The sequence below is a fragment of the Filimonas effusa genome, assembly GCF_004118675.1.
Lineage (GTDB): Bacteria > Bacteroidota > Bacteroidia > Chitinophagales > Chitinophagaceae > Filimonas > Filimonas effusa.
In genome coordinates, this window is sequence record NZ_SDHZ01000001.1 from 403,701 (window position 1) to 461,371 (window position 57,671).

35 protein-coding genes (2 of these 35 cut by a window edge) are annotated in these 57,671 nt (G+C 45.6%); 11 read left to right on the forward strand and 24 right to left on the reverse strand.

Annotation, left to right across the window (positions count from 1 at the left end):
- The 6 genes from ESB13_RS01455 to ESB13_RS01480 all read right to left on the reverse strand — a co-directional run.
- Positions 1-496, reverse strand: partial view of a family 43 glycosylhydrolase gene (locus tag ESB13_RS01455; RefSeq protein WP_220399529.1) — the start only. 1,274 nt of this gene lie to the left of the window's left edge; the window shows 496 of its 1,770 coding nt (coding positions 1-496); it begins with the start codon at positions 494-496; its stop codon lies off the left edge, out of view.
- 158 nt (positions 497-654) lie between these two features.
- Entirely contained in the window at positions 655-3,300 is a 2,646-nt protein-coding gene (gene xyl3A / locus ESB13_RS01460; RefSeq protein WP_246022392.1) for a xylan 1,4-beta-xylosidase, read from the reverse strand.
- Positions 3,301-3,327: 27 nt separating this feature from the next.
- The gene (locus ESB13_RS01465; RefSeq protein WP_129001263.1) at positions 3,328-4,935 is read right to left on the reverse strand and encodes a RagB/SusD family nutrient uptake outer membrane protein; all 1,608 of its coding nucleotides are present in this window, start codon (positions 4,933-4,935) and stop codon (positions 3,328-3,330) included.
- A gap of 26 nt (positions 4,936-4,961) precedes the next feature.
- Positions 4,962-8,327 (reverse strand): TonB-dependent receptor, encoded by a 3,366-nt coding sequence (locus ESB13_RS01470; RefSeq protein ID WP_129001264.1) that lies wholly within the window; start codon positions 8,325-8,327, stop codon positions 4,962-4,964.
- 55 nt (positions 8,328-8,382) lie between these two features.
- Positions 8,383-9,453, reverse strand: coding sequence for a FecR family protein (locus ESB13_RS01475; RefSeq protein WP_129001265.1), 1,071 nt, complete (start codon positions 9,451-9,453; stop codon positions 8,383-8,385).
- A gap of 58 nt (positions 9,454-9,511) precedes the next feature.
- The gene (locus ESB13_RS01480; protein WP_129001266.1) at positions 9,512-10,096 is read right to left on the reverse strand and encodes an RNA polymerase sigma factor; all 585 of its coding nucleotides are present in this window, start codon (positions 10,094-10,096) and stop codon (positions 9,512-9,514) included.
- A gap of 517 nt (positions 10,097-10,613) precedes the next feature.
- Here ESB13_RS01480 and ESB13_RS01485 point away from each other — a divergent pair.
- Positions 10,614-11,567, forward strand: coding sequence for a glycoside hydrolase family 5 protein (locus ESB13_RS01485; protein WP_129001267.1), 954 nt, complete (start codon positions 10,614-10,616; stop codon positions 11,565-11,567).
- A gap of 73 nt (positions 11,568-11,640) precedes the next feature.
- Here the strand turns inward: ESB13_RS01485 and ESB13_RS01490 are convergent, their stop codons facing one another.
- From ESB13_RS01490 to ESB13_RS01500, 3 genes are all read right to left on the reverse strand, one after another.
- Entirely contained in the window at positions 11,641-14,613 is a 2,973-nt protein-coding gene (locus ESB13_RS01490) for a glycoside hydrolase family 98 domain-containing protein (protein WP_129001268.1), read from the reverse strand.
- 44 nt (positions 14,614-14,657) lie between these two features.
- Entirely contained in the window at positions 14,658-16,169 is a 1,512-nt protein-coding gene (locus ESB13_RS01495; protein ID WP_129001269.1) for a carbohydrate-binding protein, read from the reverse strand.
- 188 nt (positions 16,170-16,357) lie between these two features.
- Entirely contained in the window at positions 16,358-16,918 is a 561-nt protein-coding gene (locus ESB13_RS01500; protein WP_220399530.1) for an RNA polymerase sigma factor, read from the reverse strand.
- Positions 16,919-17,053: 135 nt separating this feature from the next.
- Here ESB13_RS01500 and ESB13_RS01505 point away from each other — a divergent pair, with 135 nt between their 5' ends.
- The 6 genes from ESB13_RS01505 to ESB13_RS01530 all read left to right on the forward strand — a co-directional run bounded on the left by ESB13_RS01505 (position 17,054) and on the right by ESB13_RS01530 (position 27,186).
- On the forward strand, positions 17,054-18,211 hold the full coding sequence (locus tag ESB13_RS01505) for a FecR family protein (RefSeq protein WP_164974062.1): 1,158 nt from the start codon (positions 17,054-17,056) through the stop codon (positions 18,209-18,211).
- 105 nt (positions 18,212-18,316) lie between these two features.
- Positions 18,317-21,943 (forward strand): SusC/RagA family TonB-linked outer membrane protein, encoded by a 3,627-nt coding sequence (locus ESB13_RS01510; protein WP_129001272.1) that lies wholly within the window; start codon positions 18,317-18,319, stop codon positions 21,941-21,943.
- Positions 21,944-21,953: 10 nt separating this feature from the next.
- The gene (locus ESB13_RS01515) at positions 21,954-23,378 is read left to right on the forward strand and encodes a RagB/SusD family nutrient uptake outer membrane protein (RefSeq protein ID WP_129001273.1); all 1,425 of its coding nucleotides are present in this window, start codon (positions 21,954-21,956) and stop codon (positions 23,376-23,378) included.
- Positions 23,379-23,458: 80 nt separating this feature from the next.
- On the forward strand, positions 23,459-24,901 hold the full coding sequence (locus ESB13_RS01520) for a redoxin domain-containing protein (protein WP_164974063.1): 1,443 nt from the start codon (positions 23,459-23,461) through the stop codon (positions 24,899-24,901).
- Between the two features lie 421 nt (positions 24,902-25,322).
- A complete protein-coding gene (locus ESB13_RS01525; protein ID WP_129001275.1) occupies positions 25,323-26,399 on the forward strand; it encodes a mandelate racemase/muconate lactonizing enzyme family protein in 1,077 nt (358 codons plus the stop codon).
- A gap of 10 nt (positions 26,400-26,409) precedes the next feature.
- A complete protein-coding gene (locus tag ESB13_RS01530; protein WP_129001276.1) occupies positions 26,410-27,186 on the forward strand; it encodes an SDR family NAD(P)-dependent oxidoreductase in 777 nt (258 codons plus the stop codon).
- Positions 27,187-27,293: 107 nt separating this feature from the next.
- Here ESB13_RS01530 and ESB13_RS01535 read toward each other — a convergent pair whose 3' ends face one another.
- The 9 genes from ESB13_RS01535 to ESB13_RS01575 all read right to left on the reverse strand — a co-directional run bounded on the left by ESB13_RS01535 (position 27,294) and on the right by ESB13_RS01575 (position 44,296).
- Positions 27,294-28,949, reverse strand: a complete 1,656-nt coding sequence (locus tag ESB13_RS01535) for an alpha-L-fucosidase (RefSeq protein WP_129001277.1) — start codon at positions 28,947-28,949, stop codon at positions 27,294-27,296.
- Positions 28,950-29,036: 87 nt separating this feature from the next.
- Positions 29,037-30,254, reverse strand: a complete 1,218-nt coding sequence (locus ESB13_RS01540; protein ID WP_129001278.1) for a DUF4998 domain-containing protein — start codon at positions 30,252-30,254, stop codon at positions 29,037-29,039.
- Between the two features lie 29 nt (positions 30,255-30,283).
- Positions 30,284-31,549 (reverse strand): DUF5000 domain-containing lipoprotein, encoded by a 1,266-nt coding sequence (locus ESB13_RS01545; RefSeq protein WP_129001279.1) that lies wholly within the window; start codon positions 31,547-31,549, stop codon positions 30,284-30,286.
- Positions 31,550-31,582: 33 nt separating this feature from the next.
- On the reverse strand, positions 31,583-33,496 hold the full coding sequence (locus ESB13_RS01550) for a RagB/SusD family nutrient uptake outer membrane protein (protein ID WP_129001280.1): 1,914 nt from the start codon (positions 33,494-33,496) through the stop codon (positions 31,583-31,585).
- 11 nt (positions 33,497-33,507) lie between these two features.
- Positions 33,508-36,711 (reverse strand): SusC/RagA family TonB-linked outer membrane protein, encoded by a 3,204-nt coding sequence (locus ESB13_RS01555; RefSeq protein WP_129001281.1) that lies wholly within the window; start codon positions 36,709-36,711, stop codon positions 33,508-33,510.
- Positions 36,712-36,959: 248 nt separating this feature from the next.
- A complete protein-coding gene (locus ESB13_RS01560) occupies positions 36,960-39,104 on the reverse strand; it encodes a family 43 glycosylhydrolase (protein WP_129001282.1) in 2,145 nt (714 codons plus the stop codon).
- An 11-nt stretch (positions 39,105-39,115) separates the two neighbouring features.
- Positions 39,116-39,475, reverse strand: coding sequence for an L-rhamnose mutarotase (locus ESB13_RS01565; protein ID WP_129001283.1), 360 nt, complete (start codon positions 39,473-39,475; stop codon positions 39,116-39,118).
- Positions 39,476-39,578: 103 nt separating this feature from the next.
- The gene (locus tag ESB13_RS01570) at positions 39,579-41,201 is read right to left on the reverse strand and encodes a RagB/SusD family nutrient uptake outer membrane protein (protein WP_129001284.1); all 1,623 of its coding nucleotides are present in this window, start codon (positions 41,199-41,201) and stop codon (positions 39,579-39,581) included.
- Between the two features lie 35 nt (positions 41,202-41,236).
- On the reverse strand, positions 41,237-44,296 hold the full coding sequence (locus ESB13_RS01575) for a SusC/RagA family TonB-linked outer membrane protein (RefSeq protein WP_129001285.1): 3,060 nt from the start codon (positions 44,294-44,296) through the stop codon (positions 41,237-41,239).
- Positions 44,297-44,663: 367 nt separating this feature from the next.
- Between ESB13_RS01575 and ESB13_RS01580 the strand changes: the two genes are divergently transcribed.
- The gene (locus tag ESB13_RS01580) at positions 44,664-45,545 is read left to right on the forward strand and encodes a helix-turn-helix domain-containing protein (RefSeq protein WP_129001286.1); all 882 of its coding nucleotides are present in this window, start codon (positions 44,664-44,666) and stop codon (positions 45,543-45,545) included.
- Positions 45,546-45,634: 89 nt separating this feature from the next.
- Here the strand turns inward: ESB13_RS01580 and ESB13_RS01585 are convergent, their stop codons facing one another.
- From ESB13_RS01585 to ESB13_RS23710, 4 genes are read right to left on the reverse strand one after another with little or no spacing between them, the layout of a single operon-like run.
- Positions 45,635-48,106 carry a glycoside hydrolase family 31 protein gene (locus tag ESB13_RS01585; protein ID WP_246022393.1) on the reverse strand — a complete coding sequence of 824 codons (2,472 nt, stop codon included), beginning with the start codon at positions 48,104-48,106 and terminating at the stop codon, positions 45,635-45,637.
- A gap of 5 nt (positions 48,107-48,111) precedes the next feature.
- A complete protein-coding gene (locus tag ESB13_RS01590) occupies positions 48,112-49,902 on the reverse strand; it encodes an NPCBM/NEW2 domain-containing protein (RefSeq protein ID WP_129001287.1) in 1,791 nt (596 codons plus the stop codon).
- A gap of 24 nt (positions 49,903-49,926) precedes the next feature.
- Positions 49,927-51,297 (reverse strand): glycoside hydrolase family 43 protein, encoded by a 1,371-nt coding sequence (locus ESB13_RS01595; RefSeq protein WP_129001288.1) that lies wholly within the window; start codon positions 51,295-51,297, stop codon positions 49,927-49,929.
- A gap of 31 nt (positions 51,298-51,328) precedes the next feature.
- Positions 51,329-51,505, reverse strand: coding sequence for a hypothetical protein (locus ESB13_RS23710; RefSeq protein ID WP_164974064.1), 177 nt, complete (start codon positions 51,503-51,505; stop codon positions 51,329-51,331).
- Between the two features lie 292 nt (positions 51,506-51,797).
- Here ESB13_RS23710 and ESB13_RS01600 point away from each other — a divergent pair, with 292 nt between their 5' ends.
- Positions 51,798-53,135, forward strand: coding sequence for a GH1 family beta-glucosidase (locus ESB13_RS01600; RefSeq protein ID WP_129001289.1), 1,338 nt, complete (start codon positions 51,798-51,800; stop codon positions 53,133-53,135).
- Positions 53,136-53,148: 13 nt separating this feature from the next.
- Here the strand turns inward: ESB13_RS01600 and ESB13_RS01605 are convergent, their stop codons facing one another.
- Both ESB13_RS01605 and ESB13_RS01610 read right to left on the reverse strand, forming a co-directional pair.
- Complete coding sequence (locus ESB13_RS01605) at positions 53,149-55,008, reverse strand: BamA/TamA family outer membrane protein (protein ID WP_246022394.1); 1,860 nt, start codon at positions 55,006-55,008, stop codon at positions 53,149-53,151.
- Between the two features lie 35 nt (positions 55,009-55,043).
- A complete protein-coding gene (locus tag ESB13_RS01610; RefSeq protein WP_129001290.1) occupies positions 55,044-55,322 on the reverse strand; it encodes a hypothetical protein in 279 nt (92 codons plus the stop codon).
- A gap of 84 nt (positions 55,323-55,406) precedes the next feature.
- Here ESB13_RS01610 and hisG point away from each other — a divergent pair, with 84 nt between their 5' ends.
- Both hisG and hisD read left to right on the forward strand, forming a co-directional pair.
- Positions 55,407-56,297, forward strand: coding sequence for an ATP phosphoribosyltransferase (gene hisG / locus ESB13_RS01615; protein ID WP_129001291.1), 891 nt, complete (start codon positions 55,407-55,409; stop codon positions 56,295-56,297).
- A 119-nt stretch (positions 56,298-56,416) separates the two neighbouring features.
- Positions 56,417-57,671, forward strand: the 5' portion of a protein-coding gene (gene hisD, locus ESB13_RS01620) for a histidinol dehydrogenase (protein WP_129001292.1). It continues 17 nt past the right edge of the window; only the first 1,255 of its 1,272 coding nucleotides appear in the window; the start codon lies at positions 56,417-56,419; its stop codon lies off the right edge, out of view.

Genomic DNA, 57,671 nt, shown 5'->3' on the forward strand with positions numbered 1-57,671 from the left:
CCCAATATAGGTAAGCCTGGCCGTCATCATCTATAAACACACTCGGGTCAATATATCCCCAGCCTCCGGTGATAAGTGGCGCTCCCAGGGCGTCTGTAAACGGACCGGTCGCCTTGTCTGATACCGCTACGCCGATAGACATGCCCTTACCTCTGGCATTCACAGGTACATACCAGTAGAATTTGCCGTTACGATGAATACACTGGCCCGCCCAGGCATCCTTATCAGCCCATTTAAATGTTTTAAGTGATAACGGCGAACCATGGTGCGTCCAGTTGACCATGTCGGTGGTGGAATACACATGCCAGTCTTTCATGACAAACCAGGTCGATTTGTCCTCGTCATGGCTGGTGTACAAAAACAATGTGTCCTTGTACACCATTGGAGCAGGATCCGCCGTATAAATAGTTTGGATAATAGGATTTTGTGCATGGCTGCCGGTTATTTTGGCCAGGCATATGAATAGCACAATAAGGCTGGAAAGAGATATTTTCATTGCTTTGATTGTTCTGTTCGGGGGAATCAGCGGCAAAGCATGATGGCAAACATTCTCTGCTGATAACCATTACAAAAATATCCAGGAAGCCCCGTTGGCTAATGGAACATTTGTCAAAATCAATGCAACAGATGTCGAAAATAGCCCTGATCGAACCATTACCGCCCGGCTGTAGATCCAATTATAGCTGTATCTGTTACCATAACCTTTATCATTCGTAAATCTTTCTCCGCTGAGCTGTTTCCATACCATAATTCGTATGTGCCGGGAATCACAGCCACTTCCCGCAAGGCTGTATCGTAAAAAGCAAATGCCTCACGCGGTAGTTGAATATTTGCTTCCATGGAAGCACCCGCACCCAATGTTACCTTTTTAAATCCCCGCAGTGTTTTTAACAACCCGCTCGTATCGCTTTCCTTGCGTATATATACCTGGATTAGTTCTGAGCCGCTGCGCTTGCCCTTGTTGACTACCGGAATGGTTAAGGCTAACGATCGATGGTTATTGCTGGCCCAGGAACCAACACGGGCCTCGCCTATGGAAAAGTGGGTATAACTCATCCCAAACCCAAATGGAAACAGCGCATCCGACATAAAGCGATAGGTCCGGCCTTTCATAGAGTAATCTTCAAAATCCGGCAGTTGAGAAAGACTTCTGTAAAAGGTGATAGGAAGTTTACCAGACGGGTTATAATCGCCGAAAAGTACATCTGCCACGGCTTGTCCACCGGATTCGCCGCCATACCACGCTTGTAAAATAGCATCGCAACTCTCCGTTTCAGGGCCCAGTGCAATAGCTGAACCGGAACAATTGACAAAGATCACTGTTTTGCCTGCCGCTTTTAATGCTCTCAAACAGTTACGCTGTACCTCCGGTAATTCAATATCGGTTCGGTCGCCGCCTTTGAAGCCAGGATAAGATACCGGCATCTCTTCTCCTTCCAGCAGCGTAGACAACCCGCCTGCAAATACCACCGTTTTTACACCTTTTAAACGGTTGATCAATGCACTGAAATCGATGTCCACTTCCTTTCCAAAATCAAATTCGAGGTTAGCCTGCCAGTTATTTAACTGGGCATAGCGGATTTCAATACGATATTGTTTTCCTTTTTCCACGGAATAGGGGATACGGGACGGTAATGTACGCCAGTTGTGATACTTCGCTATGGAAGAATCATTGATAAATAGTTCGAAATAACCCGTAGCGCCGCATTTAAAAACAATATCTTCTGTGCGCAACGCGGTATATACGGCCTCATAGGTAGCCGAAAATGCTTCCAGAGGCACTCCGGATGCAAATTCATGCTGACCCGCAGTCGTAAGTTTGAAGGAATGCGACAATTGTTGGGTGATTAATGGTTTGCCTGCAAAATCACGGTTATTCCAATAGCTGGCTTTAAAACCGGTTTTGCCTGCGGCGACTGACTCGGAGAAATAACTCTGCGTTACTTTGTTTTCTACCAGGTCGCAGGCTTTATCGTATATCACTTTGCCAGCCCCCATTTTGGAGCGAATGCCTTGTAGTATTGTTATGGTTCTTATCGGCGTACCGTTATAGTTGCCCCAGAGCATGGGAGCATTGTCGGCGTTAGGACCTATAACAGCGATCGTGGATGCAGACTTCGATAGTGGCAATACCTCCTGTTTGTTTTGCAGTAAGGTCATCGATTTTTGCGCCATTTGCAGCGCTAACTGCCTGTGTGCTTCATTGTTGACGACAGAAATAGGAATAGCCGCCCACGGAACCAGGGCATCATCGTCCATATCTCCCAGTTCAAAGCGTGCCGCAAGTATACGCATCAGGTGTTTATCCACTTCCGCTACGGTAATAAGTCCCCTGGCTACTGCATCGGGAATATTGGCAAAAGCATATCCTTCCCATACGCATTCTACATCTGTACCGGCCAGTACGCCTTTGGAGGCGGCTTGTACGGCATTGGAAGATACTTTATGGCTGGAATAAAAATCCGTAATAGCGCCGCAATCCGATACTACCAGGTAGGGAAATTTCCATTGCTCCCGCAGAATGGTTTGTAGTAAACGGCTGTTGCCGCAACAGGGCTCATCATCCAGGCGCTGATAGGCGCACATCACCTGTCGCACTTCTGCTTCCTGTACCAGCGATTTAAAAGCCGGCAGGTACGTGTCCCACAGATCCCGCGGCGATACATTGTTCAGGTTCAGTTCATGGCGGCTCCATTCAGGACCGGAATGCACGGCAAAATGCTTCGCGCACGCAAGCAGCTTCCTGTATTTGGCATCGGCAGGCCCTTGCAAACCCTTTACTACTGCTACGCCCATACGGGAAGTCAGGTAAGGATCTTCTCCATAAGTTTCCTGGCCGCGACCCCATCGGGGGTCGCGGAAGATATTGATGTTAGGTGTCCATACCGAAAGACCCAGGAAACGCTTGCTCGTCTTGCCATTGCGAAGCGCATGATGATATTTAGCCCTTGTTTCATCCGAAGCAGCATCGAAAATTTGATACACCAGCGAATCGTCGAACGAAGCGGCCATGCCTATAGGTTCGGGAAACACCGTAACGCTGTCGTTATTTGCCAGCCCGTGCAACGCTTCACTCCACCAACTGAATCGTTTGATCCCCAACCGGGGAATGGCATCCGATTCATCCATCATCAGTATTGCTTTTTCCTCAAGTGTAAGCCTGGGAATGAGATCTGCTGCTCTCTCGTTGGGCTTTAATGCCGGGTTCTGATAACGATATTGCTGCCCTGTTGCTGCAATAGACAATAATAAAAATCCTGCCCAGCCATATTGCATCCATTTCATGCTGCGTTCTTTCATGCCTTTCTGTTTGTCTGTAATTACTAATTACCGGTTCATATCATTTCCTTTCAGTTTCTTATTATTATCCAGTTCTGCTTGCGGAAAAGGATAATAAGTGGCTTTAGGCTGCCAGCCCAGTGCTTTTAAGGGTTCTAGCCATTTGGCATCGGCCATGCCCCATCTCAGCAAATCGAAATAGCGGAGATACTCTCCGCAGAACTCTACAAACCGCTCATGCTGTATGATGTTCTTTATATTATTCAGTCGTACGCCGTTGATTGTGGTATCTTTTGCCAGCAAACCGTTAACATCGGGTATGGTGCCGGGAGAATGCTGATACCACAGGTGTGGCTGCTCTGTAGGTACAACATTGTTCGCTCTTGCCCGAACCATATTGATGTAGGTCTTGGCTCCTTCTATATCACCTCCTTCGTTCAGGCATTCTGCATACATAAGTAGTACATCGGCATAACGAAGTAATCTGTCATTGATACCATCATCGATATCAGCTACCTGCACGTCAGGACAATATTTCCGCGTGCCATAAAAATCTTTATTGGTAGCAAGATGGGCCATCCAGTAGTCGTAATCTGTTACCTTACCGTCTATTTGCGTGTAGTAAGCGCCTTTGTCGCACCAGAGTGTCATATATTTACGCGGATCGCCCGGTTCAAATTCAGTATAGGTCTTTTTATTGGGTGCCAGGTTCCACCAGGCACCGCCGGTGCCGTCAAACATGCCTATTTCCTGCCATCTCCAGGAACACGACATATCATCGCCCAACCATCCGGGACCATTGAACATTTGTACTTCAAATACCGACTCGGCATTGTTCTCCGTCGCTTCAAGGGAGTTGTCTCGGAAATTAGCGACCAGTTGGTATTCCTTACTATCGATAACATTCTTTAATTGTTCTTTTGCCTTATCGAATTCTGCAGGTTTTCCTGCTTCAAGAAGGGGACGGTACAGGTATGCTTTCGCGAGGTACGACTGTGCAGCGCCTTTAGTGGCACGGCCTTTAAAAGTACTGTTGGCATACATCGCACTTCTTAATGGCAGCAGCTTGGCGGCTTCCTGGAAATCGTTGATGATCCGTGCATATATCTGGCCTGGTGTTGAATTGGTAGGGTAATAGTCGGCATCGCTTGCCGCCGGCTTTTCTATCAGCGGTACTGTTTCTCCAAATAACAGGCAAAGATGCATATAATGCAGCCCTCTGAGAAAATGAGCTTCACCCAGTAATCTGTCTTTTACAGCCGCGTCAATAGTGCCTTTGTAATTCTCTATACCCTGTAAAGCCATATTGGCCGCAAATACGCCGTTCCAGAAATCCTTCCAGGTATTCAGCGCCATGCCGTCGCTCGAAGGGGTATTGTAGGTATCCTGGTACATAGGTTCCCATTTGAATGTATGGGTAAAATCATCACCCGGCGCCAGTAACTCGTAATACAGCGATCTGGCATAACCTCCCTGCACCTTACCTATGATGGCTTGATAAGCCGGGATCACAGCCGCTTCCAGTTCTGCTACGTTTTTATAATAGGTGCCTATCGATACCTCCTGTGGATTCGTAAGATCCATATTAGGCTTACAACCACTCAGGAAGGATAGGACAGTGAAAATAACAGCGATTATTGTCGTATATCTTTTCATATGGATTCGCTTTAATTGATGGTTCTCTAAAAGGTAAACATGGCCCCGATAAAGTATTCTTTGGCATTGGGGAAAGTAATGCCCCAGGGAAGTTGAGCATCGATACCCCTGTTAAGGTTATAACGTCCGTTGTTGAGACTATTGTCTGAAGCTACTTCCGGATCATAACCCGTGTACTTCGTAAACGTCAGCAGGTTTTTAGCCCCCACGTAAAAGCGCAGGTTATCTATCTTCAGCCTGCTGAGTGTTGATTTGGGTAAAGTATAGCCAATATTCAGTACTTTCAGACGCAGGTAAGAACCGCTTTCAACAAATCGCCTGGAAGCCCGCAGGTTCTGGTTGGGATCTCCTAATACAGCCCTTGGCATATCTGTGTTTACATTACGGGGATACACGGTTGTTACACCGGATATCGGGTTCTTGAATACCAGTTCTTCTGCACGGTAACGATCAAGAGTGGTGGTGAAATTGTTATAGTAATGATACATGCCTTCACCCCAGTATTTGCTGTTGTTATAAATGTCATTACCATAACTGCCCTGCCAGATCATCGAAAAGTCAAATGTGCCGAATCCTGTCTGGTAACTGGCGTCTGTACTGAATCCATAACTGAATTTGGGGATAGGGTTACCGATAAAACCTTTGTCCGCGGCATTCAGTGCGCCGTCTCCTGTAACATCCTTGAAACGTACATCGCCTAACTCCGCCTTAGGGGCAAATGCTTTATCTGCATCCAATTGTGCTTTAGTCGTATAAAGCCCGTCTGTTTGATAACCCCAGAACTGGCCTATTGAATACCCTACGGCAGTACGGGTTACATTTTCTCCTCCTGGACTAACACCACCTGCCAGGATTTCATTACCGTTACCCAGGCTTAAAACTCTGTTTTTTACAATAGAAATATTGCCGGATATAGCATATGTCAGCTTATTGCGCGATTGACGGAAGGTTGTCGCAATTTCAACGCCTTTGTTACTGATGCTGCCTGCATTTAAAGTCGGGAAATTATCGATATAACCCGCTGCATACGAGATCGGCACGTTCACCAGCATATCCTGTGTCTTCTTATTAAAATAATCTACTGTAATAGTGAGTTGATTACTGAACAACGACAGGTCCATGCCCAGATCAGTAGAATATTGGCTTTCCCATTTAACATTAGGGTTAGCGGGGGTAGTGGGTAATGCACCTGTTACTTTTACATTATTCAGGTAATACCACACGTGGTCGAAACTCACCGTACTCTGGTATTGATAAGGACTGATATCTGAATTGCCTAATAAGCCATAGCTGCCGCGCAGTTTTAAATCACTGATAAACGGAACGCTGCGCATAAACTTTTCCTGTCCTATCCGCCATGCAGCAGAAAAAGAAGGAAAGTTGCCATAACGATGATTGCTGCTGAAATTGGCAGAACCGTCACGACGAAAATTAGCTGTGAGCATATACTTGCTGTCATAGCTATAGTTGATGCGGCCCAGTAAGGAATAGATAGCTGTTTGACCGATGCCTGACCCCACTATTTTAGAGCCGGCATCTTGTGTTAATCCCAATATCAATAGATCAGGACTTGGCAGCGCACGGGCGCCCGCATTTAATGCTTTGTATCTCGAATGCTCTGAAGTGATACCCGCTAATGCACTGAAATTATGTTTGCCGATTATTTTGTCATACGTAATTGTATTTTCATACAGGTACCTGTTGTTCTGACTATTTGAAATGGTTAATTCATCTGGGGTATGATTCTGGTATTGACCAACGGAATAGGCAGAAATATAGTTCTGCGTTCTGCCGCGGGAGAAATCCAGCCCCATATTGAATTTGTAGCGAAGGCCCGGTATAAATTCATAAATAGCCCAGAAATTGCCGTTGGCAGAAAAATTGTCGGTGTTGTTGTCATTCAGGTAAGCATTGGCTAATGCACTGGCTACATCGGTGCCATTACCCGCACCCGCGAATCCGGTAGTACTGTTGGGATCATAAATAGGTAGGGTAGAAGACCAGCGCTGTGCATCTATGAGGTTTTTATTGCTCCAGTCACGCGTGTTGTAGTTGATCAATACTGTTTCTCCTATTTTTAATTTGCCTTTCGTCAGGTCCGAAATGAACTGGATGCCGTAGTTCTTGTAATGGTCCTTTATGATAACAGGTTTATCTTCAGCATACGTGGCGTTTACACGAAATCTTGCAGATTCCGAACCGCCACTTAGACTTAGGTTGTGCTTCTGATAACTGCCTGTGCGTAGCAGCGCATCCACCATGTTGTAACCCTGGCCTATCTCTGCTGGTTTGGAAAGGGCAGGCAGATAGTCTGTTCTGGCAGGGTTCTGATTATACATTTCCTCGTTGATCAGCTCTGCCAGTTGCTGCCCGTTAAGTAAAGGAACACTACGTGTTATCTTCTTGATCGCAGTTAACCCGTTGTAGTCGAATTTAACGGCGCCTGAAGTACCTCTCTTGGTAGTGATAAGAATAACACCATTAGCTCCCCTTGCACCATAAATAGCGCACGACGCCGCATCTTTTAAGATTTGCAGGCTGGCAATGTTGTTTTCATCAGGTATGGCTCCACCGATCATGCCGTCTACAACATACAAAGGATCGGTATTGTTGATAGAACCAACTCCTCGGATTCTGATCTTATCACCTGTGATCTGAACACCTGGTACTGCACTCTGCAATATGGCCTGAAATCCCCCCGGCGTTTTTACTAGTTCTTTAGGAGCTACTGTCGCAATGGAGGACGAAAGATCTACTTTTTTCTGCGTTCCGTAACCTATTACGATAATGTCTGCCAGATCCCCCGATACAGCAGTCATTACTACGTCTATCTGCTGTTTGCCATTGATCGCTATTTCTACGGGTTTCATGCCCACATAAGAAATGACAAGTGTGCCGTTGAGCGCTTCCACGTCGATCTGAAATCTTCCGTCTTTATCAGTAGCAACCTGTTTGCTTGAATTTTTTAATTGTACCGTAGCACCTTCCAGTGGCTCCCCCTTACTGTTGCTTACCTTGCCCCGCAGCGGCACAGGTTGCATGGCTAGCAGGAACGCTTCGGCAGCTTGCGTGCTACTAAAAATAACAACCAGTTCATCAGAAAGAAAACGATAGGTAAGTCCCGTGTTGCGGAATAACTTGTCCAGCACTTCCTTTACAGGTGTGTTGGTAACATTGATAGATACCTTTTCGTTCTTGGAAAACATTTCGTCTTTGTAAACAAACCGGTAGCTGGATTGCTCCCGGATAGCATTAATGACTTGTACAAGTTCAGCATTGGTGAATTTCAACGTTACGTTTTGCTGACTGTACCTGGCGAAGGAGGGCAATATAACAGCCAGTAGCCCAATCATCAATAACCCCAGTTTCAGAAAATGGGTTGATTTTTTCATAGCAATCGTTTTTGATAAAAAATAATAGAAGTAATATGGCGTTTAAAAAATGGAACTATCGTTTGTAGAGTATAACTGAATCTTTTTGGATTTTATAAGTGAAATTTCCGGTAAGCTGAAGTGCTTCCAATACCTGCTCCAGGGTCTCGTCCTTAAAATCCCCCGTATAAGTGCCTTGCTTTAACTGTGCATCATCTATTATAATATGTATATTAAACCAGTGTTCCAGTCGCGATATGGCGCCTTCAAGGCTCTCGCCGCGGAAGGATAGACCAGGACGTGTCCATTGCTGCGCTATAGACCCTGTATCGGATGGATCAGCCTCTATCCTGTCGATCCAGTATAAAGACGGCGTGCTGCCGTGCTTACCCGGACCAGTAGAACTCCTGTTGGCTACTACTAGTTTGTTGCCGGGAATCAGCCTGATTTTGCTTTCTGGATTTACTTTTAAGGATACCTCTACTGCACCACTCACCAGCACTGTCTCTGCGGTTTTCTCATTACCATAACTTCTTACGTTAAAGGAAGTGCCCAGTACCTTTATCTTCATGTTGCTGGTATGTATGATCATGGGTCTTGCTGCATCTTTCTTTACGTCAAAAAATGCCTCCCCTGTAAGCCAGGCTACACGTTCCCCTTTACGGAAATCTGCATTGTAGGTAAGTTTACTGTCTGCGTTTAGCCATACATTGGTGCCATCTGGCAACTGTATCTGTCTTTTGGAACCATGTGAGGCGAGAACTGTTTCATATTGCTGCGGTTCTTGTATAGTCTTCAGGTGGTTATTCCTGTTATAAATAAAGAAGGCACATGCAGCAGCAGCGCTTCCTGCTATCATCCATCCAGCCAAACGCATCGGTAGGGTCCGGTTCTTTTTTCTGGAAGATGTAGGCGCTGGTACACGGCCTGCTAACCGTTCAAGATGTCTGCTGAATGCCGTATCTGCATCCGGAATCGATGAAACAGGTGATTGGAAATGATAAGTTTGACGGATGCGAACCAATTCCGCTTCCATTTCCGGGTATTGTATCAATATTTCATTTAGCTCCTGTTGTTCTGCTTCTGTAGCCTGGTTGTCCAGGACCAGCATGGCAAGTAGCTGCAATCTTTCTTGAAGCAAGTTCATACATACAAGACACAAAAAGCAGGACAGGAATACCAAAGAGAAATAAAAAAAAGATAATTTAATTTTTGTCCCTGAAAATAGGCGACGTTAATTGTAAGGCGGGCAGGGAGTTAAGTAGTTTTTTAATACCGATGGATATCTGGTTTCGCACGGTGGGAAGCGATAATTCCAGTACATCCGCTGTTTCCTGGTAGGAGAGTCCTTCTATTTTTACCAGTTGAAAAATAATACGGCACTGCGGAGGAAGGCTGTTGATAGCCTGGTTGATACGCCGTACCGATTCTCCCGATATGAAAATATCTTCAGGATGCCGCCAGGTAATACTGGCATCGAACGCAAAACTATCGATGGTGTATTCAACCTGCTTATCGCTCCGGGTGACCTGGTTGATAGAGTAGTTTTTGGTTAATGTAAACAGGTAAGCCTTCAGGTTTTCTATTTTATGAAGCTGGGATGCCATTTCCCAAACCTTGATAAATGTGTCGGACACAACTTCCTCCGCAGCCTGGTAATTCTTTGTAAATGAATAACTAAAACGGAAAAGAGAGGGAAATAATAGTTTATATAAAGACTCGTAAGCCTTCATGTCATTATGATAAGCAATTCGTTCTTGTAGTTCCTTAATATAGGTAAGAGTATTCATCAGGCCGCATGTGAAACTAAAGATAGGGTATTTTTTGAAATCGATTGCATAATGATTATTTGGGTAAGGAAAGAGAGTTTGGTTTATTGTTTTATTTTAAAAATATTGACAATTAACTGCTTGTGAATTTGTTGTTAGCGGGAAATAACAGATTTTACTTCTTTTCTTACCGTTGACCACAAATGCTTATTCTGCGTAGGCAATACGCATAAAATTTGTTCATATTAAAATGGAGCTGCGAAAAGCCGTTTCTGTCCATCTACGAAAAAGTACGCTTTAAATACGGACGATGAGTATACAATGAGTATGCACAAGAGCTACTTTAAGCGAACACAGCCCCTTCATACCGCCTCACAAGTTTTTCAACTTGACGAGGAACTGCCGGCAGGAATAATCGATTGTAATATTTGGTTGAAACATCATCGGGAAAAGATAATAAAGTATTAATTCTTAAAGGCTTTGCCTGCTAGCTTTACACAATCAATCTTATTGTAATCATTCATTTAATACTCCTGCTATGTTATCAAGGCATTTGGGGATAACTGCGTTGTTGGTTCTTAACCTGTCTGGTCTCTTTTATTCCTGTAAAAAGGATAGTACCGCTTCTACAGAGGGAGAATCCACTAATGGCAGTGTTGTTACAGTAAAAGCGGCAGGCATACTGAATGGCGTAAATCTGCAGCCCTCTTATTACAATAACGGGAATCCTGTTATCGACTGGGCCCTTATGAAACAACAGACCAAAATTAAAACCGTTCGTATTGAAATCGAACCGGGGTTCGAAACCCAGGCAAAGAACTGGATTTCCGGTGCAGTTAGTAATGGCTTTGCCGTAATTGCTACTTATCACAAGTACACAGTATTGGGATCGGATAACGTTAGTGATTTGAATGCCGCTGCCAACTGGTGGCTGGCTAATTATGCGCAGTTGTCAAAAGCAGGTGCCTTTACTATAAACCTGATAAATGAATGGGGAAGTCATAATCTCTCAGCCAATGCTTATGCCAGTGCTTATAACACAGCTATAGAAACTGTAAGAAAAGTGTATTCCGGAAAGATCATTATAGATATTCCGGGGTGGGGACAGGAAACCGCCGTAGCGGCAGCGGCGGCTAAGGGATATAATGGAGGGATCAAAATAAAGGATACCAACTACATTCTTTCTGCTCATATCTATCCTGGAGCCTGGAATCAGGCTAAAAACAGGTATGTAAATACTTCCGATATAGACGACTTGATTAGCGCAGGCGTACCCTGCATGATCGGAGAATTTGGCAACGCAGGCGGTAGCGGCGCCAACTGGTCTGCAATTGTTGACTACGCTAAAACAAAAGGGCTGGCGGTTTTAGGCTGGTGTTGGAATGGGGATGGAAATGATATGAATATGGTGGCGCCCTCCTGGGCTACTAATGCTACCGCAACTGCTTTTAGCCTTAATAACTACTTTAACGTCGTGTATGATAAGCTGTAAGGCCGGCAGTAATAATTAGTAAAAAATGGCACAAATGTTTAAATAAACACCTGTGCCATTTTTTAAAGAACTGCTATTGTTTAATAACTGGCAGCGAAACATGTATGCCGCTGTTATTGAAAACATTGATGAAATACATACCCGGAGGTAGTTTTGATACATTTACCTGTTCTGCATTGCCTTTAATGCGTCTTATTTCCACGCGTTTGCCCGTGGCGTCACATAATGTTAGTTGATCTCCTGCTTTCCAGCGGCTGTCTAAGCGTACGGTTACATGGTGTACGGCAGGGTTGGGAAATATTTCAATACCTGCCGTTTTAGCCGTCAGCTTCTGTGCCTTGTCGTCATTGCTGGTAACCGATGTTGCCATAACGGTACTGAGCCCGCTGGTACACGCTGCTGCCGTACCGCCCACTACTTCCATATAATCTACATTGGGTAAGCCGCTGGTGCCGGTAGCTTCCAGTCTTATATCCCTGATACCAGATGTAAAGCTGGTATATACAGTAACCGTACTCCAGTTGGTCCATGAGCCGGTAGAAGGAAAGCTGACATTGGCGGCTACAACAGTGCCGTTTATCAGTAGGTTGGCTGCCCGGGTATCGATAGAGGCATACCGGAAGGTAAATGATTTAGTGCCGGTTGAGGCGAAATTTACTTTCCAGTTGATACCGTTACCGGCAGCGTTATCGGTATTCGCAAAACCCGCGCCGGTATAACCTCCGTTATTACTGTCTACAGTGCCGTTAACGCTGCAGAAACCTGTTGTGTTTTCCTGTATGATATTGCCGCCGCTGCTTATCGGCACTATCTCTATGTTATCAAAATACACCCCGTTGGAAGCTGCTCCGCTCGCACGAAACTCAATAACGTTGTTGCCTGCATTTAGTGTAATATTTTGTGTTTGCACAGCCCAGGCGCTGTTGCTGTCTGTTTGATTGAAAACAGGAGTAGCTACCAGGCTGCCGTTGACATAAATACCTATGGTGTTTACATTGCCTCCGGTTAAAGAATAACGGGTGCGCAATTGGTAACTGCCGGCATATTGAAGGCTAACGGTATCACGTATACTGGCTGCCGCATTGGTGCCAAAACGCAGATAACCCTGCCCTGTATAGCTGCGTACGGTGCCGCTGGCGCCATTGGCTGTATTGCCGTTGATGCTTCTATAGTCAAAATGTTCCGCTTCATGTTGTAGCGGTCCTGCATAAATGGGCGGCTGTGTAGGAGTAACTAATGTGGCAGTTGTATAGGAGGTTAGCCTGCCCGTGGCGGTACCCGCACAGTTAATGGTAATATCCAATGGCCCGTTGTGTTGTACCGTTAAGGTAAACACGCCACCCGACCAACTGCCTGATACAGCGCTTGCCTGGTGGCTGCCTCTGTCCGTATACGACCACGTAGGTTGTGTACTGGCACCATTGATACGGATGATATCCGTTTTTAAGCCGGTATTGATGACATTATCGTAATTGTTGAGATAAATATTCAGCCTGTTGGAGTACTCTTTAATAACACCTGCGGAATACTGGGCATAACTCAGCTCCATGGAGCTACAAGTGTTGTATTTAAAGGGGATGGAGGCTGTGGCCGTTTGATTTGTTTTAAACGGGTTGTACGTAACCCAGCCATTCTCATGCCGTCCGGCATACAAGGTGCCGGTATATTCAGAAGGAAACAAGGTGTTCATCTCGTTTACCTTGGCGGTAATATTCGGCCAGCGGCTGGCATAGGCCGATTTGTTGATCTTCACCTGGAAAGAATTAGCATCCGTATCGTCAAGCTGGTAGGCGATGGGAATAGACGGGTACCGGCCTGTTTTCTTGAAAAAGCTTTTGTTGAGTTCATAGTTGCCGTCAGTATCCATGCGGTACAATCCTTCAAACAGCGTCTGCGGTGTACTGTATTGATCCTGGTTGCTGCCGCTGCTTACATCATTTACGATGATCACCTTGGTACGGTCGATCACTTCCCTGCGGGTGGGAATGCGTACATGACCATCCAGTATTTTCCGGAACAGGTCCAGGTTCACATTATAAAGCTGCGGGTAAAATTCCCAGCGCCGCGTGGTAAACCCGTCAGGCGTTGCCGCGGTATTTAGTTCGCGCGACTGTTGTGTCATAATTAATTCCGTGCCGTCAATCACTGTCTGCCCTGTAAGCATAATATGCTCCAGGTGAGGGGCTACGCCGGTCGCTGGTGTAAAATTCGCATGGGTGCCGGTAGAATCTGTCCAGCCGGTTTCATCATAACGGATACCATATTGTCCTGCATAACCCGACATATACGCACCCATACACGTGCTTTCCATATCGTGCTGGTAGGTCTGTTGCGTGTACTTCTCACAAAGAATATAATTCTCTGTATAGTTACGGCAGGCCGCCGCAAATGCTGCATTTCTTTTGAGCATACCAATAGGATTGATGTTGGGATTCCACTGGTTCGGACACCAGCTTACTACCAGGTAGCCGCCATAACGGTTACTCAGCTGCAGCAGGTTGGCAAACAAGTTAATACGGTCGGCCCAGGGCGGCGAGAGCGGATCGTAGCTGCTGGAACTGGGAGGTTGCAAACTGCCGTCAAATCCCCAGAACTGCTCGGCATAGCTGAAGCCAATGAAGTTCGGGTAGTCGCGGTAAAACTCCTCATAAACGGTGAGGTCCGATTGCGAAAAGTGTTGAAAACCACCGCTGGACTGCTGTATCATTGCCCATACGCGGTTCTCTGCACATACTCTTAACCACGATTTCGCTATTTCATAACCATACTCTGCCTGTAACCATTTGCTGGTAAGCCGGTCGTGATTAATAGAAATAGAAATATTGAAAACGACGTAAGGGCGAATATCAGCAGGAACCATATTGATGATCTTCTGCGGATCTGCCTGGTTCCAGGAATCAATGTGTATCAGCCACATCGGTTGTGAAGGTGATATAGGCCGGCGTAGTGGGGCCGACTGCGCATGTAATGCAAATGGTGCAAACAATAGTAGGGCTATGAGCCAGGCAAAACGATGCCTGCTCTTTAGCAAGAGTGTAGATTTCATTGTTAAGCTTTAGCGTTAGTAATTATTGGATATTCGTAAAGTGTTTACTTTTTAAGAAAGGACTGGCTGGCTCGCTGCTGCCGTTTATTGGATACTTGTACATAATAAACGCCTGTCGATAAAGAGGCTACATTCAACTCCTCCTGGTTTCCCTTTAACACACGGCGTTGAAGTGTTTTTCCTTGTGCATTAAAGAGTAGAAGCTGATCCCCTGGCTTCCAGTACTTACCAACCTTCACAATAATATAACTGGAAGCAGGGTTAGGGTATACTGAAATCTGCTGTTCTGCTGGCGTAACGTCCGATACATGCAGGTTCTTGCTTCCCGTACTGTCTGCCGCTACAGCAAGAATATTGGATGTACATGTAGCACCCGTACCTTCAGTTACTTCCAGCCGGTCAATATTGGGTAAACCACTGCCACCGGTAGCTTCCAGCCTTACACTCGAAACTCCCGCACTTACAGAAGCAGGAACCGATATGGTAGTCCAGTTACTCCAGGAGCTGGTAGCAGGAAAATTGATATTCGCTGCCACGGTTACACCGTTGATCAACAGCTTCGCCGGCCGGTTGTCGATAGCAGCATATCGGAAAGCAAAGGTCTGCGTGCCGGCATTGGGAAAGTTTACACTCCATCTTATACCATTACCAGCTGCATTATTGGTGTTCGCAAAACCGCTGCCTGTATAACCCGGGTAATTAGTATCGATAGTGCCGTCTACATTGCAGAACCCAACGCTGTTCTCCTCTATAACAGCGCCGAGAGAAAACCTTTTAACAAAATTCCATATCTCCTGGCTGGTGTTTACGCCGTTTACTGAATCCATGGAATACCAGTGCCCTTTACCAGCCAGTGTAATGAGTACTACTTCCGATTGCGCTAAACCAGGTCCCCAGTATCTTTTGGTGGCTACAGAATTGGGCTTGCTGGATGGGTAGGGTTGGGTGATCTGTGGAGTGGTGGGACATTGGTTCCTGTTGATCCAGCCATTGAGGTAAGTTCCCAGGTTATTATATGTGACCACATCATCGGCATCCCCATGTACATGAATGATGGGTACTGGACGGGAACTATTATAATTAGAGCCCCACAAAGGATAACCGGATACTGGTGCGAAAGCAGCAATCTTATTCGCTATTTGCGTTGCTGCATGATAAGTCATCATGCCCCCCATAGAAAAGCCGGAGAGATATACCCGGTTACGGTTAATAGCATAGCGCCGGTACATAGTGTCTATTATGGCAGTAATAAAATTGATATCAGAAGTGCCGCTGATATCCCATTGTTTATTAATACCACTGGGAAATACCACTGCAAACTTCGCCGTATCGGCGATAGGCTCCCATTTAGACGCATTTTGCTGGTAATCGGCGCCCTGCCCCGAACCATGCATCGAAATAATCAAAGGTTGGTTCGCCGGCAGATTCGTTGGTACATACACGATCATGCTCCGGGTGGTGGATCCTACGGGTATGGTAACCTGTGCGGTGGTTTTACAGAAAAGCAGGCATAGAACGGCTAACGCCGCTAAGCTTTGGAAGTACATGTGTTTCATTGGATTTTATTGTGGTGTTGAAGATTTGTGCGTTATGGCATGTGTTTTTCCGATGTAAATAAATTAGTGGCAATCGATAGGCTGAAATTACCTCGGCAATGGAATGGGATATGGGACAGATGTATTATTTACTGGTACAAATGTTTAAAAAGACGCCTTCTGTAGCTTTTGGAGCGCCCCGGGCTAATCTATGGCTTTCCTATGCCCGCAATACAAAAAAGCAGTAGTAAGAACTCCCGGTTCTTCAGAAGGTCGGCCTTTAAAAAGGCCAGTGCTTGTGTCATATGACTGTTTACCGTGGCTACCGATATATTCATAATCCGGCTTACTTCTTCATAACTCTTGCCTTCCAGCTTGCAAAGACAGAAAACAAGTTTTCGTTGCGGAGTAAGCCTTTCAATAGCACGGTACAGGAGTTGATGGGTCTCTTTGTTCTCCAGTAACTGGTCTATGTTCAAATAGTGCCCGGGATGTCGCAGAAGTAACGTCTCCATTAGCCTATTGTCGGATGCTGCCTTTCTGAAGTAGTTGTAAATAATATGCTGGGCAATGGTAAAAAGATAAGATTGAAATGATTTTTCGGGGTTAACCTGTTCTCGGCTGTTCCATAATCTTATGAATACCTCCTGTAAAAGCTCGTCTGCAACATTTTTGTTTTTTACCAGGCGAAGCGTTCTCATATATAACGGCTTGCTATAGGCCTTGTAAAGCGCATTGAAAGCAGGCTCGTGACCCCGTTGCAGTTGCAAAAGCAACTCTTTTTGATATATACTGTCTAAAATCTCCAAACCGGGTACTAAAAAACAAACTTAGTTTTTTTTTTATTCGGACTCATTGTTTTTTCCGTCTTACGTGTATTACTAATAAAAAACATGGATCCCGCTTTGCATAGAATTTTTATCAGATATATAAATGACGGCTGCGACGAAGCGGAAGTGAAGCTGTTGCTTGACTATTTTAAGTTGGATGAAAACGAAGACCTGCTCAAAAAATATATTCTTGAAGAATTGGAGCAGGGAGAATGGGATGGAGATTTACCGGTCGATCTGGACAATCATTTACATGCTGTTTATGCCCAGGTAAGTACTCATATAAAGCCGGTATCGAAGCCATTCGTGAAAAAACTTTATTTCCGGCTTGCTGCAGCAGCGATTATCATACTGGCGCTCGTTTCGGTATATCTGTTTACGGCACAACCGGCTAAAAACAATGAAACGGCCAATAGGGCTGCCAGTATTCTCCCCGGCCGGAACCAGGCGGTACTGACAATGGCAGATGGCAGAACAATAGCCTTGAATGATGCCATTAACGGGCAATTGGCTTCGGAAAACGGCATTACTGTAAAAAAGACGGCTGATGGTCAGATTATCTATGAAACGGCGGCTGATAATACCGCTACAGGTAAAACAACCTATAATACCATCCAAACGCCGGCCGGCGGCCAGTGGCAGGTGGTCTTGCCCGATCGTACACATGTATGGCTGAACGCTTCTTCTTCTATATCATATCCCGTTTCCTTCGTGGGCAAAGAACGACTGGTAAAGCTCAGTGGTGAGGCTTATTTTGAAGTAAGCAGTAATAAAACTTTACCGTTTGTTGTAGAAAGCGGCAACCAACTGGTGGAAGTATTGGGAACCTCCTTTAATATCATGGCCTATAGTAATGAACAACAAATCACTACTACGCTCTTCAACGGTGCTGTGAATGTGAAGGCAGCCGGTAAAAAACAGCAGCTGGCGCCGGGAGAACAGGTGTTGAATAAACTGAATGGAATAGAGCTGGTCAAAGGAGCAGACCTCGAAGAAGTGATCGCATGGAAAAATGGCTACTTCAAATTTAATAGTGGTATCGAAGAAATTATGAATAAGATAGCGCGTTGGTATAACGTCCGTATTATTTATGAGAATAAACCAGATCCGTCTCAAAAGTTCGAAGGCGAAATATCAAGATGGAGAAATTTAAATGAGATCCTCCATATTATGGAGTACACAGGAAAAGTACACTTCAAAGTACAGGAAAATACAATTATTGTTAACAAATAAAAGCAGGCATAAAAAAGCCGGCTGTATTGGAACTACAGCCAGCAAAATCCGGATTACATTGATAAAAAGCGACTAACTACTATCAACTTAAAACCAGACTAACAAATGTATCTAAAAATTACCAGGAAAGCTGGTATGCGGGCAGCGCATGCCAGAAAACTTCTGCTTATTATGAAAATGAGCGCTATTTTATTAACGGTGGTCTCCCTCCAGGTGAGTGCCCGTTCTATGAGCCAGTCCATTACGCTCAATGTGAAGAATGAGTCACTGGCTGTTATTATCAGGGAAATAAGAACGCAGTCCGGCTTCGATTTCTTTTTTGATAAGGATTTGCTCAGAAACGCAAGACCCGTTACGCTGAACGTAAAAAACGCAACCATTCAGGATGTCCTCGACCGTTGTCTGGCCCAGTCCGCCATCGCCTATCGCATAGAAAACAAAGTGGTAATGCTGAAGGAAAAACCGCAGACTGTGAACTACAGCGATTTCGTGCAAATGCCGCAGGAAATCCGCGGCCGCGTAACCGACTCTACCGGTTCTCCATTGGCGGGTGCTGCGATACAATTGAAATCAGGGCTGAAAACTGTTTATACCAATAACGACGGCGAATTCGTACTTCCGGCAGCAGAACCCGGGTCCGTTATAATAATCTCCTATATTGGGTTCGTTGCACAGGAGCTTGCTGTGCCAGCGGGCAGTGCGGCAATGCGTATTGTTTTGAAAGCCGATGTCAACAAGCTTTCTGAAATTGCAGTAGTCTCTAACGGTTATCAAACCCTACCAAGAGAAAGAAGTACTGGCTCTTTCGGAAAGCCCGATATGGAAGTAGTTGCCAACCGTTCCTTTAGCATGAATATTATTCAACGGCTCGACGGCCTTGTGCCAGGTATCGTTATCAACAATAGCCCGAATGCAACACAAAACCCTGTTTTAATACGTGGCCTTTCTACAGTAGGCAGGGAAACAGTACCCGGATGGGGTATCTTTGAAGGTACAAACAGGAATCCTTTATATGTTGTCGATGGCATTCCCGTCACAGATGTAGGTGTTGTGAATCCGCAGGATGTTGCCGACATTACGGTCTTAAAAGATGCCACCGCTGCTTCCATCTGGGGAGCCAGAGCCGCCAATGGCGTAGTCGTTATCACTACTAAAAAAGGCCAGAATACCGGTAAAATAAAACTGCAGTACGATGCCTTCGCGAATTTCCAGGGTAAACCCAATACAAACTATTACCGGGGCATGAATAGCAGGCAGTTTATCGAAACTGCAGAAGAAATATTCGACCCGCAAACTTTTCCCTGGGAAACTTCTACTTCCTTTCCCGATTCCTACTTTGGAATGCCACCTCATGAAGTGTTCCTCTATAATAAAGCCCGGGGTATTAATGTACAACAGGCCCAAAACGGACTGGATAGCCTTATGGCTATAGATAATAGAAAACAGATAAAAGATCTGCTCTACGATAATGCGATGCTCACTAATCATACTTTGTCTGTATCTGGTGGACAAAAGCAGTATGCTTTTTATGGATCCGCTGCTTTTACAAGAGATAAAGGATATAATCCCGGAGCCGGAACGAATACTTATAAACTCAACCTGAGACAGAACTTCTCCCTCGGCTCGCGCATTAATTTCGACCTCATAACCGATCTTAGCAATACTATCTCCAAAGCAAAAAGACCTGTTACTGCCGATTCCCGCTTTTATCCCTACCAGTTATTCCGCGATGCCAGTGGTAATAATCTGTCAATGGCATATATGAAAACGCTTAGCGATTCCGTAAGGCTCGACTACCAGAACCGTAGCCAGGTAAACCTTGATTTTGTTCCCCTCGATGAACTGAATTATGGTTACACTAAGTCCGATCAGCTCTTTACTCGTAACATTTTAAATGTACAGGTTAAAATATTGAACGGACTAACCTTCTCCGGTACTTACGGCTATATAAAAAGCTCCGGCAAAACAGAGGCTTATGATGATATCAAAAGCTACAACTCCCGTTACGAATTGGTGCAGTTTACCGTAGCGCCTGTAGCAGGAGCCACTCCTGTTTACTATCTGCCTAATACGGGTGGTACTTTGGCGACCGAAAATTCAAGCCAACGTAACTGGACAGTCAGAAATCAATTGAACTACGATAAAAACTGGAATAACGCCAGGCACCAGTTGACAGTATTGCTGGGGCAGGAAGCGCAGGAACAACAGTCTGTATCAGTATCCTCTAAAGTAAGGGGCTACAACGAGCAAATGCAGAGTTACAGGCAACTCGATTATGTCGCGCTTAGTACTACCGGAGTGTCCGGTACGGTTATCCCAAACGCATGGTTCACCAGTATCTTGAGCGATGATTATTTTGGACGATCTGAAGTTGTGACAAGGTTTACCTCGTATTATGCAAATGGAGCGTACAGCTTTAAAAGAAAGTATTCCTTTAATGGAAGTCTGCGTCTCGATAAAAGCAGTCTCTTTGGAGTAGATAAATCAGCCCAGAACAAACCGGCTTGGAGTACAGGTCTGAAATGGTTCCTGTCTTCTGAGCCGTTTATGGCGAAGGTTGGTGCCGTAAATAGCCTCGCATTGCGTGCTACATACGGTATTGCAGGTAATGCGCCCGGCCCCGGTGTGGCTGCCTCTAAAGACATTCTGGCCAGATACCAGAGTACGCTGCTCCCCAATGGTGGCGGCCTTTATGTGGCAACTCCCGCAAACAGAAAGTTAAGTTGGGAAAGTACTGCAACACTTAATATCGGAGTGGATTTTTCGATGCTGAACAGCAGGGTGTTCGGTTCAGTAGATCTTTATCAAAGAAAAACTTCAGGATTGATAGGCCCTATGCCGCTAAGCCCGCTTACAGGTTCCACTTATGTAACCGCGAATGTTGGCGACCTGGAGAATAAAGGACTGGAAGTAACACTTAGCACTATCAACGTGAATGGTAGAAATTTCAGGTGGAGCAGTACCCTCAATCTTGCTTACAATAAAAATATGTTGAGCAACATTGTCGCTGGCTTCGCTGTTACCTCAGGCAGCACCAGGATCTACCAACAGTATGTTACAGGATATCCTTCTTATGCTGTTTTCGCTTACCGCTATGGAGGACTCGATGCACTTGGCGACCCCCAGATTAAACTGAAAGACGGCTCGGTAACTAAAACGCCATATGTGTCTGTGCCGGATGATATTGCTTATATGGGTACGCAACAGCCGGTATGGAATGGTGGCTTTAGCAATAACTTCAGTTATAAAGGACTTTCCCTGAGCTTTAACGCCGTATTTAACTTAGGACATGTAATGAGAAGAGAAACCAATCTTTTCTTTACAGGCAGGCCTTCGCATCCGGGATTCACGGGTAATTTTTCACAGGAATTTGCTAACCGCTGGAAAAAGCCCGGCGATGAACAGGTTACTAATATACCGTCCTATGTGGCAGATTCCTATACAAGCTATTCACGCCGTGATGTAAGTTATTATCAGTATGCCGACATTAACGTGGTAAGTGCATCATTTATTAAGATGAGGGATATTACCCTTAGCTATCAGTTGCCACAGTGGCTCATCAGGAGAATCAGTGCCGATCAGGTATTGTTCCGCGCACAAATTTCCAATATAATGCTTTGGAAGGCTAACAAATATGGTCTTGATCCCGAATTCCAGGATGCTACTAACGGAAGCCAGATGATGCCGTTCGGACAAAAGGCCATCACCCTTGGTGTTAATTTGAAATTCTAAACAAAAAACAATGAAATTAAGCTATATAAAATCATGGCTGGCGGCTGCAACTCTTGCTGTTTCTTTCAGCGCCTGCTCAGGAAACTTTCTCGATGTAGAGCCCAGGGGAAAACTGATCGCTGCCAAAGTAGACGACTATGACCAGCTCTTGAATAACCTGTACCTGGTATATATCAATAGCAATGCCCAGGTGCCGATGGGCGATGAACTGGTGGCTGTCGAACCTTACTTTACACAGTCAGGTTACCGTACCCAGCGCCTTTTCCAATGGGAAAGTAATATATATCAATCAGAAGACAACTCTCCCGAATTGCAGTATCCCATGCACAACATCTACCAGTTCAATAAAATAATCGAAGAGGTCATGGATGCCACTGAAGGTACGGATGCGCAGAAACGTGCTATCCGCGCAGAAGCCCTCGCCGGAAGAGCCTGGACTAATTTCTTACTGATCAACTATTATGGCAAACCTTATAACGAACAAACTGCTGCTACTGATCCCGGGTTTCCCATTATAACAAAAGCCGACGTCACACAAACTGATTTTAAACGTGCTTCGGTTAAAGTCGTATACGATTCTATTGTAAGCGACCTTACACGCGCCATTCCTGACCTCCCTGTTTCCGTAGTTTCCCGCTTCCGCATGTCGAAAGCTGCTGCAGAAGGGGTACTCGGTAAAGTGTATGTATTTATGGGCAAATTCACAGAAGCGCTGCCTCTGCTGAATGCAGCTCTTACCGATATGAATAGTACTGGTATGTCAATAGGACTGTACGACTTGAAAACGGAGATGGCCACAGGCGGGGTTTATGCTGGCACCTCTGCTCCCAATGTTGCCGTAAATAAAGAAAATCTCCTCGGTAAACAGGCCACAAGCAGTTTCTCCCGTACTGATAATTCACTGGTGCTGAGTCCACAGGCAGCAGCATTATATAAAGACTCCGATCTCAGACGTAACTTTTATACTACCACTGCCACCTCAGGAGCAGCTTATCCTATAGCAGGTGTATTACGCAAAAACAGGTTTAGTGCCCTTCAATTCGGTGTGCTTGTTCCGGAATTATATCTGCTGCGTGCAGAATGTAATTGCAGAACAAACAACCTGGCGGGAGCAAAGCAGGATGTAGAAACGCTTCGTGCTAGTAGAATGCCGGCAGCAGATGTCGCGGTGCCCGATAACTTGGCTGCACAGCAGTTGCCGCTATTGCAATTCATTTTGGAAGAACGTATCCGCGAATTCGCAGTAATGGGTTACCGCTGGTTCGATATGCGCCGCCTTTCTGTAGATCCGCTCTTCCCCGGACTAAGCTTTACGCACACGGTATATTCTTCAACAGGCACTCCAACGGTTTATACTTTAAAGCCTGAACGTTTGGTATTGCGTTTTGCGCCCAAAACGCTTAGCCTGAGTCCAGGACTCGAAGATAATCCCTGATGAATGCCTCTGATCAGCTTCCCTGTCCGCTGAAAGGCAGGGAGCTGATCTTCTCTTTACTGTTAACAAATGAATACGGAATGAAAATAATTGTTGTAAGATTTATAGGTTTAATAGCGGCCTGCTTTATCACGAGTGTCTCGTACGCACAGCAATCTCAGGAGGATAGCCTTTTTGTTGATAAATGTATGAAGCTGGCCATGTTGGGTACGTCCGAAGGACAAACGGCGGCAGCAAACGAATTAAAAGCTTATGCGGCCAGGAAGAACGATGCTAAAGGGTATATGGATGCTGCTCAGATTGCCTTTTTCCTGGGTAATCCAATCTTGTCCGATTCTTTGATGAAGATAGCCGCTGAAAAATTCCCTAAAAGTGAGGCTGCAAAAACTGTGGCATATGGTACGTTTATGACTACTACAGGAAATGCGCAGGCAATAGAAGCAGCTTATCATAAGTGGAAAGCTGCATTTCCGGAAGCGGCGGCTGACCCTTTTTACGACGCCGGTACCGCTAAAGTGGCGCTTGCCTACGCGAAGGAAAAAAACTACAAATCAAGCAATGCTTGGACAGCCCAACTTATCGATGAATCCGAAAAGGCCGATCTCGAACTCGAGCGTGCTCAGGTTGCCCTCGAAAACGGCGATACGGCCATCGCAATCCCGCTGATGGATACTGCTGCCACCATAGCCAGGAATATTGCGGCAAGCGGTAAACAAAGCAGGATAGCGCTCATGCCATTCCTGGGTAAGTATGCAATGCTGTTATACCAGGCAAAAAAATACCCGGCTGCATTACAAGTAATGGAAGAGGTGTACCAGCATAGCCCTGAAAAAAGCATTGAATTAGAAAAAAACTACGCTTTAATCATGGCCGCTAACAAACGGGGTAGCGAAATTTTACCATTACTCTCTAAGTTGGTGAAGGAGGGACATGGCAACAGTGCATTGTTGGCTATCCTGAAAGACGCCTGGCTCCAGGATAAAGGTTCCCTTGAAGGATACGATGCATTTGTAGCCGGCTTAAGAGCCGATATGGCGAAGCGCGTGAGAGAAGGATTGAAACAGCAGCCGGTGAATGAGCCCGCCCCGCCTTTTACGCTCAAAGATCTTGATAATCGTACCGTTGCCCTGCAAGACCTGAAAGGTAAAATTGTGATTCTCGATTTTTGGGCCACCTGGTGCGGTCCCTGCAAAAAGTCTTTCCCCGCTATGAAAATGGCGGTGGAAAAATATAAGTCCGACCCCAAAGTGAAATTCCTGTTCATCGACTGTATGGAGCGTGTAGCAGATCCGTCTGAAATGGTGCGTAAGTTCATTAACACCAACAACTACCCCTTCACCGTATTATTCGATAACAGCAAAACCAGGGTAGCAGAACGTTATAAGGTAACCGGTATCCCCGTCAAATTTATAATCGACGGCAATGGTAAAATCAGGTACAGGATACTCGGCTTCGAAGGCGGTGACGACGCTGCAGTAGAAGAATTGTCGGCGTTAATTGAAATGGCGAAAAAAGCCTCCTGATACGCAGCTGCGCCTGCTCATTAAATTTTTGTCTTTGGGACTGGCCAATAAGAGGGTCAGTCCCTTTTTTTTAAAAAAGTAGGCCCCCGCTTTTTTTAGCAATTCCCCGCCTTTGCCCGAAATGCTAAGATATTTAGATAAAGCTTCTTTAAAGCTTCCTAAGAGCTTCTTAAGAGCTTCCTTAAAACTGCCTGGCGAGGTGTCGAAATAGGCAGTTTGCTAAAAAAAATGGTAGGTGGCATTAGCGTACTGCCGAAAAATTTCATCCGTGCTTTTGAAGAATGCTCTTATGCTGGATCGGCACGAAATGGATGCCATCATAACTCATTAATTGTCTTTCTGACGTTAATCATCTTACCGAAATACATTAATGACTACTTTTGGCCTTAAACATTGTAATTCATTTTCTTATTGCAATATTATGGCACATTCTATCCGCAACGTTTCGGTATATACTGCTAAAGCCCGGCTTGCTCAGCCTATTTCTGACGCAACCCATACGCTTACAGAGATCTCATTCATCATTTTGCGCATCCAAACAGCAAAAGATGTTATTGGCGAGTCTTACCTCCTCAGTTTTCAATACAGTCCCCAGGCCATTGCCGGGGCCATCAAGGATATGGCTCCGATGGTTATGGGCGAGCAGGTACACGACACGGTAGCAGTGTTTAATAAGCTGAATCATGCCAACGAATATTTCGGACAGGAAGGAATTAACAGGTGGGCGCAGGCTGCCTATAATATCGCTATGTGGGATGCCTGGGCCAAAACATTGGGCCAGCCTGTCTGGAAAGTATTAGGTTCTTCCCGCAGGCAAATCCCTATTTACGGAAGCGGTGGCTGGATCTCTTATACGCCCGAAGAGTTGATTGCTGAAGTAAGCAACTATAAATCGCGTGGTTTCCGCGCTGTAAAAATAAAAGTGGGTAAACCCGACTGGAAAGAAGACCTCGAAAGACTGCGTTTGGTAAGAGAGGCCGTAGGTAACGACATTGGAATAATGATGGATGCCAACCAGGGTATGGATGTTCCTTCTGCACTGGCACTGGCAAGAGCAGCAAGAGAACTGAATATTCACTGGTTCGAAGAACCCGTAAATCATACCGACTTCCAGGGCTACCAGTTGCTGCGTACTCAGGCAGGTATTTCCCTGGCTATGGGTGAAAGAGAATACTCTACACTGCCCCTGCGCGAACTGTTATCACGTAATGCCCTTGATATCTGGCAACCCGATATATTAAGGTTGGGTGGGGTAGAAGCATGGAGAGAAAGTGCCGCCCTGGCAGCCGCTTACAATATCCCCGTATTACCGCATTACTATAAAGATTATGATATTCCACTGCTCTGCACTATTTCTAATGGAGCCGGAGCCGAGTCGTTCGACTGGATCGACCCGCTGATAGATCACCCGCTGCAAATTGTAAATGGCATGGCTACTCCGCATGATCGTCCGGGATGGGGCTTCTCTTTTAAAGATGAAACGCTTTCTGAAATCTAAAATATTGCGCATGGAGAAATCTGTTCAGAAACTGGAAGAATTATATTCTCTGAAAGGTTTAAGAATCATCGTTACCGGCGCCTCAGGGGGATTAGGACTCAACCAGGCGCTGATGTTGGCCCAATGCGGGGCCACTGTTTTTGCATTGAGCCGCACCGGGCATGCAAAAGAAGACTTACCCGCAGTGTTGCCGGATTCCTTGCACTTTGGAGTACTGGATGTTCGTGATGAGCAGGATATCGCAGCCTGTATAAAGAAAATAGGCGATGAAGGTGGTATCGACGTACTGGTTAATAACGCCGGAATCACTATAAAAAAAAGAGCCGAAGAGTTGACCACCGAAGAATGGGAAACGGTTCACCAGGTGAATGTAACTGCTGTATTCAATTGCTGCCGTTACGCCTATCCTTATCTGAAAGCCTCAGGCCACATAGGACGGATCATTAATATCGCCTCCATGGCCTCCTCTCTGGGATTTTCGCAGGTAGTACCCTATAGCTCCAGCAAAGCAGCTGTATTAGGTATTACACGCGGGCTCGCGGTCGAATGGAGCGCCGATAATATTCTGGTGAACGCAGTTTCGCCAGGCTGGTTCCCATCAGAGATGAGCAGGCAGGTGATGGACGAAGACCGTAAAAAACGTATTCTCAATCGCATGCCTTTACACAGGTTTGGAAGCCCGGATGAATTATCGCCCATTATCTGTTTCCTTTCTTCCCGCGCCGCATCCTATATAACCGGCCAGGAATTCGCTGTAGATGGTGGCGCGCTTGCTTATGGTTTCTGAAATTGAAACAGTAAGATAACAACATAATAAAAGTGGCTGCTCCTTATGTGGGCAGCCACTTTTATTATTGATGCTATCGGTCCGCTGTATCTTAAGCCGGCATTGCTTTATACAAGTTTTATGACAACAGCGTAGCTTTCCGCAGGCGGTTGTTGTGGAAGGGTAATGATCAAACCCTCAGAAGTACGTTCAAATGACAGTGCTTGTTTGTTGCCTAAAAGTTCTGCCCTTTGAATTTCTTTGGGATAAAGACTACTTCCCGCTGCCAGGCTTTTAATAACAGCTTTCCCATTCTCGGGCCAGCCCAGTAATGTGGCATATAAAGCATCTTGCTTTTGCGTGAAACGGATATCTGTAGCGCCAAACGGCTTCCCTTTACCTTCGTTAAAGCCTTGTGCACTAAGTGGAGCGGCTTCTTCCATAGCCGGCCCTTCACCAAATACCTTCCATGGCCTGGTGCCATAAATAGCTTCGCTATTGATCTCCATCCAGCGTGTTATTCCATCCACTATTTTTATCTCTTCATCATCGATGGTGCCATTACCCCTTACAGGAACGCTTAACAGGAGATTGCCATTCTTACTTACCACATCTGCCAGCGTATGAATAACAGTCTTGGCCGATTTATATCTTTTGTCATTATACACCGACCGGTTGTAATGCCAGTCCCCAAGGCAGGTGTCTGTTTGCCACGGCAGCGTTTCTATTTCATTGCTCTGCCCGCGCTCTATATCCCAAACCATACATTGACGCTGCACTTCATCCAGTATCTTACCATTGATAACAGCCTGCAAAGAACCCTTGTTTTTAATACTCCTGTTGTACATATGCGCTGCAATGCGTAAGCCGGCATCGCTGACAGGCCAGAGAGGCAACGCCGTATCATCAAAATAAACCAGGTCAGGATCATATTTGTTGATAAGCTCTACCGTACGGTTATAAAATTTTTCACAGTATTCCTTCGTTGGCACTGCTACGCCATTTCCCCAGTTCCATTGCCGGTGAATCATACCGTTGTCATAACTGTTTTCGCTCAGCGGATGATTTTGTGCATACAAGTCCTGCGGGTCTAATCCATTCCACCATTTGCCTTTACCACCTGCTTTTGTGATACGGCCATCATAAGGTATACCTGCATAAGGCCCGCTTTTATCGGCTCGTTGGGCAGTCTCCATCCAGCTCCATGTGTGCGCAGCATGAACACTTACGCCAAAATGAAGCCCCTGTTCGCGCGCCGCCTTCGCCCAGCCATCTATCAGGTCTTTGCGCGGGCCCATTTTTACCGAATTCCAGGCAGGCTGGTATCGGCTGTTATAAAGATCAAAATTATCATGATGGTTCGCCAACGCTACAAAATATTTCGCGCCGGCTTTTTTATAGCGCTCCAGCAATTCGCCGGGATTCCATTTATCTGCTTTCCATTCATTGATAACATCCTTAAACCCAAATACGGAAGGATGCCCATATTTCTTTACATGGAAATTATAATGATGATTACCTTCCATGTACATCTCGCGTGCATACCAGTCGCCATGTTCAGGCTGGCATTGCGGCCCCCAGTGCGCCCATATCCCGAATTTGGCATCCCGGAACCAATCCGGTACCTGGTATTGGCGTAGTGAGTCCCAGGTAGGCTGGAAAGGCCCTTTTGCCATCTTCTCACCCGCTAATGTTTCCAGGAAGCTGGCAGCACCTGCCTGCTTCGCTAGTAGGGCGGCAGGAACAGCCATGCCCAGATTTTTCAAAAGTGTCCTTCTTTGCATATCTGCTTTTTTTACTGTTACAATATTGGTTTTTATCCTTTAACGCCGTGTTTTTCGGAAGAAAATACCTCCCTTGTTTATACTTTCTTACAGCGCAGTTCGTTTTAACCGCACCGCTTTAATTCTAACTCCCTGGGTGCTGTTGGTCATCGTGGCTATAAAACCTATAGCAACCTCGGTACTTTGCTGCAATGTGAAAGAAATCGACTGGTCGGTATTGTTCATCGAATTATCGGTCATCTTTTTATAAGCCAGGCTGGTGGCATAATTCGCTACATCGGGTACAGTATTGCCCGCAGCAGCCACAATGTAGGCCGACTGTAATGTATAATCTATGTTTTGTACGGTAGTGATAAAATTATAATTGCCCGGAGGTAACACGAAGGTTTGGTACACCTTCCCGTTAACGATCTGTGGTGTTCCCCAGTATTCCATGGAAATAGTGCCATAGCCCGGAACATTATCGTAACCGCCGAAACCATCATGGTTTTTAACCGCGCTGTTAACAATCCAGTCGGCAAGGTTTCCCCACCTGCCGCCATTCATGGTAGATGCTGTCATGGGCGAACCTGCATTCTTGATATACGTATTCGTAACATCCTGTTGGATCGCAGGAAACGCATCATACTTGGTAGCGTAGAAGGTATCGATCGCTCCGCGTTTAGGTATGTACGATGAACGGTACTGAATGGTAGTGCCAGGAAGATAATCGTTTAAAGTGATTCGCGGGCTATCCGGGTGCAGGTAGGCTTTTTTTTCTACTCCGCCTGTAGCCGTATATTTTATTTCGGTAGTAATATTGATCGTATCCGGAACCAGGAAATTAAGCGTAACCGAATTCTCAGAGTTAACAACAGAAGGCGCTGCTATATTTACATAACGGTTCCTAAGACTTGCCTCATAAATACTGCCGTATACCGAGGCGTTGTTTACCTCTATGGCCACTGATTTGTTTCCCAGGTTGTCATAGGAATAAATAAAGAAAGAATACGCATATTCACTCAACCCCGTAATCATACATTTAACGGTATCTGTCGGAGCCTCTTTAGCGGCCTGCTTTACAACAGAATCCTGGAAGTTATTCCAGTATACCACATACTTGGTTATCGTTGGGTCGGGGCTGGGATTCCATTGCAGGAGCAGCCTGTTTTTGCCGGGTAGTACCTTCACATTCGATACCATACCGGGATATATGAGTTCTTTGTTTTCAAGAAAACTTCTGAAGTCATCTGCTTTCCTGTTGCACGACAGAAGCAATCCCGCAACTGTAATAAAACAGGTTAACTGGAATATGATAGATTTCATTTTTTAGGTTTTGATGTGATGAATCGTGATTATCTGACATCACCCCAGAAACTTAATTCTGTTATGTTGAAATAATTATTTGTTTCAGACCAGTTGCTCAGGCATTGAAAGCGCAGGTAGCGCACTTTCGGGAGCGAAAGATTGAAATTGAAACTGAAGCCGGCATCCCATAGCGCAAGATCGGAGGCAGTGTACTGCCCTGCACCTAATCCCGATGGTTTATCAGGACATACAAATGAGCCAAGATTGATCCATCCGTTCGGTGTCTTTTCTCCCACTGCAGGCATGCTCACCCCTGTAGGCATTACTTCGTTTACCGGCGTATCATTCCTTCCCCATATTACCCAGGTTTTGGGAGCACCCGCTGTCCATTGATAATAAACGCCATCATAGTCGAGACCCCTGTTCCAGATGGTATACCGGCTGAGTTTGGCTGACTGCCCCATATCAAAAGTGATAACTGCAGGCCAAACGAGCGGTGTTATGGGTTGGGTAGTGTGGTAGCCTGGTGTTTTGATATTGTTGTTCCATAAGTTGTTGATGGTCCATCCAAAGCCTGTAGGTGCATCCGATGGCAATACGTAAGCATTGAATTTCGATTTGGGTACCAGTGTTTCGTAAATAGGAGTAATGGTAGCAAAAGTAGTATCCGATATGTTACCCCATTGGTCTGTAAAGTAAACCCCAAATCGCCGGGCCAGCGTATCATAGCCTCTTACACTGAAATTGATGGAATCAAGGTCGGTATAGGTTTGTTGAACGATTTGCTGCTTGTCATAGCTATCTGTGGTGATGACAATGACACCTATACTCGCTTTGTCCGGGTTCTTACAAACGATATTTACACCGCCAAAATCTCTGTTGATTTTTACGGTAGGAACCAGCTTTAAATAGGGTGGCGTCTCGGGGTGTACCGTTACCACAACGGAGTCCGATTGTACGCTGGCCCTGGAAACGGTATGCAGGGTTACCTTGTAATCTTTGCTGAGTGCAAAACCGCTGACTTTAATAGTATCTGAGTAATAAGATGACTTGGTTTGCCGCTTTGTATTGTCATTGATATTATACTCAGCCTGCACATAAAGGATGTTGGAAGAAACGGGCAGCTTGTAGGTAATATAAGCGCCACCGCTGAAATTGCTGACTTTAACGTCGGTAACTATGCCGGGTTTGCTAAGATCGTCAGATACAATATCATTGTATCCGTCTTTTTTCTTGCAGGCCGCAAGAAAAAGGATCACCAGGGCCGCAAGTGTAAATAACGGTCTGTGTGTTGTCTGAAGTAATTTATTCATAAATGCGTTTATTTCATTTTATCGGGCAGGTGATTACCAGTAAAGGTTTTGGACGAGGTTCGGATTCACGATGAGATCATTCTCCTTGATAGGGAAAAAATAATCTTTCAAACTAAACACAGGCTGGAATACGAGGTTTAGCTGGTAATAGTTTTCCGCAGTCTTCTGGTAAATATTCCATCCCTGTACAGGTGTACTTAATACGGTCTGTAATTCTTTCCACCTCCTTAAATCCCATCCGCTTTGCCCTTCAAAAGCAAGTTCTATCCTGCGTTCCTGGTGTATGATCTGCCGGAAACCTTCCTTGGTTGTGTATTTACCGGGATTGTTGGAATAGGATGTCCATGCGTCCTGGATGGTTTTGAGTCCTGCTCTTGCGCGCACTTTATTCACCCAGAGGTACGCATCGGAAGAAGGACCATGCACTTCATTCATGCATTCTGCATACAGCAGCCAGAGGCCTGTTAACCGCATAAACGGCCACGAGTAATTCTGAATTACGGAATTGGAACTATAGGTGGTCTGATAAGGAACAAGTTTGCGCGGCCAGTAGCCTGTTGCATTGAACCTGAGTTTGTCAGGAGGGTAGGCATACCCGTTGATGGCATTAACATAATTGGATATCCTGTCATCTGTAACACCGGAGCCAAACCAGAGACTGCCGTTGAATGCAACGTCGGCATAGTACCTGCGTTCCCTGCTGAAGTTGCCTTTGGCTGTAGGAAATCCGAGCTTCAGGTAGCTCATATGTGCTGAATCGCCATATTGAATCTTATACCTACCCTGGTAGTCCCAGGTTTTGTCTTCATTGATGGGTACGCCATTGCTGGTGTAGAATAGTTCAGACATCGCTAAAGGAACGGCAAAATGTGAGCTGATGCCAAATAGCTGAGTGGCCGCATCGGCAGATACAACCGGTGTACACATGTTCTGAAAGCCAAAGTATGGGTTGAGCGTCCATATCTGCTCTGTATTCCAGCTATCAGTAACAGTGCCTTGCAGGGCCAGTAATTCCCGCGTACTGTCGCTTAAGTGTACAATATTACCGGGCGTTCTGAATTGGTAAAGAGAAATACCTGCTTTGTCGGCGGCATCTACAGCTACTTCACAGGCAGTGAGTGCCTTCTCCCATTTGCTGGCATCGTAGGCGCTGGAAAATAGCGCAGTGCCATTTTTGTTTTTTAACGATGTTACATCGGGATTGCCGTTAAACAGGGGGCTGGCTTGCGTTGCCAGAACTTCTGCTTTTACGCATAAAGCAATGACAGATGTTATACGACCCGCTTCCGAGGCCGATTCCTGGATAACAGACGGCAGATCGACGCTTGCCTCATCAATGAGTTTGGTCACATAGCTGAACACGGAATCAACTGGCTGGCGCGAAACCCTTACTTGTTCCGTAGAAGCATCGATAGGCATCGTTACGTCCATGATAGGAATAGGACCATACATGCGAAGCAGCCAGTAGTGATAATAGGCCTTAAGAAACTTTGCTTCGGCAATCATCCTTACTTTCTTGAATCCCGGCAGGTCTAAAGGTTTATTGACATTCTCTAGAAAGATATTGCAGCGTCTTATTGCTTGCCACATATTCTTTCCCTGGTTTTCACCATCCCAGAAGTTTTGAATAGGAGAGAGGCGGTTCTGTAACCCACGCATGATCCTGAACCCTGCATTTCCGCCAGCGCCTCCCAGCATGTTTTCATCAGACAGGGGAAAAGGATACATGATTTCCGCTGATCCCGTAAATCCTGCATTACCGCGGATATCCGCAAGGGACTGCAGTGTTGAGTAACAACCAAACAGGTAAGCGGTTGTCTCATTGGCATTGGCAAAAGCACTTTCCAGAGTGGCGATGTCGTCGGGTACTACATCCAGGTATTTGCGACAGGAAGTTATATCGGATAATATAACTACGGCCGCTATTATTGATATTATTTTCTTCATAATGGCAGTTTTTAGAAATTAAGGTTAATTCCTATGTTATAAACCTTTTGTACCGGGTAGTTGAAGGCATTGCCCCCCAGCTCCGGATCCCACAGCTTGAAGCTGCTGAAGGTAGCCAGGTTGAGGCCGGAGAAATAAATGCGCATGTTGGTGAAATAAATGCGGTCCAGTAGCTTTTTAGGCAGTGTATAACCAATCTCAAGCGACTTTAATCTCAGGAAAGAACCGTTGCGTAGCCACCAGGAACTGATCTGTTCATTATTGGAATTATGGAACGATGATAACCGCGGCCAGAGTGCATATAGGTTTTGATTTTCTTCAGACCAATGATCATTTGCATACGCTTTTAGGAGCTGAGCGTTATCCGCAAAGGGAGCAGTAGAGTAAGGGTCGATATAAAATGATTCCCGCGCCAGGCCCTGGAAGAAAGCCGACAGGTCAAAGTTCTTCCAGCCCGATGAGAATCCGAAGCCATAGATGATCTGGGGACTGGTGGGTAATCCCATGGGAACCTGGTCGTGCTCATCAATGAGCCCGTCTTTGTTTACATCGCGGTATTTGATATCTCCGCCTGAAGGCAGTGCGCCGCCAAACAACTGTTTCGGTGAATTCGCTGCTTCCTTATCATCAACAAATAGCCTTTCTGCAATATAGCCCCAGCGAACATTGATGGGCTGTCCGGCGAGGTAACGCCAGGAGTCACCATACTCGGGTTCTTCATACCTGCCATACCTGCTCGCGGAAATGGTGAGGTTGGCCCTGGCAGATAACCACAGAGATTTGGAGATGTTGTGTTTATAGTCCATGCTCAGGTCAAAACCTTTGGCATAAGCTGTTCCCAGGTTGGCACTTACGGGTGCTTCCAGTCCGCTCGTGCTAGGTATCGATGCCCGGTTCATCAATATGTTATACCTGTATTCATGATAAATCTCGGCAACGATATTCAGGTTCTTCATGAAGGTCATTTCAAGCGCAAGGTTGGCTTTACGTGCAGTTTCCCATGTCACGCCGGGGTTGGGATAATTGGCGATGGCTGCGCCGTTAAGTGTATTGCCGTTGGTGGTTCCAAAGGTGGCGCCGGGCCCGCCGCCAATGTTGACATTAGACATGTAGAAGAATCGCTGACTCCCTATCTGGTCGTTCCCAACCAAACCGTAGCTGCCTCTTAATTTCATGCGGGTAATGATCTCTGATATCCTGCCGTTCCAGAAACGTTCGTTCGAGATAACCCAGCCTGCACCTACAGTAGGAAATAAGCCCCATCGGTGTTGTGTCGAAAAGCGCTCCGATGCATTATAGCCAAAATTGAATTCAGCAAAATAACGGTTGTCGAAAGAATAGGTCGTTCGTCCCGCTACGCCGATATTACGATAGGGCAAAGAGTTCTGTAGTGTAACCTCATTAGCATTGAGGCGTTGTTCCCTCGTACTTTGCAGCGATGCATTGATCCTGTGTTTGCCGATGTTCACGTTGTAGTCAAGCGCTCCCAGCATATAAAGGTAAGTAGTGATGGTTTTCACACCTGGATAATAGCTGAGGTATTCCTGGGCAGCTCCTTGCGCGCTGTTCAGCCATTGTAGTGTATAAACATCTGTCTTGGGCTCATAACTGCCTATGTTGTAGTAGAACGGCTTGTAAGAACGGGTGAGATCAAAATAGGAATACCTGTTGGTGCTGAATAACCCTCGGAAAGAAAGTCCTTTCAGCAGGAAACCAAAATTCTGGTTTACCTCAAACTGCGCGGAAATCCTGGACTCCGCAAAGTTCTTATAGCCATACATCAAATCAGCATAGGGATTTGATGTAAGTGCGTTGCTTGTGTTCAGCGTATTCCCGAACAGTATATGTTTGGTAAGCATGTTGGCGCTGTCGGGTTGGTAAAACGCAGGAAACATGACCGGGCTTGTATGCAAAGCTTTGGAATAAAGATCAGTTGCCAGCCCGTTAGAGGCATTGGTGATCGGTCCCGTATAGTCATTGAAATTACCCCATAACCTTACCACCGCTTCGGTTGTCTTGGTAAGCTTTACATTGACATTAGACCTGAGCTGGTAGTTTTCAAACTTCATCCCGGAATTGAAATTGTTCACCGGGTTTACCTGCAAAATGCCATTGTCGCGGCTGTAAGATCCTGCTATGTAGTAACGCGCAAGGTCGTTACCTCCACTAACGCTGAAGTCCGCCCGCTGTGTGGTTGTTTGCTTTTTAAACAGAACAGACATCCAGTCAACAGCAGGATAAACGTAAGGATTATATCCTGCGGTTTTATTCATGGTGTTTTGCGTGTTCAGTATCTGGTTAGGGGTGAACATCGGAGTACTGAGTGGGTTGCGTGTAGTGATACCTTCGTTAAAAAGCTTCATATAGGTTACTGGGTCGGCTAGCTCTACATTGCGGGTAGGTTTAGAAATAGCCTGTTCTACACGTATATTCACCTTGGCACGCCCAGCCTGTCCCGACTTGGTAGTTACAAGGATGACACCGTTAGCACCTCTGGCACCATATAAAGCTGCTGCACTGGCGTCCTTCAAAATGGAAAAGCTTGCGATATCATCAACCTGTAAACGGGCAAGATCCGAAGCCGATAATTCTATATTGTCAATGAGTATCAGCGGGCTCGCACTGTAACCGAATGTAGTAACGCCTCTCACGAAAAAAGAAGCATTGTCCACGCCGGGTTGCCCGCTCCGCTGGTAAGCAATAACGCCCGCTACTTGTCCCGCAAGCGCATTGGTAAGATTGCTGGAAGGTACTTTCAGATTGCCAGGCTCTATCGTCGTAACTGAACCTACAACGGCTTCTTTTCGTTGCCGTCGCCCAAAGGCGGTAACAACAATATCTTCGCCACCCGATATAGTCGGAATAAGTCTCACGGTGATGTTACTCGTCTTATTCCCGGTGAGGATAGTCTGTTCCTCGTAGCCAATAAAAGATACTCTGATACTGTCGCCGGCGTTTACAGATAAAACAAACCGGCCGTTTTGATCAGTAGAAGTGCTTGTAATAACCTTACCAAGTGTACTGATGGTGGCACCTAAAAGAGGTTTCCCCATCGAGTCTGTCACCATTCCCGTAACGAGCTGCTTGTTTGCCCCGGGAGCTTTGGTTTGTGAGAATAATTTAATGGCACATGGAAACAGTAGTAGTGCCAGTAGCGTGCATTTAAGGGAATGTTTGATAGCCGCTACGCTTAAACATAGCTTAATTGGTTTCATAATGACAGTTAATTAGCGAATAACTCATGTTCCAATGCAGGGTTAACATGGTAATTCATTTTTGCAAATCGTGTTTAATTAATGATGAGTGCCCCCTTGCTTAATCTATTCTTTCCCGTCGTAATATTCCTTCTTTGTTTGTGTTCTGTCCGCGGCAAAGCGTCGTTTCAAAAAATGCCCTGTCAGGAATAACCGGGCCCTTGCTTACTGCGTATGAAAGAAACTTGCCGCTGTATATGAATGTTGATTTAATGTCTTTCTCCTATCCCCTCATGGGTAGGTGTTACTTCCTCGATAAACCCGTCTTCTGTAAAGGTCATCCGGTCAATACATACCTCCCTGTTATATCCTGCCGCTTCTCCCCAGTGAATGCCTTTGGGATAATTAAAACGGTGATAAACGATGTACCATTCATCTGTACCGGGAATGTTTAATACGGAGTTATGGCCTGTACCATAAATGCCTTTGCTGCTATTCTTTGTGATGACGCTGTTATGTTTTGGTATCGTAATTTTTCCCAGCGGCGATGTCGAATAACCATAACGTACCCCATAGTCCGCATCGCGGGTATCATTCTCCGACCAAAGAAAATAGTAACGTCCGTTTCTATAAAAGACATAAACGCCTTCCCGGAAGCTGTTGTCAGGTGTCATAACTACGGTACTGTCTTTCAGGCTGGTCATATCGCTGTTGAGTTCAGCGCCTGCCATATATCCATTTCCCCAGTACAGATAAGATTTGCCTGAAACCGGGTCTGTAAATACGTCTGGGTCAATCTGCTGACCACCCTTGACACCTGCAGGCAGGTCTTTTACCAGCGGCCTGCCTATATCCTGGAAGGGACCGGCTGGATCGCTGGCAACTGCTACACCTATTTTCTGAGCAGCACAGAAATAATAAAAATACCTGTATACGCCGTTGATCTTTTTTTCCTCGATGCAGGGAGCCCAGGCATTCCTGTCTGCCCATGAAACATCTTTGCCCAGTTTTAGTATGGTTCCTTCATCTTTCCAATGCACGAGATCCGGAGAAGAGAATGCTTTAAAATAATTTCCCGACCAGCCCGTGAAGCCATCGCTGGTAGGATAAATGTAGTATCGTCCTGTTTTCTGCGCATACAATACTTCAGGATCGGCATAAAAACCATTTAAAACAGGGTTGTTATAGTGTGTTGCCTTAACCGTAAATCTAACTGGTTGCTGCCCTTTGATACTGATTTTATACGATACCGGGCCTTTTGAAAAATCCTGGAAACCTGCGGGGTTGATAGTCGCTCCGGGAAGTTGGAGAAACTCGGGGTTGAAGTGGCTGGCTTTTGTATCCGGCTTCAGTGGTAGCATTAGTACCGCGTTGGAGGTATCGAAGAATATATTGGCCGTTTTAATTGTTTTGGACAGGGGATTCGATAGAATGCTTTTGCTGCTTAACCAGCGGGAAGTTAGTTTTTCTGCCTCACCGGCCGTTATGGGAATAACTGTGCCGTGACGTGGATGAAAATCCATAAACACCTGCTGGTCGGCCAGCTCAAATTTCTTTAGGTCTTTACTGAAAGTAAATTGGTATTTCCCGGAGCTGTACATGTCGTACATAAGAATATATCCTGATCCATCATTTAGTGGAAAAACAGAAGACCCTTCCACGGCTTGATCGGTTTGTTGCAGGTAATCATCCTGGAGTACATATCCGCTTGTTAGCGTTGATGAGATAGCTTGCTTTATGCCGCTTCCTTTTCCTTCGGTTTTAACGAATAAGTGAAATTGACCATTTTTTTCAATAATATCAGCGTCGATACAAAATGTGTCGCCATTTCGGAACAGTAGCCTGGGTGGGGTCTCAAGCGCTGTGAAATCTTTGTTGGCGTAGGCATACATGATTTGGTCCGGTCCGTTGTCGTATTTCATAGACCAATAAATCATGTATTTGTTTGCTTTTCTGTCATAAATTGTTTGTGGCGCCCAAACTCTTTCCAGTTGTTCTTTCCGGGGATATTGCTTTTCGATGTTCACCACAGCATGACTCCAATGAATAAGGTCTGTCGATTTAAGAAGTACCATTGCGCGGTTGGAATTCCACCCTTTCGCCGATACCATATCTGTAGCTACCATGTAAAAGGTTTTGCCATCTTCTCCTCTTAGGATATGAGGATCACGGATACCGCCGGTAGAACTAATGGAATCGGATGCAATAACAGGCTTATTGTTGTTGAGTGCTATATATTTATATCCGTCTGTACTGAGTGCAAAGTGTACTGCTTCTTCAGCTTTTTCATTGCCTGTAAAATAGACGAATAAATAGGCATTATAAGACCTGTTGGTAATGCGCTGAGCCTGGCTTATCAGGTAGCTGAAAGGAATGATGAACAGGCACAGCAGGTATTTCAACAATTTGTTCATTGAGTTTTATATCAGTTCGTTATTGATGATGTTGCCTGCAGATCAAATATTTTTTCCATTTTAACCCATTTTTCACCGATAGCCGCCCAGGGAAGTGGCTGCTGGTATTGCCACATTAAATTTTCCCAACGTTGTACAATGGGATTAGTGGCATCCATATCCTCTTTTTTTCGTGGATCAAAATCATCGTCTGCCTCCACAATCATGAATAAGCGATTCCCGACTCTGTAAATTTCCATTCGGGTAATGCCCGATCCGGTGATGCTTTCGTTTATCTCAGGCCATGAATTTTCGCTGCGATGCCAGCGCTCATATTCTTCTATCAAATTATCGTCATCTTTCAAATCGGCAGCGTAACAAAATCTTTGCATATAATACCCTTTAATTCTATATTCCTGATGTGTCCGAAGGCGCCGGCATTGCTCCATCTGTTGTTTGCAGGTTGACCGGCGCCTTCAGACGAAGTGCTATTAATTAATAATTTGGATTCTGTGTCAGGTTTTTATTGATATCTCTTTCTGATTGCGGCACCGGCCAGAGTTCATTTTTGCCTGTAACGAAATTCCTTTTCTGATAGATAAAGAACCCGTTTGCATCAACAGGATAATCCGTATAAGTCGAAGGACTATTGGTTAACTTCATGCCGGTAAACTGCCGGTTCAGCTCTGTTGCGGCAGTGCCCCAGCGGAGTATGTCGAAATAGTGAATGCCTTCAAAAGCAAGTTCCGCTACTCTTTCCCGCCTTACAATCGGGCGGAGTGTGGCAGCACTGGTTGCCGTTACGGCGGGCATGTTTACCGTAGCCCTGCCTCTTACTTTGTTGATGGTTTGATCGAGAAGTGCCTGGTCAATCGCATCACCCGCTTCCATCTTACATTCAAGATAACTGAGCAGTACTTCTGCATACCTGATAAGTGTAAAGTTGCCACCATAATTCATCAGGTTGCCGGAGAAACTACTATCCATGAATTTGTTGATACAATAGCCGCTCCAGTTGTATTTATTCATTCTGTCGGGAGAACTGGATCCCGGAGTGGATACGAACAGTGTTCCTTTAAAGGTTGTCCGGTTATTGATCATCACGGTATAATCCATTCTCGGATCTCTGTTGTCATATGGAGTATTGGAATTGTAAAGCGGTGATGCCTGAATTGTTTGCCCGTCTTTACATTCAAAAGTCTGAACTAATTCATTGTAAACGGAGAACTGGTGCCAGCCACCCCAGGTTTCTGGATATAGGTATTGTAGTAGTACATGACCATAGGTATCTTCCAGGAACTGCGCCGCCAGTATAATTTCATTGCTGTTTTCACCTGTTTGCATGAATAATTGCCTGAAGCCTGCCTGGTCAATACTATAGGCGCCACCATCGATAACTTTTTTATACGTGGCCGCTGCCGCTGCCCATTTTTTCCCGGCCATCTGCACTCTGCCTAATATTGCCAGGGCGGCACCTGCACAAATCCTTCCGCGTTCTGCACTTACCCGCGTTACAGGAAGATTGGGATAACTCTCGGTAAGTTCCTTCTCCACAAAAGCCCATACTTCAGCCTGGGGGGTACGGCTTATAGAATTTGCTTCAGCGATGCTCAGCACGCGTGTTGGCATTGGCACAGCACCATAGTAAAGAGCAAGATTGAATAATTCGTAAGCCCTTATCGTACGAACTTCTGCAGTCAGCATCGCCTTTTTGTTATCATTCATCGTAATGTTTGCAATGTTGCCCAGGAAATTATTGCAGGTGGCGATCTTGTTATAGGCATTACCCCAGTAGGCGCCTGCTACCCAATAGGATGGTGTTAAGGTGCCGTCGGTCATATGATCCGGGATCAGTTCCTTTTCAGAACCCAAACCGGCCATCAGGTCAAGATAAAGTACGCCTCTCGGCATCCAGAAACTTTCTCCGGCCCATCCGGCTCCTATATTGTAACATCCCGTGAGAGCCAGGTCTGCGTCTTTTTCTGTTTTCCAGAAAGTGGCGTCCGATATGGCATCCAGTGGCTGCTTGTCGAAATAGTCTTTGCTACAGCCTGTTAATATCGTAGCAGCAATGGCAAAAGAGGCGAATAGCTGCTTGTTTATAATTGACTTTTTCACTTGATTTCATTTTTGTGGTTCACAATCGAAAACTTCTAAAAAGAGGCATTAAGCCCGAATGTATAAACTGCCGTTAACGGGTAGAACTGTGATCCGTCACCTGTAGACATCGTCATCTCAGGATCCCATCCTTTGTAGAAGGAATTCACGGAGAACAGGTTTTGTCCGCTGAAATAAAACCTGAGTCTCGATATTTTAGCTTTGTTTGTGATAGATGCAGGTAATGTATAGCCAACCTGAAGGCTTTTCACACGCAGGAAACTGGCATCTCGATTCCAGTAAGTAGAAGTCATAATGGTACCGCTTCCCTGGTTGAGGCTTGTTAACTTGGGATACTCCGCATTGGCATTCGGATTTTCCGTTGTCCAGCGGTTGTCGGCCTGCCACCTTTGAATCTGGCCGCCATTATAAAAGGCAAAAGCTGCATAGGATCCAATCTGTTTCTGATAACCACCCAGCCCTTGTGCCAGCATATAAAAATCAAATGCTTTGTAAGAAGCCGTGAGCGTGATACCATAGGTGTACTTGGGTACAGTGTTCCCAATGACCTTGCGGTCATAAGTGGCATCTACTATACCATCGGGAACGCCATTAGGACCACTGATATCTTTATAACGTACGAATCCGGGTTCAGCATTATAAGGCTGCGTGGGGTATTTCGAAATATCTGTCTGATCAACAAACAGGCCATCGGCAACAAAGCCATAGATAACGCCTATAGGTTGGCCAACAAACAGCCCACTGCTTATATTTTCTGTAAGTCCGTTCGCCAGTGAAGTGATCCTGTTCCTGGTATAGGAGAAGTTGGGTGCTACACCAAAATTGAATTTGCCTATAGATTCGTTATAGTTAAGCGCAGCTTCAAATCCTTTGTTGTTTACAGAACCTATGTTAACAGGTGAGGTAGATAAACCTAATACGGATGATGTAGCTACGGTATAAAGCACACCCGTTGTATTCTTGTTGAAATAGTCCAGCGTAAGCCCAAGCTTGCCTTTCAGGATGGTCATATCCATACCCACGTTGGTAGTAGTGGTGGTTTCCCAGGTGATTTCCGAGTTGCTGAGCCTTGTTGTGGCTGCACCGGAACTTAATACGCCGCCGAACGGATAATTTTGACCCAGGCTTACGAGATTCTGGTAGGGATAGGTGCCCACGTTCTGGTTGCCCAGTTTACCCCATGACGCTCTTAGTTTCAGGTTGTCGATCCAAAGCACGTTGTGTTTGATAAATGACTCTTCTGAAATACGCCATCCTGCAGAAAAGGATGGGAAATACCCCCATCTGCCTGCCGCAGGGAAACGGGATGTCCCGTCTGCCCGCAGGTTTGCTTCGAATAAATATCTTTCTTTAAAAGAATAGTTCAATCTGCCGAAATATGAACGCATCGACCAGGCTGAAGCGGAACCACCATTGGTCATGCCTGTTGCAGAGCCGGCATTCAATTCATATAATAACGCTGTAGGAAAATCTTTCCGGAAGCCGTTCATATACCAGTCATTGTATTTTTCTTCAGATACACCTGCCAGTACGGTAAAATGATGATCTCTTATTGTATTGGTATAGGTTGCCAGCGATTGCAGCGTTACCTGTGTTCCCTGGTTCGAGGAAACGGAAAGATTGTTAGGACCTACATATTTATTGGCGTCGAACTGGAAGTCAGCAGCATAGTCCCTGCTATAGCCGCTCCAGAAATTGTAGCCTGCCTTACCGCTTAACGTAAAACCCTTGAAAGGCTGCCAGGCAAGCTCGCCACCTCCCAGAAAGTATTTACTGCTGCCACTATAAAAAGAATTACTGGCCAGCCAGGCTTCAGGGCTGTAGTTGTCCTGGTAGCCATAGGTGCCGTCCGACTTTCTGCCGGCATAAACAGGACCCTCACGCAATGCAAAGTTGATCATGCTGTTCATGCCGCCGTCATATTGCCTGGGAGAGGTCTGGGAGGCGGTATAGCCGTTCAAACTTACTTTGAGTGTAAGATTGTCTGTGATCTTTCCATCATCATTCAGCATAAAATTATAGCGATCGTAACTGTTTTTGGTAACGATACCTTCCTGTTTCAGATAACTTACAGAGAACAGGTATTTGTTTTTTTCGTTACCACCCATAAAACTAAGGTTATGGCTGGTCTGAAATCCTGATCCGGATGTAACAAGATTCTTGTAGTGCGGTACATCTGGAAAGTTATCGGGGTCAGATTGATTCCTGAATTTTTCTATATCTGCCGCACTGTAAGCAGCGGAACTTCCCGCGTTTTTATTGGCTTCATTTCTTAGGGTGGCATACTCCCAGGAAGGCAGGAATTCGGGTAGGTTGGTGGCTTTTTGCCAGCCCGCATAACCGGAATAGGTTGTCTGTAGTTTCCCGGTTTTGCCTCTCTTCGTTTCAATTAAAACAACGCCGTTTGCAGCTCTGCTGCCATAAATGGAGGCCGATGCTGCATCTTTCAGAACGGTAACGCTGGCGATGTTATTCGGATCTACATCGTTAATGGAAGTAGCAAGGCCATCAACAAGTACAAGAGGGCCGCCGCCTGCACCAAAGGAACCAATGCCTCGTATGGTAATATCTGCACCATTGTTGCCGGGTTGTCCGGAACCTTGCGATACCACAATCCCGGGAGCCAGCCCGGCAATTGCCTGCGACGCTTGCGTAACGGGTCTGTTCTCTATATCCTTGGAAGATACGGTGGCTACAGAACCCGTAAGGTTCACTTTTTTCTGTGTGCCGTATCCTACCACTATTACTTCATTCAGATTGCTAACGGTGGCTTCCATTGAAACTCTATAGTTTGTTTCGCTGGTAACAGGAACTTCTTTGACAGCATACCCTACGGCTGTAATGACCAGTACGGTTTCCTTTTCCGTTATATTAATGGAAAAACTGCCGTCGTCACTGGTAATAGTACCTGCAGTAGTGCTTCCTTTGGGAACAACAGAAGCACCGCTCAATGGCTTGTTATCTGCACTAAATACCGTTCCTTTTAAAGTTCTCCTCGCAGGAGATTGGTTGAATGCTTTTATACTGCCGCTGAAAAGAATGGCAGTAAGCAGGAAAACTCTTATAAAAGCAGCATTTGCAATTTTGGCAAGCATAAGATTTTAATTGGAGAGTTATCAAATGGCAAAAGTTGAAACAGTTTCCGGGAATGCTGAAAATCTGTTATACATTTCTTGTCCGGAAAATTGTAACTAGTCTTTCTTTAAATTATTACGGACACACCTAAACTGGTCCGTAATAGGGTACGGTTTTACTGATTTAGTCCCTGGTCAATTCAATGACTTTGGGTAAATGATTGATTTTGTTTGATGTTGGTGGCAAATGTCGGATGACAAAGCCCTCTGGGAACTCTGTTTGATAAGTAGGCATGATTTCAATCGTTTCTACAAAACTAGAAAAACGGTTGTTGCAGAAAATTGCATAGATTCGACTTTGTATTATACAAATCCGACTTTATAGATTATGGGCAGAAGAATTGTCAACCATTCTTTTATCTTATTGAACGTAGATTACGTGAGGCTGGGAGAGGCCTGGAATTATAAGAATGTATTGAGTCCGTATTACCGGATGTATTATATAGATGAAGGTGCCGGCTCTTTATCCGATCAGCATCATGCCCTTCAACTGGAGCCCGGTTTTATGTACCTGATCCCAGGTTTTACGCTTTGTAATCTCCAGTGCCCGGAATACATGAGGCAATATTTTATTCATTTTTTTGAGGATGCTTTAAATGGTATTTCCCTTTTTCATAACAGGCGTACCATTATCAAAGTACAGGCCTCTCCGCATGATGCGGCTAATTATAAGCGGCTGCTTGAAATTAATCCGTTTCGAAAGATTAACCGATCCGATAATCCTAAGGTCTATGAAAAGAATATCTATTATCAGGAATATGAAGACCTGAATAATAAGCAGGAATATGGATTGTTTATGGAAACGCAGGGAATACTGCTTCAGCTGGTATCCAGGTTTGTGGTTCCTGAACAACTGCAACATGACGATAACGGCAATATTCCGTCGCGTGTCGTTGATTTGCTGGGCTATATACAGCTGAATCTCGGTAAGCAGCTAACGGTGAGTATGCTGGCAAAAATGGTCAATCTTCATCCGGATCATTTATCAAGGCTTTTCCTGAAGTTAACAGGGGAAAGACCTTTGACTTATATCCATACCAAAAGAATTGAACGGGCGCAATACCTGATGGTAACTACAGATTTATCACTTTCCCAGATCAGTGAGGCCACAGGGTTCGATACACTCCCGCATTTCATTAAGGTCTTTAAAAAAGTAACCAGCCTCACTCCCGGAAAGTATAAAGAACAGCATCATAATGCCTACTTGTAATAATAAAAAGGCTTGGTAACATAAAAAAAGAAGGTGTATCCGTAAAAGATACACCTTCTTTTTTATCTCCTGCACGCAGGTATGTCTTCTTAAAATTTGATAACTACTTTTTTGCCGCTATAAGTAATTTCCTTTTCCGCCTGACCATTGCTCATGCCCATACCAACGCCAGGTTTGGCAATCACGAAGCGGAATTTCCTTTCATTCAGCATACCGTTAAAACTACCATTCCGGTCTCCGATGGTAAGTGTTTTACGGGTGTTGTCCCAATTGAAGCTGATAGTAGTAAAAGCCCCCTTTTCGTAATTATAATTGTCGTTTTCATCCTCGTAAAGTGTAAATGTACCATCGGCGCCTTTGTAAATCCGAAAAGTGAGCTCGTCCCATTTCTTTTCAGTAGCGTATTGTACGTCCGGACCAATGGGAAGGATGCTGCCTGCTTTTACATACAGTGGAATCATATCCAGGGTCGTATTCTGAAGACCGGTTTCTCCTCCCTGAATTTGCTGATTGGTCCAGAAATCATACCACGACGTGCCGCCGGGTAAATATACTTCTGTTGTTCTCGTTTGGGTGAAATCCACAATATTGTTTTTGGAAGGATCTTTTGAATCCTTTTTATTCCATCCCGATTCTGCATCTGTCTTTACTATCGTTTCCGGCGTATACTGCGCCTTTACAATAGGTGCTACAAGAATAGACTTGCCGAACATGTATTCGTTGTTGATATCCTGTACATTCTTATCATTGAAATCCATTGCCAGTGCGCGCATAAAGCTGGATTGCTGATTGGTAACTGTCCAGGCAGTAGAGTAGATATAAGGCAGCAGAAGGTAGCGGAGATGGATTGCTTTTTCTATAGCGTCATAAACCGGCTCTCCTTTCTTACCAAATTGATAGATCTCCCTGGGCACATCAGTCCCATGCGAACGCATCATAGGTGTGAATGCCCCAAATTGCGCCCAACGGGTATACAACTCCTGGAAAAGAGGGTTCCGCGCGCCGGAGCCATCATTCCAGCTTCTGTTATAGGCACCCGCAAAGAAACCTCCGATATCGCTGTTCCAGTAAGGGATACCGGTAAGGGTAAAGTTCAAACCGGCAGGGATTTGGTTACGCAGCGATTGCCAGGAAGAATTGACATCACCAGACCAGGTATTGGAACCATAACGTTGCTGGCCTGCAAACGCAGATCTTGTCAGGATATATACTCTTTTGTCCGAACTGGTTTGCCTTTGATTTTGTGCTACACCACCCACTGTCATCAACGGGAAGGCATTACGTACTTTCCGGAAAGAACCGAGATAGGTCTTCTCGTCTAAATCTGAAGGCTTGAATGATAAATGATCCGGCTCCGATGAATCCATCCACCAGGCATCAATACCCAATGAGAACAGTCCTTTTTTCAGGTACTTCCAGTAAATGGCCCGTGCTTCAGGATTATAAGGATCATAAGGTTTTACTCCCGATGGATAATTCATATCCGGTGGCCATTTTTCAAGGCCCGATTGTGGCCATGTTTCGAAGTTCAGTAGCATTTTCTTAGGTTCCATCTCCCGGTATTGCAAGGTATGCGGCCCAAAGGAATTCCAGATGGAAATAGCGAGGTGTGCATGCTGATCATGTATATCCCCAATCATCTTCCGCGGATTAGGAAACTCTGGATTCAGGAAATCCATCGCATTCCATAAATAGTTATTACCCCAGTATTGCCAGTCTTGAATAATCCCATCCAGCGGCACTCCCAGCTCGCGGTACTTTTTTACCACTCCCACCAGTTCATCCTGTGTTTTATAGCGCTCCTTACTCTGCCAGAAACCATATGTCCATAATGGAAACATGGGTACCTGGCCTGTAAGGTCGCGCATACAGGCTATCGTTCCGTCAATATTACCGCCGTACATAAAGTAATAATCAATACAATCTCCTACATCCGATTTAAAGGATGTTCCTTCGGGTTTATCTTCAAAGGCAGTAGGAGAGTAGTTGTCCCAGAACAGGCCATAACCTTTTGTTGAAACGAAAAAGGGTACATAGTCGTCTGTATTACCCTGTATCATATTCAGCTTTACATTACGTTGCGACAGCTTCCCGCTTTGCTGCTGGCCGAGGCCATAAATGGCTTCTTCTTTTTCAAGTGAGAATGTTTGCTCAACTGTATAAGTTGCATTTCCGGCATCATTAAAGCTGGTAAAAGTGCCGGCTGCTTTTTCAGGAAGCAGCGCCAGGTTCGATGCTGTAGTAAAAGTGATTGTTGCTGTTTTGAGATTCAAATCAACTTTTATTTTCCCGGTTGCCAGTGAAACATTATCGCCTTTTTGTTTGCTCGTAAAAGCTGTTTTCTCAGGTTGTTTTATAACTGACAAACTTTCTTTTATAACTGTTTTGCCTGCTGGCGACTTTATTATCCGCACCAGCGAAGGGGTATATAAACGGATGCTGATCTCTGTCCCGTTCACAGTGGCTTTAATACCGCCATCGTCTTTTGTAAATGACTGTGCCTGGCTTAGCTGTAACTGAAAAACCAGTAGCAATAACACTAAACATTTCTTTCTCATCATAATTTCTATTTGTTAAGTGGTGTTAGTTTATATAGTCCTGCGCCGTGTTGGGGTAACTCGCGGCTGAAGGTTCCTTGGAATATCCCGATATCTTTGCCCGTCCACAGATCCTGGACCTTTACTTTGCCTTTAATGCCAATGGAATCTAACGTTACGCTCACGAGGGCTTTGTCTGGTATATTGGCAGGGCCTTTATCCGCCAGCGCCCCAAATACAACTGATCCTTGTTCCTGCATAACAACGCCGGTAGCTGAAAAAGAATCATATCCCTCGGGTAGCTCATAGATAATATCGGATACTGCCTTGGTGCCAATGCCTTCAACTTCTTTGCCGTCTATCATTAGTGGCTTGTTGTCGCAGGTGCAGTTTACACGTGCTTGCCCCCAGCTTGCGGAACCAAAGAGCCATTTCAATTCCGTTAGTTTAAGGTCTCCTTTAGGACCATGAAGTACCGGGTTTATCCATGCTGCATCGGTAAATGTCAAACCGACGCCATTTTGCACAAAAAGCACGAGCTTCTTTGCATTTTTAACAGAGATCTCTACTTTGTGTGAATTTCCTTTTCCCGCTATCACAGGACTGGCGTAGTCGGCATTATAGAAGTCTATATTGTCGCCTACGCTTTGTGCGTTGAAAAGTGCAACATATTTATCTTTGCTTTTAGGTACGTCCGCCGTCCAGACTACAAGGTTTTGATTGCGGTATACCTGGCGATTGTTGATACTTTCCTGGTTTACGCTAAGAACCTCCCGGTTGGTAAGCATTTTCTTTGTGAACGTATCCAGTTGGGTCATATCGCCGCCGAAGATCAACGGAGAGCGTGCAATGGACCATAAGCTCATTAAGGTATATTGCTCGTCCTGCGTAAAATTGGTTGGCCGTTTGAAATCAATAATGCCTATGGGAAGCATATCTGCATCAGGAAAATGTCCTGAACCCCGATAGGGTGTCCACGCATTCAGGCGTTCAAACATGGCGCGCAGTGAATACCATGTGTCCCATAAATCATCTGTAATGCGCCACATGTTCGCATGGTTCATTACATGCTCACCCGCTGATACCGGCGTTGCTCCCGGAGATAAACTAAGCACAATGGGCCGCCCGGTTTTATCTATCGCCGAACGGATAGCTTCTATTTCCGCTTGTTGCACATCGTTGTACGGGCGTGATATATCATCCACCTTAATGAAATCTACGCCCCATCCGGCATACATTTCAATGATGGAATTGTAATAGGCTTTCCCCTCAGGTTTGGTGGCATCTACGCCATACATATCCGGATTCCATGGACAGATAGAACGCCTTAAAGCTATATCCTGGGCGCCCACATTTGTGCCCATAACAGGTGTGTTTTTCTCCACCGCCTGGCGCGGTATGCCGCGCATGATATGGATCCCGAATTTTAAACCCTTTGAATGAACATAATCAGCAAGTGGTTTAAAACCCTTGCCATCGGCCGCAGACGGAAATTTTTTCAATCCTGGCGTTAACCGCCCGTAATCATCCATCGTAAGGATTGCTTTGGGATTATAGGCATGCCCGCCTGACGATGGCTCATACCATTGAATATCCACCGTGAGGTAGTTGTATCCATAAGGTAGTAAATGTTTCGCCATGGCGTCAGCCTGTTCTTTTACCTGCTGTTCGGTTACTGTGGTGCCGAAGATATCCCAGCTGTTCCATCCGAGCGTTGGCTTAGGGGCATATTGCAGGAACCGGGAAGACGATTGCGCAATCGCGCTCGTGAATCCAAGGAAAATTCCTATCACCCCAAAACTGATATGTTTTAATCGCATTTTGTAAGATGTTTGGGTTATTGGTTAGTTGATCATTTGCCACCAGTCAAAATCAAAGAGCTCGCCCTCTCCGCCTTTAAAAACCAGCACGATATCATGTACGCCCTTTTGACGGGCGAGTTTGCTCTTGACATTTATCCATTGAGGAGGGAAGCCCTTATCAATCCGGCAGGTGCCAAGCAATTGCCCCTGTAAACTATCCAGCCGGATCTCTATGTTGCCGCCTGCTTTGGGTGCCACCCTGGCTTTAAATGAGGCAGGCCCCTTTTTAAGGTCTGCACCTTTAATAATAAGATAGTCGCCATTATTGATATCTGTTACATATACATTCCCTGTACTGCTGTCTTTATTGGTTTTCAGACCGGCAGACCAGGCGATGGTTTCTGCCTCTGTAAGTTTGTAGGGATCGAGCGTACCAATTTGCCGGATGCCTTCCTCACGCCACCAGGGAAGTTCCGGTATGGTGCCATCAGGATTATAACTAAATTCTTCCACGCATACAGAACGCCTTTCATGGTGCTTTTCTGTCAGCATGAAGTTGATCCGGAAGTTAAATCCAAAGACATATGACTTCCCTTTGTAGTCAATAATACCCGGATGGTTACCTGTCGATTTCCCATTTGGCTTCATAATGTATCCTTTAAATTCCCATGGACCAGCGGGACTGTTGCTCATAGCATAGCCTATGCCTTCGGGACAGCAGGTAGAAGCATAAGCCATATAATACTTCCCGTTACGCTTATAAGCCCACGGACCTTCCTGGTAATGAAAAGGATCTTTCTGATCTTTTATTTTGGCAAAACTGGAGTCTTTAATAATGGGACCCGCCAACGAAATCATGTCTTTGTTTAGTTTTACATACCAGAGATTAGGATTACCCCAGTATAAATAAGCTTGTCCATCGTCGTCTATGAATACGGTGGGGTCTATGCTATCGTATTTATCGCCGATCAGCGGGTGCCCCAGCGGATCAACGAACGGCCCGCGCGGGTTGTCTGCCACTAACACGCCAATTCCCCTGCCCTGAACAGGGCAGTATAGATAAAACTTCCCGTCTCGTTCAATAGTTTGAGGGGCCCATGCACCATTATCGAAACCGCCCCAGCCGGTAATGGCCTTGTCCGCCCATTTAAAATTTCTCAGAGAAGCTACCGGGCCGTGATCCGTCCAGTTTACCATATCCGTCGAAGTGTAACAAAGCCAGTCGCGCATCAGGAATCTGCCCTGGCCGGGAGGCGCATCATCTTCATCATGGCTGGTATAAAGGAAAACGGTGTCTTTATAAACCATGGGAGCCGGATCGGCAGTAAACTTTGTTTGAATAATCGGATTTTGACTATTGGCTGTGCCGCATAGTAAGGTGGCTGCTATTATTGTTGCCAGTTTCTGTTTCATAACAATGATCAATGTTTTATCTGATTAGTTTTTAGGAGTTGACTTTCTTGCACCATGCCGGATCTCTGCCGCTCCAATTGGTTCCGGAAATTTCGTAACTGATTGGAACGGGGCGCATCGCCTTTTCCGTTAAAACAGGATAAAGAAGGATGGCTCGGATACCCAATTCCTGGTAGGCAAGAAGTGCGTGATTTCTGATAATTTTCATATGACAATAACTGCGGAATGAGAAATAGAATCGGGAATGAAAGTAAAATTATTGGGGCAGCAGGCCTGATAATTTTGTTGAATCATTTGTCACATATGTTGATTTTTTGCAGTCATTGTAATTAATTATCAATTACTTAGGGGGCGGCGCCTTATTCACGCTACGCAGCATGCCATTAAAACCTCCGTTCGGTCGCGAAGGACGATCAGTTAATAGAAACATAACATTAACCGCCCTTCTCGCCCATACTTTCCGCTTCCCGGCGCTCTATCTTTGTTCATAAACACGAAGCATGCTGAAATCCAGTCAGTTTGGAAAAGATTTTTTGTGGGGGGTGGCCATCGCAGCACAGCAGAACGAAGGTGCCTATAACATTGACGGCCGTGGATTGTCTATCTGGGATGCTTTCTCGCGCCGCCAGGGCAAGATCAAAGGCGGCCATAAACCATATGACGCCTGCGACTTCTATTATCGCTATAAAGATGACCTCCTGCTCACCAAAGCCCTGGGTTTTAATGTTTTCCGTTTCTCCATTGCCTGGTCACGCATCCTGCCCGATGGCACCGGTAAAGTAAATAAGGAAGGTATCAACTTCTATAACAAAGTCATCGACGAATGCCTCAAGCTGGGATTAAAACCCTTTGTAACCCTTTACCATTGGGATTTGCCCTACGCCCTTGAAAAGGAGGGAGGCTGGACCAGTCACCGCATGACACGCTGGTTTACCCGCTATGCAACAGTTTGTGCCGAAGCTTTTGGCGACAGGGTAAAAGATTGGATCATCCTCAACGAACCCATGGGCTTTACCTCCCTGGGTTATATGCTCGGGAAACACGCGCCGGGTAAAACAGGCATGAGTAACTTCCTGCCGGCAATTCATAATGCCGTCCTTTGCCAGGCCGATGGCGGGAGGGTCATCCGCGACCTGGTTCCCAAAGCATATATCGGCACCACTTTCTCCTGCTCCGAAGTAATACCCCATACCGATAGAGACCTCGATGTACAGGCCGCTAAAAGAATGGATATTCTGCTGAATCGCCTCTTCATAGAACCTGCCCTCGGAAGAGGATATCCGAAAGACGATTTTAAATTCCTCGAAAAACTCGAGATCTATACCAAAGCCTGGAAGTTCACCGATCGCATGCGCTTTAATTTCGACTTCATAGGCCTGCAGAACTATTTCCCGGTAACGATCCGTCATAATTCTATTATGCCCATTATACAGGCTTCGGAAGTAAAAGCCGCCACCAGGAAAGTGCCGCATACGGCAATGGGATGGGAGATCAATGGTGAAAGTTTCTACAGGATCATTAAGAAATTCTGGCACTACGGTTCAGTAAAAGAGATCATCATCTCCGAAAACGGCGCCTGCTTTAAAGATGAAGTGGTTGATGGCGTAGTCAACGATACCGCCCGTATCGCCTATTTCGAAGAATACCTGAAAGCCATGCACAAAGCCAAACACGAAGGCGTCAATATCAAAGGTTATATGGCTTGGACACTAATGGATAACTTTGAATGGTCCGAAGGATACAAAGCACGCTTTGGCTTAATTCATGTCGACTTTGAAACCCAGTTACGTACCATCAAAAACTCTGGTTACTGGTTCCGTGATTTCCTGCAGAAGTAAAGCAAAAGAAGCGCTAGAAAATACTATTGTTGTCGTCATTGTTCAGTTGTATGATCCCGGGAGCTTTAATATAGGTACTGTTATACCTGAAATTAAGGCTGCTGTTGATCATGATCTTGAATTGGCTGGTATAGGGCAGTGTCTTCGGATAATAAACCCCGCGTAATTCTATCGTTCCAAATACAAAGTTCTCGTTCCGGGTTCTTACACCGCCACCTATAAAATAGTATAGCTCCGATTTTTTAAGATCACGCGCTTCGGGCGTCAACAGCGAGGCATCGCCGAAAAAGAATGGCGCAAACTTGAAACCGAAGAATTTATAAGGCAGAAAGAAAAACGTTTCAGAGTGTACGCTGAAACGTTTGTTACCCAATATGGAGTCGGAGCTGAAATAACGGATGCCGAAAGCATTGTCGATACGTAATGGATCTATAGCTACACGGTTGAACTGCCTGGTGGCGCTAAACCGGAAATACTGCCGCATCCGTACCTTGCGTACATCCATCAGCCTGCTGAAAAAACTGGCCCCCGCCAGCATGCTGGCATCCTCGAACTTGCCATCCTTGATAAAACCGCCCGTGCGAAGGAAATACTGGATGATATGCCCGGTTTTACTAACAATATACCGGTTGGCATCTATGCCGGCATAAGGCCTCGATAACCCCTTCTGCTTATACCAGCCACCCGTCAAAGCAATATTATAGCCGTACGGAACGTCCTCCGTTAAACCAAAGCCATACAGGTAGTTGGTTTTATAGAAGTTCTGCCGGAAAAAAGTATAAGAGGCAAGGAGGGCTTCCTTGCTGTTAAAACGCTCATCGTATTTATCGCCTATTTGTTTAGGTACTTCCGAAAAAGGTATATTCATATAACGGACACCTACAAACTGGCGGTCATATTCTCTCGATCCTGTTCGCAGGTTATAACCAATCCAGCCGTCTACAATATTGTACCGGTAGCCATAGAACAAACTGTCTGGCTGATTGTAGTTGTTGAGCGACTGATAGTTGCCTATGGATAATGCTCCCGAAACATGCGCGAACTGGGAATAAAGAGGACGGTCGAACTGTATGCGCCATCCATGCTCATTCTGGCGCCCGTCACGTATATTATTATTGATGTCCGAATAAGTGAGTGAACCGTTGATGAATGTATTCGCAATATTGCTCTTCATATACTGAAACTCAAAACCACTACCCGGTGTACGCTCCGTTTCGAACAGGGTGCTGACGGTAATTCGCTGTCCCATCCCAAACGCGTTGGCGTCACCTATCTTGCCGCGGAAGCGCCCCGGGCTGGCATCATTTACCTCGAATTGTATCGTAAACAGGTCCTTGGTGATAACTTCCACGTCAACAGAATCCTCGTAGCCTGGTATCTCCTTTATTACAATACGTGCATCCTGCATAAAGTTTAAGGAACGCAGGAATCGTTCGTTATCACCCAGCCGGAAGGGACTAACCTCGTCTCCTTCCTTGATGAACAGGTTGTCACGTATCACCCAGTCTCTCGTATCACGGTGGGTACTGTTCAATAACTTTGTACCTACATAAGAGATCCGGTTCGAAGTGTCCGTGATAGGGCTTTCAAATCCCAGCTGCTTGATATGTATTTTACGGATTATTTTGCCTATATAAGGAATATACGGATCCTCAACCTTTACATTTAATGTGGCCTGCCCGGTATCCGTACCGGCACTGCGTGTAACGGCACCCAGGGTAAAATCAGCAACCTTCTTGAATATATTATCCTTCTTTTTCTTCTTACCCTCCGTGCTGTCCTTGGTGCCAATAGCAGTGCTGCTGTCGCGCTCCTGGCATAATGCCCTCGCGCCGCACAGGCAAAAGAAGAACAGGAAAAACCATATAAACAACGGGGGCCGCACTAACAGTTGGATCTTATTTGTATTTAAGGTAAAAGGATTTTATGGTAATCTGTGTTAAATGATTGCATAATAACACTTTCCGTTGCAATTATCTCGCCGTTTTGTTTTTGTTCCGGAATATGTAGCTTATAATACGTTTTTCTTTCATCTGATGTTACGTTACCGCTACTTTTTTTAACTTTCTGATACAAAAACTTTGGTGGAATCAATTTTCCTGTATTTTTGCCCCATGAAATTACAAATGCACATCCATCATCACCATCATTTCTTACCCCACGGGTAGGCCGGTGTTGCTTGTGCATATCACAATAAAAACATTGAAAGGGCTTACCGCAGGGTAGGCCCTTTTTTTATTCCCTTAACGAATCGAATAACAACAAAACAATATGAGCGCTACAAACACAACTCCGGAAAGGCCCGGCATCAAACTTAAACTGGCTATTCAGAAATCCGGACGCTTACACGACGACTCTATGCGTCTCCTGAAAGAATGTGGCATCGATATCAGTAATGGAGTCAACAAACTTAAAAGCGAAGCAACCAACTTCCCGCTTGAAGTGTTTTTCCTCCGCGACGACGATATTCCCCAATATGTGGAAGACGCAGTAGCCGATATTGGCTTTGTTGGCGAAAACGTAGTCTATGAAAAGAAGAAGAAGGTAGACGTAACCGAACAGCTTGGTTTCGGTAAATGCCGCCTTTCTATCGCCGTACCCAAAGGAGAATCCTATACCGATGCCACCAGTCTCCGTGGCAAACGCATCGCTACCAGTTACCCCGTCCTCGTTCAGGACTTCCTCGATAAGAATAACGTTCAGGCCGAGATTCACGAGATCTCCGGTAGTGTCGAAATCGCTCCAGGCATTGGCCTCGCCAACGCCATCTGCGACCTGGTGAGCAGTGGATCTACGCTCTTCATGAATGGCCTGCAGGAAGTGGAGTCTATTCTTAAATCACAGGCAATTCTCATCAAAAACCAGGACCTCGGCCCCGTACAACAGGCTATCCTCGATAAGCTGCTGTTCCGCATCCAGTCCGTTAAAAAAGCAAAAAATACAAAATACGTCCTGCTCAACGCGCCCAACGACAAGCTCGACGAGATCATCTCCCTGTTACCAGGTATGAAAAGCCCTACAGTGCTTCCCCTGGCAGAACAAGGATGGAGCAGCGTTCACAGCGTGCTTAGCGAAAACGAATTCTGGGACATCATCGAACGCCTCAAAGCCGCAGGCGCACAAGGCATCCTAGTTGTTCCCATCGAAAAAATGATTCTTTAATAAATGAGATAGTAGATGGTAGATAGGCCGATGGTGGAGATGTGTTTTTATTTTCTACCCATAAGCTTCTCTGCCATCGCCTCTGCCATCTGTTATCTGTTATCTGTTATCTGTCATCCATGGACTTATATATAAATCCCGCACAGGAAACCTGGAAAGCAATCCTGCAAAGACCGGTATTCGACGCTTCCGCATTACAGGAGAAAGTGGCCGCAGTACTGAATGAGGTAAAGCTGAATGGCGACCAGGCCCTGAAAAAATATACCGCATTGTTCGACGGTGTCGAACTAAATGAACTGGCTGTAACGCCCGACGAACTCGTGAATGCAGTTCAAAGCTTGCCTGCTGCCTTGAAACAGGCAATCGCAGTAGCCGCTGCCAATATCAAAGCCTTTCACGAAAACCAGCTCGCCGGCTCCGAAGTAATCGAAACTATGCCCGGTATCCGCTGCTGGCGCAAAAGTGTGGGCATCGAAAAGGTAGGACTCTATATCCCCGGAGGTTCTGCGCCGCTATTCTCTACCATCCTCATGTTAGGCATCCCGGCCAATATAGCAGGTTGTAAAGAAATAGTCCTGTGTTCTCCTCCCTCGAAAGAGGGTACATTGAATCCCGCTATTCTATATGCAGCCCAGCTTGTAGGTGTTACCCGCATCTACAAATTAGGAGGAGTACAGGCTATTGCAGCTATGGCTTACGGTACCGAAACGGTACCACAGGTCTATAAGATCTTTGGCCCCGGCAACCAGTACGTTACCTGCGCAAAACAACTGGTACAGCAGCAGGGATTGGCAATCGATATGCCCGCAGGTCCCAGTGAAGTATGTGTCCTGGCCGATAACACAGCTAACCCCGCCTTTATCGCAGCCGACCTTTTGTCACAAGCCGAACATGGTGCCGATAGCCAGGTGTTGCTGGTAACAGATAAAAAAGAATTGGTAACGGAAGTAGAACAGGAGCTGACCCGCCAGTTGGAACAGTTGCCACGCCGCGACATCGCCGCCAAAGCATTGGAAAACAGCAAAGCCATAGTAATGCCTTCGATCGAAGAAGCAATTGCCCTGGTTAACGAATACGCTGCTGAACATCTCATCATAGCGTGTGAGAACGAAGAAGCCATAGCAGAACGTATTTCCAATGCAGGTTCCGTATTCCTGGGTAACTATGCCCCGGAAAGCGTGGGCGACTATGCCAGCGGTACCAACCATACCCTGCCTACCAACGGCTTTGCCCGCTCTTATAGCGGCGTAAGTGTAGATAGTTTCGTGAAAAAGATCACGTATCAGAAATTATCTCCCGAAGGTTTACAGCGTATTGCCGGTACCGTTACCACCATGGCCGAAGCCGAAGGCCTCCAGGCCCACGCCAACGCAG

What these genes read in the sequence shown, in the direction of transcription:
- xyl3A (WP_246022392.1), bottom strand. Translation starts at nt 3,300, where the DNA reads ATGAAAGAACGCAGCATGAAATGGATGCAATATGGCTGGGCAGGATTT.
- ESB13_RS01465 (WP_129001263.1), bottom strand. Translation starts at nt 4,935, where the DNA reads ATGAAAAGATATACGACAATAATCGCTGTTATTTTCACTGTCCTATCC.
- ESB13_RS01470 (WP_129001264.1), bottom strand. Translation starts at nt 8,327, where the DNA reads ATGAAAAAATCAACCCATTTTCTGAAACTGGGGTTATTGATGATTGGG.
- ESB13_RS01475 (WP_129001265.1), bottom strand. Translation starts at nt 9,453, where the DNA reads ATGAACTTGCTTCAAGAAAGATTGCAGCTACTTGCCATGCTGGTCCTG.
- ESB13_RS01480 (WP_129001266.1), bottom strand. Translation starts at nt 10,096, where the DNA reads ATGAATACTCTTACCTATATTAAGGAACTACAAGAACGAATTGCTTAT.
- ESB13_RS01485 (WP_129001267.1), top strand. Translation starts at nt 10,614, where the DNA reads ATGTTATCAAGGCATTTGGGGATAACTGCGTTGTTGGTTCTTAACCTG.
- ESB13_RS01490 (WP_129001268.1), bottom strand. Translation starts at nt 14,613, where the DNA reads ATGAAATCTACACTCTTGCTAAAGAGCAGGCATCGTTTTGCCTGGCTC.
- ESB13_RS01495 (WP_129001269.1), bottom strand. Translation starts at nt 16,169, where the DNA reads ATGAAACACATGTACTTCCAAAGCTTAGCGGCGTTAGCCGTTCTATGC.
- ESB13_RS01510 (WP_129001272.1), top strand. Translation starts at nt 18,317, where the DNA reads ATGTATCTAAAAATTACCAGGAAAGCTGGTATGCGGGCAGCGCATGCC.
- ESB13_RS01515 (WP_129001273.1), top strand. Translation starts at nt 21,954, where the DNA reads ATGAAATTAAGCTATATAAAATCATGGCTGGCGGCTGCAACTCTTGCT.
- ESB13_RS01520 (WP_164974063.1), top strand. Translation starts at nt 23,459, where the DNA reads ATGAAAATAATTGTTGTAAGATTTATAGGTTTAATAGCGGCCTGCTTT.
- ESB13_RS01525 (WP_129001275.1), top strand. Translation starts at nt 25,323, where the DNA reads ATGGCACATTCTATCCGCAACGTTTCGGTATATACTGCTAAAGCCCGG.
- ESB13_RS01530 (WP_129001276.1), top strand. Translation starts at nt 26,410, where the DNA reads ATGGAGAAATCTGTTCAGAAACTGGAAGAATTATATTCTCTGAAAGGT.
- ESB13_RS01535 (WP_129001277.1), bottom strand. Translation starts at nt 28,949, where the DNA reads ATGCAAAGAAGGACACTTTTGAAAAATCTGGGCATGGCTGTTCCTGCC.
- ESB13_RS01540 (WP_129001278.1), bottom strand. Translation starts at nt 30,254, where the DNA reads ATGAAATCTATCATATTCCAGTTAACCTGTTTTATTACAGTTGCGGGA.
- ESB13_RS01545 (WP_129001279.1), bottom strand. Translation starts at nt 31,549, where the DNA reads ATGAATAAATTACTTCAGACAACACACAGACCGTTATTTACACTTGCG.
- ESB13_RS01550 (WP_129001280.1), bottom strand. Translation starts at nt 33,496, where the DNA reads ATGAAGAAAATAATATCAATAATAGCGGCCGTAGTTATATTATCCGAT.
- ESB13_RS01555 (WP_129001281.1), bottom strand. Translation starts at nt 36,711, where the DNA reads ATGAAACCAATTAAGCTATGTTTAAGCGTAGCGGCTATCAAACATTCC.
- ESB13_RS01560 (WP_129001282.1), bottom strand. Translation starts at nt 39,104, where the DNA reads ATGAACAAATTGTTGAAATACCTGCTGTGCCTGTTCATCATTCCTTTC.
- ESB13_RS01565 (WP_129001283.1), bottom strand. Translation starts at nt 39,475, where the DNA reads ATGCAAAGATTTTGTTACGCTGCCGATTTGAAAGATGACGATAATTTG.
- ESB13_RS01575 (WP_129001285.1), bottom strand. Translation starts at nt 44,296, where the DNA reads ATGCTTGCCAAAATTGCAAATGCTGCTTTTATAAGAGTTTTCCTGCTT.
- ESB13_RS01580 (WP_129001286.1), top strand. Translation starts at nt 44,664, where the DNA reads ATGGGCAGAAGAATTGTCAACCATTCTTTTATCTTATTGAACGTAGAT.
- ESB13_RS01585 (WP_246022393.1), bottom strand. Translation starts at nt 48,106, where the DNA reads ATGATGAGAAAGAAATGTTTAGTGTTATTGCTACTGGTTTTTCAGTTA.
- ESB13_RS01590 (WP_129001287.1), bottom strand. Translation starts at nt 49,902, where the DNA reads ATGCGATTAAAACATATCAGTTTTGGGGTGATAGGAATTTTCCTTGGA.
- ESB13_RS01595 (WP_129001288.1), bottom strand. Translation starts at nt 51,297, where the DNA reads ATGAAACAGAAACTGGCAACAATAATAGCAGCCACCTTACTATGCGGC.
- ESB13_RS23710 (WP_164974064.1), bottom strand. Translation starts at nt 51,505, where the DNA reads ATGAAAATTATCAGAAATCACGCACTTCTTGCCTACCAGGAATTGGGT.
- ESB13_RS01600 (WP_129001289.1), top strand. Translation starts at nt 51,798, where the DNA reads ATGCTGAAATCCAGTCAGTTTGGAAAAGATTTTTTGTGGGGGGTGGCC.
- ESB13_RS01610 (WP_129001290.1), bottom strand. Translation starts at nt 55,322, where the DNA reads ATGCACAAGCAACACCGGCCTACCCGTGGGGTAAGAAATGATGGTGAT.
- hisG (WP_129001291.1), top strand. Translation starts at nt 55,407, where the DNA reads ATGAGCGCTACAAACACAACTCCGGAAAGGCCCGGCATCAAACTTAAA.